Origin of the sequence: Haliea alexandrii (assembly GCF_003719295.1) — a bacterium.
GTDB classification, from domain to species: domain Bacteria; phylum Pseudomonadota; class Gammaproteobacteria; order Pseudomonadales; family Halieaceae; genus Haliea; species Haliea alexandrii.
This window is the reverse complement of record NZ_RFLW01000002.1, coordinates 173,015-230,685: the sequence shown is the minus strand read 5'-3', so window position 1 is coordinate 230,685 and position 57,671 is coordinate 173,015. Positions and strand designations below refer to the sequence as shown.

The following is a 57,671-nucleotide window of genomic DNA, read 5'->3' as shown; positions in this document are numbered from 1 at the left end:
ACTTCATCCTGGGTGGGCAAACGAACGAGAAGGGGACTATGCATGTACTGATACTCCGTTGGGTGGGCTGCTGGCGCACACAGGGGAAGGATGTGTACGCGCTTTCAGCAGCGTAGATGAATCCGGCTCAATCCGCATATTTTTGTAACACAGGTGTTGCCTTTTGCTACTATGTGGCCTCAATGAATTCGTGCCTGTGAAGGCGCGTGACACATAAGCCAGCAGCCGGAATTCCTGCATGACGACGTTGACGACCATTCTCCTCGCGATAGCAGGTGCCTGTGTTCTAGGGCTGCTCCTGTGGCGACGGAGGCCACTTGCAGACCGCGACATGCAACCAGTGGCCAAACCGGATGGCCCACCCAGGGTGCGCACCGCGATCCAGTCATTTGGTGCCAACGCCGAGTCGCTGGACGTCGCCCCGGAGGATACAGCGCCCCCAGGCAGCGGCCCACCCGCCGCACTGCAGTCCTTCACGCTTGTGCGTCGTGACAGTGCCCACGATGCAGAAGAGCCCGGCGTGTTCCGGACACGGGTTGAGGCCATACCCGAGCCCCATGCCATGTTCCTGCAGGTTACCGGGGAGCTTGATGACATTGATGAGATCACGGAAGCCGTGAAGAACGAGCCTGCATTGGCTGCCGACGTACTGCGCACCGTGAATTCGGCCGCCTTTGCCCTGACTACTCCCATTGCGAGCGTACACCATGCCATTGCCTATCTCGGAGTGAGTTACGTCAAGGGCCTGATTGCGCAATCCGCCCTCGCACGCACACTGCCGGCAAGCGCCCCCGGGTCGGAGCAGGAAGCGGCAATGCGCCGGCTGTGGAAATCCAGCCAGATCGCCAGCGCCACGGCGTTCCTGTTGGCCCGTAACCTCAACCTCGAAAACCCATCCGTCGCGTCCACCCAAGCCCTGCTGGCCAACCTGGGAGACATCAACCTGTTGTCCCTGCAACCGGAGCTCGCCACGCTTTACGCCCCGGGCCGCCTGCTGTTAGAGCGCGTGCAGGGACAACAGGCCGTACTGGGCGCTAATGCCGCCATGTTTGCAGCGCTACTCGCACGGCGCTGGGGCCTGCCAGCCAATATCGAGGCAGCACTGGATCAATCCTTGCTGCCTCTGGCAGTACCGCCTGCTGAGCACCCCCTGCAGGGCGCTGCGCTGGCCAATGCGGCCGTTGTCTACATCGCCTGCCGCCTGGGTGATGCAGCCCTGTTTGGGGGGTTGACGGACGTCGCCGGGCTCTCGCTCGGGCATGAACGGCCGGTTGAGCTGCACTACATCCCCGCCTATCTCGAGGCCGCAGACATTCAGCGACTGGAAACCACGTTGCAGGACAGTACAACGCGACGCGCAATCAACCGTACGCTCACCGCTGCCGCTAGCTGAGACATCAGGCCTCCGGCACGACTTCCCACTCGGGGGCCTCGAACTCACCCAGCAGGGTGATTTCAACATGGGGTGTCTGCTCGGCGATGATGTCCATCACCTGCTGCGGCAACCGGGACTCCATTGCATCCCGCGCGGACTTGCTTTCCCAGGTCGCGATGGCCAGCAACCGCGTGGGATCGCCAATTTTGCGGTGCAACCGGGTGCCCTGGGCGCCCGGCGCCCGCTGGATGATTTCACTCGCGCGAATCCATGCCTCGGCATACGCTTCCGCACTGTAGCCCGGACTCAGGGTGACTTCGAAAATGTAATGCACGCACACCTCCTGCGGCCAGCTTTTCCCCAGTATAGCGAATTCAGGATGTATCTCCGGTACAATAGCCGCACCGACCAAATACACCGCACTTCATGACCGTAAACGCCCACCGCTTTTGCATAGCCCCCATGATGGACTGGAGTGACCGCCACTGCCGGTACTTCTGGCGCCTGCTGAGCAAACACGCACGCCTGTACACGGAAATGGTCACCACCGGTGCGCTGATCTACGGTGACCGGCAGCGCTTCCTCGGCTTCAGCCCTGTGGAGTCGCCGGTGGCCCTGCAGCTGGGTGGCAGCGAGCCTGCTGACCTTGCGCGCTGCGCGACCTGGGCTGCTGACTGGGGTTATGACGAGGTGAACCTGAATTGCGGTTGCCCGTCAGACCGCGTGCAATCAGGTGCCTTTGGCGCGGCCCTGATGGCACAACCCGACCGCGTGGCGCACTGTGTTGCCGCCATGCGGGACGCCTGTGATCTCCCGGTTACCCTGAAGCATCGCATCGGCATTGACGACATGGAAAGCTACCAGCAGCTGCTGGATTTCATAGGCCCCAGCGCCAATGCCGGCTGCAGGGTGTTCATCGTACACGCCCGCAAAGCCTGGCTGCAGGGGCTTTCGCCAAAAGAAAACCGGGAGATCCCGCCGCTCAATTACCCCTGGGTTTACCAGCTCAAACGCGACCTGCCGGAACTGACCATCGTTATCAATGGTGGCATTACCAGTTTGGACGCCAGCGCCGAGCACCTGCAGCATGTGGACGGCGTCATGCTCGGACGCGCGGCGTACCACGATCCATGGCTACTCGCCAACGCAGATAGTGCCCTGTTCGACGCGGCCAACCCGCTGGCCAACAAGCATGATGCTATTGTGCAAATGCTGCCCTACGTGGAACAGGAGCTGCAGCGTGGCACGGCCCTCAATCACATCACGCGACACCTCCTCGGGCTTTACCAGGGCGTACCGGGCGCGCGTCAATTCCGGCGCCACCTGAGTGAGAACGCACACCGCAAGGGTGCAGGCGTGACGGTACTGGAAGATGCCCTGAACAAGGTCAGACAGCATGAGTCTGACCAAACCTGCGCTGCTGAGACAGCCTGCGGGTAGCACACCAGGGGATTATCCTGCACACTTGGCTGCGCAGTCTGTAACCCGGCGGTTGCGTTTAAGCCGCACGTTTCACAAGGACCTCCCGACATGAGCAGTAAACTCGACCAACTGAAGTCGATGACTGATGTGGTCGCCGATACCGGTGATATCGAGGCCATTCGCCGCTTTCACCCTCAGGACGCCACCACCAATCCCTCGCTGTTGCTAAAAGCCGCGGCCCTGCCCCACTACCGCAGCCTGCTCTCTGGCGCTCTCGACTGGGCCACGAAGGCCGGGGGCAGCAGCGCTGAGCAAATGGCCAACTGCTGTGACCGCTTTGCCGTCGACATCGGGCGCGAAATCCTCGGCATCGTTCCAGGGCGCATCTCAACAGAGGTCGATGCACGGCTCTCGTTTGACACCCGCGCCACCATGGCGCGCGCGCGCAAGCTGATCGGGATGTACGAAGACGCTGGTATCGCGCGCGAACGCGTGCTGATCAAGATCGCCGCCACCTGGGAGGGTATTAACGCCGCCCGGGAGCTGGAGCGTGAGGGCATCAACTGCAACCTGACCCTGCTGTTCGGTTTTGCCCAGGCCAGCGCCTGCGCGGACGCCGGGGTTTACCTGATTTCACCGTTCGTGGGGCGTATTCTCGACTGGCATCTGGCCAACACCGGGATCACGATTGGGCACGCCGATGAGGACCCCGGCGTACAGTCCGTGCGCCGGATCTATCACTACTACAAAGCGCACGGCTACAACACCGTGGTCATGGGAGCCAGCTTCCGCAACGCGGGCGAGATCGAGGCGCTCGCGGGCTGCGACCGGCTGACGATAAGTCCGGCGCTGCTGGAGACGCTGGCAGCAGATAGCGGCGAACTGCCGCGCCGGCTCAACGCACAGGACCGTCGTGCAGACGACCCGCAATCCACCATTGATGAGGGCAGCTTCCGCCTGTCGTTGAACGAGGATGCCATGGCAACGGAGAAACTTGCCGAAGGCATTCGCAACTTTATCGCGGACCAGAGGCGGCTCGAGGAGGTTATCAGCGCAGCATGATCAAGGCACTGAAGTCCCTGTTTATACTCCCCGAAGCGGAGACCCCGGAGCAGCTGGAACACCGGCTGCAACTGGCAGCAGCCGCACTGCTGATTGAAACGGCGCGTGCCGATTTCACCCAGGATGCGAGCGAGGAGGCGGCACTGGAACAGTTGCTGTGCAATGCCCTTTCGCTGCCGAGTCAGGAAGTAAAGGCGTTGATCTCAGCAGCGGGCGAACGCGTCGACGAGGCCACCTCACTGTATGAATTCACCCGCGTGATTAACGACCACTATGGGCCTGGGGAAAAGCTCACCCTGATTGCCAGCATGTGGCAGGTGGCCTACGCCGACGGCGATCTGGATAAATACGAGGAACACCTGATCCGCCAGGTCGCGGAACTGACGTATGTACCGCACCAGGACTACATTCGCTGCAAGCTGGACGCGCGAAAAGGCTGAACCGGCTCAACTGCGTTCAAGTACGACCATCAGGTCCTTGAAGCGCGCACGGTTTTCCTCCGACAGCCCCATCAACACCCGGTGCGCCTCAATGACCTTGTCGCGCACCGACGCCTCGCTGCCCTTGACCACGGGTATGCAGTCAATACATTCCGGATTGGCGCAGGCATCTTCGTGCAAATCATACAGCCGCTGAAAACCCATGCTCTTGATCAGGCGTGTGATACTCGGGTTGCTCGAATAGATTGCCGGCGTAAAGCCGTAGCGCGCGCGGACCTCCAGCGCCAACTTTGCCAGCAAACCCAAAGTGGTGCTGTCGATACCCTCGGCGTCGCACAGGTCCACCCAAACGCTGGCAAAATCGGGGTTGTCCAGCATGCGCTGGATGTAATCGTCAATGGTTGTGCACAAGGTGAGCCGCACGTCCCCCGTCAGGCGCACCACATAGGCGCCATCCTGGCTCGCTGCAAGTATCCGGCCCTCTTCCATCTCAACTCCGCTTGCTGATAAACAGGGCAGCTATATCATCCGGTGCTGTTTCCACACGGTCCAGCCCCAGCCTGGTGACGATATCCTCAGGCGCCTCCGCAGACTCGTCGAACACCTTGAGAAAATACTTCTCTTTCTCGATCAGGTTCTCGGGCGGCAGTATCTCCAGAATACCGTCGGAGAAGAGCGCCAACATAAACCGTTGCGGCAGGTCAATCAGGTGCTCCTCATAGGCCACATCCTCCATGATCCCTACCGCCGAGCCCTCGCCACGCAGATAGCGGGCCCCCTCTTCTGAAACCAACACAGGTTGCGGCAGGTGACCGGCAACGCTGTAGCGCAAGGTATTCTCCTGAGTATCCAGCAGCCCCACCACCATCGTGGCAAATTTGCCCACGCCCAGGTCGAGCAGCTCCTGATTGGCCCGCTTCAACATGGCGACGGGGCTGAGCAGCGTGTCATCGTCGCGGCGCAGGAAGTCGGAGCGCTTGCGTGCAAACAGGTTCTTGAGCAGCACCGTGGTAAAGGCCGACGAGCTGCCATGACCGGAAACGTCCGCCATGAAAAACGCAACGTGGTGCTGACCCACCGTAAAATAATCGGTGAAGTCTCCGCTCAGGTACAACGACGGAATTACCGTGTGGCTGAAAACGTAGGGCTCCATTACCATCGGGCTGACCGGCAACATACGCAACTGCACCTGACGCCCCGCCTGCTGGTCCTGCTCCAGCATTTTCACCGTGCCGCGCAACTCGATATTGGCTTGCTCAAGGCGCTGGCGAGAGTCTCGCAACTCGCGACGCATCTGGCGCTGTCGGACACACCGTTCGATGGACTTGAACAGCGCGTCCTCATCCTCGATGGGCCGTACAAAAAAGTCGCTGGCCCCCAGGCGCAGCGCGGTCATCATCTTGTCCACCTCGGCACGGTCACTGAGCATGATAGCGGGGATCTGCAGATCGAGCTCACGCAGGGAACGGCGCGCTTCCTGCCAGGAAACGGCTTCCAGATCCAGCTCGCAGAGGATGACATCAAGGTCGGGATTGTCGGCGAGAAAACGGTAGGCCTTGAGCACATCGGTAAACACTTCAACCCGATACCCCTCACCGCTGACGGTTTGCGCCAGCGCGGCGGCGCGGGCGGCATCGTCATCGATGAGCAGCACATACCCTTTGGATTTCATCATGCGGCACTTGCGGAGCGTGTGCTGACGGACAGTACGCCCTTGGTTTGGGGGGGGCAACCAATTTGCACCGGGTTTGGGCAGGATTTCACAGTTTTGGTGCAAACCACAGTGAGCGTCATGCTGCGCTAGAGTTCGTCCGGCCAGTCTTCGTCACTGAAGTCGGAAAAGCTGTCCTCTACCTCGCCATCACTTACCAGCGCGCGGCGCTGCTGGAGGTAGGCATCGCGTATGAAAATGTAGCGATCGCCCGAGATCAGGTCCTCCGCTTTCAACAGTTCCACCCGGGAGCTGACCAGCTCCAGGCCGATCAATGAATTGCGCAGCCGCACGTCGTCAATCGCCACTTCAACCGATGTGTAGGCATCAAACACCGTGCCGACACCGCTGCGCATGGTCCGCGGCCCGAAGAGCGGCACCATCAGGTAAGGCCCCTCCGGCACACCCCACACCGCGAGCGTCTGTCCGAAGTCAGTTCTCAGGGGTTCTATACCCATGCGGGTGGCGACGTCGAACAGCCCGAGCATACCGATCGTGGAGTTCAACAGAAAGCGCCCACCGGCCTGTGCCGCGCCCCGCAGACGTCCCTGCAGGATGGAGTTCAAAGACGTGTTGACATCGCGCAGGTTGCGGAAGAAATTATCGACCCCCATCTCCAGCGGATCCGGCGTTACGGCGTGGTAGCCGCGCGCCGCCGGCTTGAGCAGATACTGGTCCATGCGCTCATTAAAGACGAAAATCGGCCGGTTAATTGCCTCCAGGGGATCGGTATCCACTGGCTCTGCGGCCAACGCGGGTGCGAGGCCAAACAGGCAGAGTAGCAGCACTATCGGATGCAAAAATTTCATCGGTGGGTCGCGGTCAGGATTAGCCGCGGAATATTACGCCTGTGGGGAGGGCTGAGCAACGGGGAAAAATACCTGTCAGTGCGTAACAAGAATGCCGCGGGCCACGAAGTCCGCCAGCTGGGCCGCGCCGAAGCCGCTGACCGTGTCCGCCGGCAATGACAGTTCCGCCGCCAGCGTATGCAGCAACGCGGCACCCGGCTCGGGCCCACGCTCCCGGACCAGTTCCAGCAGGCGCGCCGTGGCGGCGTTCAGGGCCATGAATTGCACCGTATCCCCGCGGTCGCGATAGACCACAAGATAGACCGGATCACCCGGCTCTGTGGGCTGGAAGTCCACACCGATCTGGTGCACGGGGTAAGCATAAGCAAGCGGCCACGCCAGTGGCGAGAGCGTCAACGGTGAACGCATGGGATCGCCCGTCGCTTCCGGAGGTATATCGTCTTCCGCCACCGTGAGCGCCAGCTCCACCCATTCGTAGTGCGCGAGCTCAGCGATAAAGGGCGGGTCATCCGGGTGTCGGCACGAACGCTCGAGCAGAAAGCGCACGAACTCCTGACTGATCTCAAGGAAATAGGGCGTGTGGCAGCGATGACCGTCAATGAACGCGCGCACCAGCCGATGCCAGGCGGCGTCGGTATAGAGGCGCCGCAACACCGGAAAACCGCCGCTGATAAAGCCCTCGATATTGTTGTAGATCAGTGTTTCATACACCTGCAGGCGCCGGCGCTCGACCCCCGCGGGTGGCTGTTGCGTTGCGGGGTCGCGCAGGTAGCGCGCCATCGCCAACTGCTGGGCGCGTAATTCAGCCATGCGCTCGCCCAGGCACGACCGCACGCGCCGTGTGCTGGAGCTGGCGAATCTGCTCCACTTCCAGCAGCAATTCTGACAGTGGCGGGAGGTTGAAATCGCGTTCCAGCAGCGTTGGCAGCGGCCCGAGCAGACTGTAGGCCTCCGCGAGCAGTGACCAGACGGGCGCAATTACGGAGGTCCCGTGCGTATCCACTTTCAGGTCGGGGGCTTCATCATAATGGCCCGCCACATGAATATAGCGCACCCGGTCGAGAGGCAGGGCCTGCAGGAATTCGTAGGGTGAATAGCTGTGATTGATGCTGTTGACATAAATATTGTTTACGTCGAGAAGCAGATCGCAGCCGGCACGCCGGACCACGCGGGTGATAAACTCCGCCTCGGACATATCGGCGTGGGGCTGGGCGTAGTATGACGCGTTCTCCAGCGCAATCGGTTCACCGATAATATCCTGTACACGCTGTACGCGCTCGACCACGTGCGTCACAGCTTCTTCGGTGAAGGGTATCGGCAGCAGATCGTAAAGATGCCCGTCAGCGGCACAATAGGTTAAATGTTCTGTGTACAGGCTAACGCCGATATCCTGCATGAGGGCCCGCACTGCTTTGACCAGATTTGTGTCCAGTGCGTCGGGGCCTCCAATGTCGAGGGAGAGTCCGTGTAAAACCATTGGCTGACGCGCTGCCAGCTCGCGGAACTGGCGCCCCAGTCGTCCGCCCACGCCAATCCAGTTCTCCGGAGCGACCTCCAGAAAATCGACCTGCGGATTCTCCGCAGAAAGCAGCGGGCCCAGAAGGGCCCGCCGCAAACCCAGGCCCGCACCGGCGAGCCCGTCAGAGCGCTCGGGCATCAGCCGCCGCACTTGCCTTCGCCGCATTTGCCCTCGGCGTCTTTTTCAGTCTCCTTCTCGCCACACTTGCCTTCGCCACATTTGCCTTCGGCATCCTTCTCACCGCATTTGCCTTCGCCGCACTTGCCTTCGTGGTCACCGTCACCGTGCGAGTTGAAATTGGCCAGGTTGTAGCCGGAGCTGAGTTCCTGCGCCGCAAACGGGTTTACAGAGGCTGAAGCGGCTGGAACTACTGAGCCCACAAGGAACGCCGCACCCAGTGCCAGCGCCAGGGGTTTTCTTGAATCTGTCATGGTTGTTGTCCTTTTCATGTTGTCAGGTCATTGCACACACGTGCAGGCAGCGAAACGGCCTGCCTGCTTAATGTGACTCGCTATTGTCAGCGAAGTTTCGCCCCGGCGCTTATCCATTTGGTAATAATTCACACAGCGGTGGGCTTTGCGCTGTCGGGATGTTGCGCCAGCCAGTCACGCACCTGCCCCCATTGCTGCTGCAGGCGTTTCTCCGATACCGGCGTCCGTGTACCCAGCTGCTGGGCAAACAGGGAGACACGAAATTCTTCCAGCATCCAACGGTAAGTCGCCGCAGCCGGACAGAGAGCGAGCAAACCCGGAAAACGCTCCAGGGCCTCCCACAGCGGCTGCCCGAGCTGCTGCAGACGCTCCCGATGGCCGTTGTCACGAGCGAGCTGCCCCTTGAGGGTGGCTGCACGCTGCTTCAGGGCCTTCATATAGCGCGGATACTGCCCCAACCACTCCGCTGGCGTATCGCGCTGAAACCCTGGCTGCCACAGAGCGGCCAGTTGCGCGTCGATATCGGCGAGAGCGGCGCCGACCTCAGGCTCCTTGCAGCGCGCGAGCACGGCACGGGCCTCGGCCAGCGGGCGCAGTGCATTCAACACCGTCGCCTCGAGATGGTTGGCCATACCCACCACCTGTCCGCTGCGCCGGGCACATGCCGAGAAAGACTCGCTATCGCGTGGCAGGCTCTCATCCAGCTGCGCCACCTGTGCCCAGGCGGCATCGATCATGTCTTCCACCAGAGCCTCGCGTGGCTGGCCCGAAGCCGCCAGCAACAGGCTGGCCTCATTCCCCTGCAGCAATTGCTTGCGCAGAAACTTCACCTGCTGCCGATGCTGCAGACGCAACAGCCGCAACACCCCCTTGCGATGCTCCGCTTGCGCCTGCCCGGGGTAGTCGCACAACGCCACCGCCACGGTTTCACCCTTGTCCACCAGCGCGGGCCAGGTAACGATCTCGGTGCCGGCCTGACGAAAGCGCCATTGTTCTGGCAAGGCCTTTTCCGGCCAGTCGGTCAGGCCTTCACAGGCGGGGCTGTCGGAGGGTGCAGCAACAATGGTCTCACGCGTATCTTCGCGCAATTCCGCGATCAGCGCGGCGAGATCACGTCCCTGTTTAATCATGCGGCCATCGGCGTCCACAACGCGCACATTCATACTGTAGAACGGGTCCAGCGCCTGTGGCGCAAAATCGTCCATGCGCAATTTCAGCCCCGATTGTTTGCCCAACACCCGCGCCAGCGCGGCGGTCAGCGCCTCATCATCGGGCCGCAGCTCCGCGAGAGCGCGATCGACCCGGTCAGGCACCGGCACCAGTTGTTTACGCTTTTCTTTGGGCAGGCCTTTCACCAGCGCGATGCATTTGTCGCGCAGCAGACCGGGGACCAGCCACTCAAAGCGAAACCGGGGCACGCGGTTGAGCAGGCCCACGGGCAGAGTGACCGAAACACCGTCCGCCTCCTGACCGGGTTCGAAGCGGTAGCTCAGACGCAGCTCCAGATCACCCCACAGCAGCCGGTCGGGAAATTGTTCGCCCAGTGCTGCGCCGGGGTCCCGGGCCAGCAACTGCTCACGGGTGATGCGCAGGGCTCTGTCGGCACCCTCTTCCGCACCCAGCCACGCCCTCAGTCGTTCCGCTGTGGTGACATCTGCGGGCAGCCGCTCGTCGTAGAAGGCATACAACACCTGCTCATCTGCCAGCAGGTCGCGACGCCGCGCCTTGGCCTCCAGACCCTCCACGTCCCGCACAACCCGCAGGTTGTGTTTCAGGAATGCGGGGTGACGGGGAAAGCGCCCGGCAATCAGGCCCTCGCGAATCAGCAATTCGCGCGCCTCGACCGGTTTGATGGGTCCATAGTGCACGGCGCGCTTGTCCGCTACGGTCAAGCCATAGAGCGTCACGCGTTCCCAGGCCATGACGCGTCCCTGGCGCGCCTCCCAGCGGGGCTCGTAATAATGACGTTTGAGCAGGTCCGGGTTTGCCTCCAGCACCCAGGCGGGGTCTATGGCCGCGACTGTGCGCGCAAACACACGCGACGTTTCCACAACTTCCGCAGCGACAATCCACTTGGGACGCTGGCGCCCCAGGTTGGACCCGGGAAATATCTGCAGCTTGCGGTTGCGACTGCCCAGGTAGTCGCGGTTTTCCTGGTGCTGGGCGATATTCGACAGCAACCCCGCCAGCAGCGCCCGGTGCACCGACTCGAAGGGCTCCTCCCCCGACGCCGGCAACTCACCGGATGCGCGCAACCCAAGCTGGCGGCAGGCCATGCGCAACTGGGCGTGCATGTCGCGCCATTCACGCATGCGCAAAAAGGACAGAAACTCCCGCTGGCAGAGCTTGCGCAGCTGACTCTGGCTCAACGCCTGCCGCTGCTCCTCGTAGTAACGCCACAAACTCAGCCAGGCCATGAAGTCGGAGCGTTCGTGGCGGAACCGGGCGTGCATCTGGTCCGACTGTGCCTGTTTGTCCGCCGGGCGCTCGCGGGGGTCCTGAATCGCCAGCGCTGCGGCAATCACCAGAACTTCCTCCAGGCAGGCCCTGTCCTGGCCGGCAAGCACCATCCGCGCCAGGCGCGGGTCGATGGGCAGTTTAGCCATCTGCCGGCCGAGCGCTGTCAGTTTGCCCCGCGCACTGACGGCCCCGAGCTCCTGCAACAGCTTGTAGCCATCGCGCACCATGCGCGGGTCCGGTGGGTTGATGAACGGGAAATGCTGCACCTCGCCCAGGCCCAACTGCAGCATTTGCAGAATAACGGCGGCCAGGTTGGTGCGCAGGATCTCCGGGTCGGTGAATTCAGGACGGGCGAGAAAGTCAGCCTCACTGTAGAGACGAATGCAGACACCGGCAGCAACCCGTCCGCAACGCCCCTGACGCTGGTTCGCGCTGGCTTGGGAAACCGGTTCGATGGGCAGACGCTGTACTTTGGTGCGGAAGCTGTAGCGGCTGATGCGGGCATCACCCGGGTCGATGACGTAACGAATACCGGGGACGGTGAGCGAGGTTTCCGCCACATTGGTCGCCAGCACCACGCGCATCAGGCGCCGTCGCGAGAGGTCGAACACCCGGCTCTGCTCTGCATTGGACAGCCGTGCGTAAAGCGGCAGCACCTCGATTCGCTCCAGTTCACGCAGGGCCCGGGCCAGCTCGCGAATTTCACGCTCACCCGGCAGGAACACCAGCACATCCCCCCGCTCACCAAACCGTCCGTGCTCAATATCCGCAACCAGGCCGGTCACCTGTTCCTGAAGGCCGAGGTCACGGTCCTCGGCAGGGTCCAGATACACGGTTTCCACCGGATACCCGCGGCCCGACACTTCAATCACCGGGGCATCGTCGAAATGCCGGGCGAAGGTGGCCACGTCGATCGTCGCTGAGGTGATGATCACCTTGAGATCCGGCCGACGCGGCAGCAACTGCTTGAGATAGCCGAGCAGGAAATCGATATTCAGGCTGCGTTCATGCGCCTCGTCGATAATCAGTGTGTCGTATTGGCGCAGCAGCCGGTCGTGGCGCACTTCCGCAAGCAGAATGCCATCGGTCATCAGCTTGATCGCGGACGACGCCGAAACCTGGTCGGTAAATCGCACCTGGTAGCCCACTGTGTCCCCGAGCGGCACAGCCAGTTCGTCGGATATGCGCTGCGCAACGGAGCGAGCTGCGAGACGCCGGGGTTGTGTGTGCCCGATACGCGCCAGGCGCCCGCGCCCCAGATCGAGGCAGATCTTGGGGATCTGCGTGGTTTTCCCAGAGCCGGTCTCGCCGGCAACAATGATCACCTGATGATCGGCGATGGCCTGCGCGATATCGTCGCGGGCCTGTACCACCGGCAATTCCGGCGGGTAGGAAATGGGCGGTATGACACGCTCCACCGCTTCCGACATCGTTATCTCCTGCACGCTGGACGTGACTGTGTAGGGGGCGGCTACACTACGGTATCATGAGGCGCTCAACAATCCTGCAGGACGCCGACATGCCTCGCATACAAAACCACACCTTCGACGAACTGAGCATCGGGCAACAGGTGGAGCGCTCCCACACGGTTACGCCGGGCGACCTGCAGCGGTTTGCCGACGCCTCCGGCGATTACAACCCCCTGCATACAGACCCTGAGTACGCCGCCAGCACACCCTTCGGTGGCTGCATCGCCCACGGCATGTTCAGCGGAGGGCTGATCTCCGCAACACTGGCCATGCAACTGCCAGGGCCCGGCACGGTCTATCTGGGCCAATCGCTCAGCTTCCGACAGCCGGTGCGCGTGGGTGACACGCTTACCGTGACACTAACGGTGAGTGCGCTGGAACCGAGACGTCAACGCGTAACGCTGGACTGCATCGTGGTGAATCAGGCCGGGCGCAAGGTCGTGACGGGCAGCGCCGACGTCATTGCGCCGGCAGAGCGGGAAACCGTCAACGTAGAGCGCGACGCTATCCCTGCGGGATGAGCTCAGCCGCCGGCGGGTGTCGCTTGCGCCTCCGCGGCGAATTGCGCCGGATCGAGGTATTGCAAGCGCAACTCGATCGAACCCCGCGCCGCATTGGAGTCTGCGCCCAGCACCATGACGTTGACTTCGCCCTCGTCCTCGGTCGCGGCGCTGAGGCCGAACACGACATTGTCCGGGTTGTTCTGCTCGGAGAACACCTTGATGTCCTTGCCCGCTCGCAGTGCGTCGCTCAACTGCGCGACGAGCATCGCCAGGCTGGCGCGAAAGGCGCCAAAATTGAGTTTGCCGCGGTATTCACTGTGGTCCAGTGCCACATCGAACCGCACCTGCGACTTGTCCTCCATGACCACGTTCGTCAGGTGCACTGTGCGGCCTGTGGCCATGTCGCGGAACACGTTCTTCGCTTCCGTGCGGCGATTCTCCAGGAATGCCTTGTACAAGAGATTGACCGCGATGGTCAGGAACTGGTCGCGGGGGATCGATTTGTTCGGATTTTGAGCCATGAGCTACCCTCTCAAGCAAGCGCGCAAGTCTACTGTGTGACCGTCATAAACGCCAGTCGCCGGCCCTCGAGAGCCCGACTGGCTTTTGGCCTGTGTGGCCCACTGTCGGCGCCCCACGGGCCCTGTTTGTCTGCTACGCTTGCGGCCTCGCGCAACAGCACCAGAGAACGGGCCATGAGCAACACCTACCCGCCACATCACAATCACACCGTCAGGCTGCAAGCCGCAACCGCGTACCGGCATGCGGCGTGACAACCAACCCTGGGCATCGCTCCCAGCGCGCCACGTTCCCAGCGGGGGCGCTGTTGTTCCGTCAGGCACCGGGACTGCCAGCGAATCGGTTGCACAGGGCAGTTTACCCGCGCAGCCGGAGCACACGGCGCTCTCTGGCACGCAGCTCGAGAAACGCTGGCACGCGCACAGCGCGCGCGTCTTCACGATAGCCGCCACCGGTTTTGGCAGTGGACTCGACTTTCTCCTTACCTGGCAGCGCTGGCGGACACGCGAGCACCCGGCGACTGGCGCACAGCGCTTGCATTACATTGCCATTGACCGGCTGCCACTTGCAGGCAGGGACCTGGACGCGAGCCTTGAAGGCTGGCCGCACCTGGCGGAACTCGGCGCAACACTGCGCAGGCACTACCCACTGCCCCTGCCCGGCGTGCACCGGGCAATTTTCGACTCGGATGCGGTCACGCTGGACCTGTGGTGGGGCACGGTGGATGAGGTGCTCGCGGATCTCGGCCAGGGCAATACGGCACTCGTGGACGATTGGCAACTTTGTGCCGATGATACTTACGGCAGCGAGCACTCAGGGTTCGAAAGCCTGTGGCCACAGATCGCGGCACTCAGCCGCCCCGGTGCCACCTTCGCCATGCCAGCGCCGGCAGGTCGCCCCCTTGCAGGTAGCGTGGCGACGGGACTTGCTGTACGCCACGGGCAGCACTCGACCACCACCGGGAAAAAGCTGCGCCGTGAGCAGGCGCGTCAGGGCCACCGCAACGCTGCCGCCGGCGCGCCACGCTGGGACCTGCCGTGGCACAGCCGCACACCACCTGACCAGGTGCTGGTACTGGGGGCGGGTCTGGCCGGTTGCCACACTGCGGCAGCGTTGGCGCGGCGTGGCCTCGATGTCACCGTACTGGAACGCGGAGAGCCGGCCCAGGCGGCATCGGGCAACGCCCAGGGGGTCATGTACACGCGGCTTTCACACCGTCATTCGGCCCTGACTGACTTCGCCCTCTGCAGTTTCGACTTCGCGGTACGCCAATACGCCGCCGCGTTTGCCAGCGGCGCACTGCACGAGGGCGAGGACGGCGCGCTGTGTGGCAGCTTTCACCAGGTCACCAACAGCGACGAGCTGGAGCGGATGCGGCCCTTGTTGCATGCCGTACCGGAGCTTGCCCAGGTCGCGGACGCCGAACGCGCGTCGCAGCTCATCGGTATTCACCAGACCAGCGCTGGCTACTGGTATCCGCAGTCCGGCTGGCTGTCGCCACCCGCTGTTTGCCGCGCCCTGCTGCAACAGCCCGGCATCGTGCTGAGAGAGCACTGCGGAGCGCTGCGGTTGCAGCACAACGGCCGCCACTGGCAGGCGTTGAATGCAGCCGGCGAATCAGTGGCGGCAGCCCCCACCGTAGTGGTCGCCGCGGGCACAGCCTGCAGCGCGCTCGACGGGCTGGACTGGCTGCCACTGCGTGCGATACGCGGCCAGACCACGCAACTGCCCGCACTGCCTGAGCTGGCGCCCATGCGCGCGGCACTCTGTCACCGGGGTTACATTGCCCCTGCCCGCGGTGGAGAACACTGCATCGGCGCCACCTTCGGGCCCGGTGACACCGACCCTGACCTGCGCGCGGCAGACCAGGCTTACAATCTCGCGCAGTTGCGCACCGCATTGCCGACACTTGCCAAGCCACTGGCGGCACTGGAGGATCGCGCTCTGCCCGGGCGCACCCAATGGCGCTGCGCCAGTCCGGACTATCTGCCGTTGGTGGGGCCCGCGCCCGACCGGGCGATGTTTTTGCAACGCTTCGCGGGGTTGCGTGACAACGCGCGCCGCGCTATTGCGGCGGAGGGGGCCTACATTGAAGGCCTCTACCTCAATACGGGGCACGGTTCCCGTGGACTCACATCCACACCACTGGCGGCGGAACTGCTGGCCAGTCAGCTGTGTGGCGAGTCGCTGCCGGTCGAACCGGAAATACTGCGCGCCCTGGCGCCGGCGCGCTTTCTACTACGCGACCTGGGGAGAAACCGGATTTGAAAGCTTGTCACTTGATCTGCAGCGCGCTGCTCGCGCTTGTCGCGCTCACCGCATCCGCTACCGAACGCTACACCTTCAAGATTATGGAAAAGAAGCCCCAGTCGCGCAGCCATTTCGTGCAAGGCCTGCAGATCATTGACGGCATGCTGTATGTGGGGACCGGTGGCTACGGACAGTCACGGTTGCTGCAGTACCGTTTCACGGATGGCGAACTGCTGGCCGAGCAGCGTCTGCCCCCACGCCTGTTTGGCGAGGGTATTACTGTGTTGGGAGAACACATCTACCAGCTGACCTGGAGGGCGCGCAGGCTACTCGTCTACCGCCGAGCCGACCTGCAACCCGTCGTCGCGCTGTCGATACCGGGCCAAGGCTGGGGCCTGACCCACAATGGCAGCCAGCTGATCTACAGTGATGGCAGCCACCGTCTGTATTTTCTCGATCCTGACACCGCACAGCGACAGCGCACGGTCGCGGTACTCGAAGACGGCATGCCGGTGGCGCGCCTGAATGAGCTGGAGTGGATCGACGGCGCCGTCTGGGCGAACGTCTGGCAGGAAGACCGCATCGTGATCATCGACCCGGCAAGCGGTGACGTCACCGGCAGTATCGACCTTCAGGGCCTGCTGCCATTACCCGAGCGCGAGCCGTCTACTGACGTGCTCAACGGCATCGCCGTGAACCCCGAGGACGGTGGCATTTGGGTAACCGGCAAAAACTGGCCCTGGATGTACCGTATCGAAGTGCGTCCCGCCACCGCAGCCGGGTCTGTTTCGCGCTAGAATAGCGCCTACACTTGCTTTACGACAGGACAGGTATGAACCAGATGATTCCCGGCGGGGCGCAGAGCCACGCCGCATTCCAGCTTTTGCGCAGCCACGAGATCGAGTCGCTGCAGCTGCGGGTTGAACAATACGAGCACACTGCCACGGGGGCGATGCACTACCACCTGGCCTCGAACAACAGCGAGAACGTGTTTTTGGTCGCGTTGCGCACGGTGCCGACGGACTCTACCGGCGTGGCGCATATTCTGGAGCATACCGCCCTGTGCGGTAGCGAGCGCTACCCTGTGCGCGACCCGTTCTTCATGATGCTGCGCCGTTCCCTCAATACGTTCATGAACGCGTTTACCAGTAGCGACTGGACCGCCTACCCCTTCGCCAGCCAGAACCGCAAGGACTTCGACAACCTGCTCGACGTGTATCTGGACGCGGTGTTCTTCTCCCGCCTGGACCCGCTGGACTTCGCCCAGGAAGGTCATCGGGTAGACTTCGCAGAGCCCGGCAACCCAGCCAGCGACCTGGTATTCAAGGGTGTGGTCTTCAATGAAATGAAGGGCGCGATGAGCTCCGTTTCCAGCACACTCTGGCAAACCCTGTGCGCGCACCTGTTTCCTTCCGTGACTTACCACTACAACAGCGGCGGCGACCCGGAACACATTCCGGACCTCAGTTATGCACAACTGAAGGACTTCTACCAGAGCCATTACCACCCCAGCAACGCCATTTTCATGACCTTTGGCGACATTCCCGCACACGAGCACCAAGCGGTCTTCGAAGCCCGCGCCCTGCAACGTTTCCAGCGTCTTGAAGAGCACATTGCCGTGCCCCGCGAGCAGCGCCTGCGCGAGCCGAAGCGGGTGGCAGAAAGCTACGCGCTGGATGACTCCGGCGATACAAGCGCTAAAACGCATATCGTCATCGGCTGGCTGCTCGGAGAAAGCACGGACCTGCAACAGCAACTGGAAGCACAACTGCTCTCCAGCGTACTGCTGGACAACAGTGCCTCTCCTCTCATGCACGCGCTGGAGACAACCGACCTCGGGCAGGCGCCCTCGCCGCTCTGCGGACTGGAAGATTCACAGCGCGAAATGGTGTTCAGCTGCGGCATCGAAGGCAGCGAGGCGTCATCGCGGGATGCCGTGGAAGCGCTGGTGCTCGAGGTGATCGAGCGCGTGGCACGGGACGGTGTACCGCAGGCGCAACTGGAGGCCGTGCTCCACCAGCTTGAGCTGCATCAACGCGAAGTCACAGGCGGCGGCTACCCCTATGGCCTGCAGTTGATTCTGCAAGCGCTTGGACCCGCCACCCACTATGCCGACCCGGTGGCCGTGCTGGACCTCGACCCGGTACTGGACAATTTACGCGTAAAAATCGGCGACCCTGACTACATTCGCCAGCTGGCGCGACGTCTGTTACTCGACAACCCCCACCGCGTCACACTGGTCATGACGCCGGATACGCAGCTCTCGCAACGCAGGCTGGAAGCCGAGGCTGAACGGCTGGCAGCACTCAAGGCGAGCATGAATGACGCCCAGAAGCAGGCGATTATCGAACTGGCAGAGCAATTGGAGAAGCGCCAGAAACACAGCGATGACCCGGGTGTGCTGCCCTGTGTGACGCTGGCTGACGTGCCGGAGCGACTGCCGGAACTCGAGTGCACAGAGCACACGCAGGGCCCGCTGCGCCTCACCAGTTATACCCAGGGAACGAACGGGCTGGTCTACCAGCACCTCGTGGCACCGCTGCCCGCCCTCGATAGCGAGGCCATTTCGCTGCTTCCCCTGTACGCGCGAATGCTGACCGAGGTAGGGCTCGGCGACGACAGCTACCTGGAGGTACAGCACCGTCAGGCCGCGAGCGTAGGCAGCATCAGTGCCAGCACATCGCTGCGCAGCGCAGTAGATGACGCGCAACAGCTGCAAGGGTTCTTTTCGCTGTCATCGCGGGCTCTGGCACGCAATAGCGGCGCCCAGATCACACTGATGCGTGACACCCTGGAACATGTGCGTTTCGATGAAGGTGCCCGTCTCAAAGAGCTGGTCAGCCAGTCCAGGGCGCGGCGCGAACAGTCGGTCACCGGAAGCGGTCATGCGCTTGCGATGGCCGCGGCCTGCGCCGGCATGAGTGGTCTGGCGCAAATCAATCACCGGTTGGGCGGACTCGAGGGCATTCGGCAATTGAAAGCGCTGGACGACCGCCTGCAGCAACCCGAGGCAATCGAAGCCTTGCGCAACGGCTTGCAGGGTATCCACTCCGCCGTTAATGCCATGCCCCGTCAATTGCTCGCCATTGCCGACGAACACGCCATCTCGGCGGTGTGCAGCGAGGCCTTGCAGCAATGGCGTGATGCGCCCGGCGGCAGCGCCGGACAGCCTGTTCTCAGTGCCGCTGCAGTGAGTGAAACACGGCGTGAATTCTGGGTCGCCAACACCCAGGTCAACTTTTGCGCCCGCGCCTACCCCACGGTCGCAATCGGCCACCCGGATGCACCTGCACTGACTGTACTCGGCGGTTTCCTCCGCAACGGCTATCTGCACCGCGCGATTCGGGAGCAAGGCGGCGCGTACGGTGGTGGCGCCGGCCAGGATTCGGGTATTGCCGCGTTTCGCTTCTATTCCTACCGCGACCCGAGACTCCTCGATACGCTGCGGGACTTCGATGATTCAGTGCGCTGGTTGCTGGAAACCCAACACGACCCACGCGCGCTGGAGGAAGCCATTCTTGGCGTAATCAGCAGCCTGGACAAGCCGGCCTCGCCGGCGGGCGAAGCGCGACAACACTTCTACAACACGCTCTTCGGCCGCAGTCACGCACAGCGGGAGGCGTTCAGACAGGGTATTCTGGAGGTCACGCTCGACGACTTGCGGCGAGTCAGTGCTGCCTACCTGATACCGGAGCGCGCGAGTACCGCTGTGGTCAGCAACCAGAAGCAACAGGCAATACTCGGCTCGGCGCTGGCCGAGCTCGAGCTGGTGGTGGAAACGCTGTAACGGCCTCTGGGCTACTGGCGCGGGCGCTCACCGGGGGAGCCCTGCTTCCCGTGTTTCTTGCCGCGCTCGCTCTCCGCTGCGTCCAGTTCAGCGCGCTGCTCCTCGTTCAGCAAATCCCGCACAGCCGCCCGGGTTTCTGTCCGGCGGTAGGCGCTGCGCGCGGTCACTTCCCCCAACTCACGCGTCAGTGACTCGCTGGCAGCGGCATCGAAGTTCTCACCCTGAGCGCGCAGTGCCTCGCGGATTTCCTTCATCCGCGCCCTGTCGTCTGCGCCATCAGCTGCGCTTTCCTGCAGCAGCTGACCAATCGCGGACTGTTGCGACTCGGAAAGCTCGAGATGCCGGGTCATGCGCTCCAGCATACGTTCAGGGTCGCCCCGTTCCGGCGCGGCGAAACCGGGGACAGCAGCGATGGCCGCGACAAGTGCAAGGACGGCAGTGCCGCGACGAATAAAACGGTTAGTGCGTGTTCTCATGACTCTCTCCTGTGAATGAAACGCAGGATCATAATAGGTCGGCGGGCGGTTAAGCAGTGCGTAGAGAGCGTAAAGAAGCGTAAAGAATGGTTGTTATCGTGCTGCGGCCGTGGTGTTTCGCAACACCTCACGGCACACTGTGAGCGTATTTAACGCGAGTAGCACTGCCCTGATGGACCCACGCATACTGCTGATTGATGACGACCGGGAACTGTGTCAGTTGCTGCGCGAGTTCCTGTTGTCCGATGGCTTTGCGGTCGACAGCTGCCACGACGGCGCCGACGCATTGCAGGTTGCCCAGAGCACACCATATGACGTCATTATACTCGACGTGATGCTGCCGGGCATGCAGGGGCTTGAACTGTTGCGCCGCCTGCGCAGCGCCAATGTCGGCACACCCGTACTGATGTTGACTGCGCGCGGCGAGGATACAGACCGGATTGTCGGGCTCGAACTGGGGGCCGATGACTATCTTGCCAAGCCCTGCAATCCGCGCGAGCTTAGCGCACGACTGCGGGCTATTCTGCGGCGGGCGGGCAGCCAGGGTCCATCTACACGCGGCGACACCGTCGTCGGTTTGCTTGCGATCAATGCCGCCGAGCGCACGGCCACTTGGGACACCCTGGACCTGCAGTTGACCAGCGCCGAGTTCAATATCCTGCGCGTCCTGCTGCAGCATGCCGGCAGTGTGGTCAGCAAGGATCAACTGAGTCAGCAGGCATTGGGGCGCCCCCTGTCGGCCTATGACCGCAGTGTGGACGTTCACATCAGCAAAATTCGCAAGAAACTGCTCGCCTGCGGCGGTGCTGGCAACCTCATCACCAGTGTGCGTGGCGCGGGCTATCAGTTTCTGCTGCAGGGAAATGGCATTCGATGACCCGCTCCATGCCCCTCTTCCTGCGTATCTTCCTCGGCTTCTGGCTGGTCACCATCGTTGTGCTGGGCAGCGCAATTTTCGCCGGCAACTACCTCGACACGCTCGTGCCGGACGCAGGCTCGCTGACCCACGATGCACGTAACCCCGACCGACGAGCCGGGCCACCGCGGGTTTTCGTCCGCCTGCTCTATGAATTGCAGAATGCACCGCTGGAGGAACTGCCCCGCATCATCCGCACCACACAGAACCGGCACGATGTCGAGGTCTATCTTCTGGACGCAGCCGGCGATGATATTTTACAACGCACGGTGCCAGCTGCAGCGGCGCGCGTTGCTGCCCAGCTGGACCGCGACCGGCGCCGCGTATTCCAGCGACGCGGCACGCAGCAACTGCTGGGGCATCAGCTCTACCGTGCGGATTCAGGCCGGCTGCGATCGGTATTGATCCTGTCTGCACCGCGTATACCCCTGGTCAATCTGCTGGGCGACAACTTCTGGCTGCGGGCTGCGCTCGCCACGCTGGTATCAGGCCTGCTCTGCTACGCCGTATCACGCCTGCTTACGCGGCGTCTTGGCGCAGTGCGTGGCGCGGCACGCAAGCTGGCTGCGGGCGACCTGCAGGCGCGCATCGCGGTGCGTGAGGCAGGCGGCGATGAAACCGACGACCTGGCGCGTGATTTCAACCACATGGCCCGGTTGCTGGAAGAGCGCATAAGTGCGCAGAAGCAACTGTTGTCGGATGTGTCACATGAACTGCGTTCACCGTTGGCGCGGCTGCAGGTCGCACTGGGCCTGGCGGAGCAGAACCCGGCAAATGCCACAGCCCAGCTGCCACGTATTGCACGCGAAGCGCAGCGCCTGGAGAGCCTGGTCGCCGAATTGCTGGAGAGCCAGGCAGAGCGGAGTGACCTGGAGCAGCACATTGATCTCGTCGCGCTGCTCGATGAATTGTGCGCGGATGCACGCTTCGAAGTCGGCGACATAAACCGGGTGAGGTTTCACAGCGCTGTTGAAGAAGCTCTCGTAGTCGGTAACGGCACCCAACTGCGCAAGGTCTTTGACAACGTCTTGCGCAATGCCTGCAGCTACAGTCCCGCAGAAACGGTTGTTGACGTCCAGCTTCGAAAAACCGCTAGCCGCTACGAAGTGGTGATCGCCGACCAGGGCCCCGGTGTGCCCGAGGAGGACCTCGCGAGGATATTCGAACCGTTCTATCGCCTGGATACGGCGCGTGCCCGCCAGACCGGGGGGCACGGTCTGGGCCTGTCGATCGCCCGACAGGCCGTGATGATGCATGGCGGCACTATCGATGCACGCAACACCCGCCCCGGTCTAGCTATGCGGATCAGCCTGCCCGCGTGGGCGCAGGACCCTGCGTAATGTACTAAAGCAATGCTAGAATCCCGCCACTGACTGACTGGCCGGAGGCCACACCGCATGTTTGACGTTACACCACTGGCCGGGGCCCTGGGCGCTGAAATTTCGGGCATTGATCTGGCGCAGGACCTGGTGCCAGAGCAGGTGAGAGAGTTGCGCAGGCTGCTCAACGAACACGAAGTGATTTTCTTCCGCGACCAGAATATCAACCCTGGCCGGCAGCACGCGCTCGCCTCATGTTTTGGCCCGCTACAGACCCACCCGGCCTACGCCACGATCGAGGGCTTTCCCGAGATCACCATTCTGGAAAGCACGCCGGAAAAGCCAACCAAGATCGAAGCCTGGCACTCGGACATGACGTTTCGGCAACATCCGCCGCAGGCCACCGTGTTGAAGTCGGTGATTATCCCGGCGCGTGGTGGCGACACGCTGTGGGCCAGCATGACTGCGGCCTACAACGCCTTGTCTACACCCATGCAGCAGTTGTTGGCAGGACTGGTGGCGGTGCACGACTTCAGCTGGGGCTTCAAAGAGAGCCTGACAGAGCCCGGCGGGCGTGAGCGCCTGGCCGACGCCGTTGCCGCCAACCCGCCGGTACGTCACCCGGTCATCCGCACACACCCGGAAACCGGGAAGAAGGTAATTTTCGTCAACAGCCTGTTCACTACCCATATCGAGGGATTGAAGCCCAACGAGAGCCGCGCACTGCTGGACTTCCTGTTCCGCCACGTGGTGACGGACGAGTTCACCTGCCGTTTCCACTGGCGCCCCCACAGCATAGCCATCTGGGACAACCGCAGCACACAACACAAACCGGTCAACGATTACTTTCCCGCACATCGCCGGATGGAGCGCATTACTGTGGACGGCGACCTGCCCTACTGAAGCGGTGGGTACTGCTCGGTGGTGCGCACGGCGCCAGAGCGAACGCGGCGCATGTAGTCAGCCACGTCGCGTTTTACTTCCGGTGCGTAAAGGTAGAGTCCGATAATATTGGGCACTGCTATCAGGAAAATCATGGCATCGGCAAAGTCAAGCACAGCCGACAGCTCAATCATGCAGCCGAGCACTACAAACCCACAAAACACCGCTTTGAACAGCGTCTGCCGCCACTGCGCCTCACCCACCAGATACGTCCAGGCCTTGAGCCCGTAGTAGGCCCAGGCAATGGTGGTGGAAAACGCGAACAACAGCGCGGCAAAGGCAAGTGGGTATGGCGCCCAGCTGATATGGTGGGCAAAAGAAGCCGACGTCAGTGCAATGCCCTCAAACCCCTGCTGGTGCAAGCCGTTGGGGTAGGCCACCGTCACAATCACCAGCGAGCTGAGGGTGCAAATCACCACGGTGTCGAGAAATGGCTCCAGCAGGCCCACCAGCCCCTCGGATGCTGGTTCATTGGTTTGTACCGCAGAGTGTGCAATGGACGCCGAACCGATGCCGGCCTCATTGGAAAACAGCGCACGCTGGAAGCCGACCACAATCGCGCCCACCATGCCCCCGGTGACGCTGCTCACGGAAAACGCGTTGCTGACGATCAACTGGATCGCGGCGGGAATCTGCGCGGCACTCATACCGATGATCACCAGTGCGGACACCACGTAGAGTACCGCCATGAGCGGCACAATACGCGACGCCACCAGGGCGATGCTGCGAATCCCGCCAATAATAACCAACGCCACCGCAGCAGCAATCAACAAGCCAAACAGCCATCCGCGCTCAGCAAAAAAACTGTCGTCACCACCGCTGATCACCAGAAACTGCACATAGGCCTGATTGGACTGGAACATGTTGCCGATACCAAAGCAGCCAATCACCAGCGCCGTGGCGTAGAACCCGCCAAGAAGGCGTCCCCACTGCGGCGCCCCACGGTCGGCAAAATAGCGCTCCAGGTAAAACATGGGGCCGCCGGACACAGAGCCATCCGGGTTATTGCGCCGGTACTTCACGCCCAGGGTGCATTCAACCAGTTTGGTGGACATGGAGAGGAAACCCGCCACCATCAACCACAGCGCCGCACCGGGGCCACCGATGGTGATCGCCACCGCAACGCCGCCGATATTGCCGATACCGACGGTACCGGAAACAGCGGTTGCCACGGCCTGGAAATGGGATATCTCGCCCCGCGCGCGCGGGTTGTGAAAGCGCCCGCGCACATGCCGCAGGCCGAGCGCGAAACCCCGCACATTCACAAAGCCGAGGTACAAGGTGAAGAACACGGCGGCGCTCGCCAGCCACAAGACGATCAACGGAAAGCCGTGACCGAACAGTTCTACCGGGAAGAACACCACATGCGACAGCGTATCCGCCACCGGCCGCACATAGGCTTCAACCTGCTGGTCCAGGCTCACCCTGCTGGCCGATCAGCCAAGAAAAGCCTGGCCTCCGTCCAGCGCGATACTCTGTCCATTGACGTAGTTGGCACCATCAGAACACAGCAAGGCAACGAATCGGCCAATATCCTGTTCGCAGTCGCCTACGCGACGCTGGGGAATCTGCGACAGGAATTCATGTGCCTCCTCCGGATTATTGTTGATCCACCACTCCATGCCCGGTGACATGGCGTGGGGCAGGATGGCGTTACACCGTATGTTGTCTGGGCCCCACTCACAAGCCGCCGCGCGTGTTAAGGCACGAATGCCCTCTTTGGCTGCGGCATAGGCACCGTAACCCGCCATGTCCCAACGTTTGGCCGCAGAACTGCCGAGGTTGATGATCACACCATCACCCTTCAGGTAGGGGTAGCAGAGCTTCATCAGACGGAAGGTCGCCATGGGGCCGGATTCCCAGCCTGCCATCAGTGCGTCGTCCGTGAGGTCGTGCAGGCGCCCGAGCGGCACCTCCTGGGCGTTGTTCACCAGAATATTCACTCCGCCCCACGCATCCACCACGGCTTCAACGCAGGCCGCAATGGACTCCGGCGATTTCACCTCACAGACCAACGGCAGCGCATCGCCGCCCCGCGAGCGGATTTCTTCCGCGGTGGTCTCCAGCTTGGAAAGGGTACGGCCGGTTACCGCAACACGCGCGCCCTGGGCAGCCAGCGCAAAGGCGATACCCTGCCCCACGCCCTGGCCGGCGCCGGTCACCAGCGCTATTTTTCCTTGCAAACTCATCGCTGTTCTCCACAACTGACTGAACCCCAAGCATACCGGCGCCGGGCAGCGAGTGACAGAGCGGGCACGGCTCGGCAAGCCCACAAACTGCCCTTAACCAAGAGCATACTGCCAATTTGTACCCCGGCGCGGATGTTTATCGCCCGGCGCCGAAGGGCACGTATGCTCGGAGTATCATGTAGCCATCACTGTCTGCACAATACAGGAGAGAAACCATGGGAATACTCGACGGCAAGATTGGCATCGTAACCGGGGCCGGCCAGGGCATCGGGCAGGCGATAGCCCTGTGCTTCGCACGCGAAGGCGCCAAGGTAGTGGTGGCCGACTTCAACGCGGAGTCAGGTAACAATACCGTGAAACTGATTGGCGAATCCGGTGGCGAAGCGCGCTTTGTACACGGCGATGTGAGTGACGAGACATCGGTGCAAGCGATGGTGGCAGCCGCGGTAGAGGCCTGGGGCCGGCTCGACATCGCCTGCAACAGTGCCGCACTCAGCCGGGGCTCCGGCCCGATTCATGAATTCACCCGCGAGGTATTCGACCAGACACTCGAGATGTGCCTGACCAACACCTGGCTGTGCATGAAATACGAAATTCCCGCAATGCTGGCTAACGGCGGTGGCGCCATCGTCAACATTTCCTCGAATGCGTCGCTCAAGGGCCAAGCTTTCAACACCGCTTATGCCGCAGCAAAAAGCGGCGTAAACATTCTGACCAAGAGCTCTGCCGCCGAATACGGCGGCCAGGGTATCCGCATCAATGCGGTTTCACCCGGTGTGATTCGCACGCCAGGCGTGGAAAAGTATTTCGCGGAGCAGCCGAAAATGGCGGAGCAGTTGAAAAAGAATGCGGTGCTGAACCGTCTCGGCGAACCGGAGGAGATTGCCGAGGCGGTCGCCTTCCTGTGCAGCGATCGCGCCTCGTTTATCACCGGCCAGCTGCTATCGGTAGACGGTGGGGGGGCCATCAAATAGCGCGTTGGCATGCACGCCTGCCTACCCGGCAGGCGGATAACTTGTATAACCCTCAGGCCCCGGCGTATACAGCGTATTGATGTCAAACTTCGCCAGCGCCAGCTTCTGCTCATAGCGGGCCACCAGATCCGGATTGGCGATGTAGGGTCGCCCGAATGATACGGCCTGCAGCTCACCGGCGGCGACGGCGGCGTCAGCCTCATCCAGTGAAAAGCTCTCATTGCCAATCAGTCGGCCGGCGAAATGCCTGGCGGCCAGCGCCAGATTGTCCACCGGCCCCCTGGGCATGCGAATCACGTGCAGGTAGGCCAACCCCAGGGTGGCGGCCTGCCCGAGCAGATAGTCGAAGGTTTCCTCGGGGTTGGCATCGGCGAGGTCGTTGAAGGGATTTCCCGGACAGATGCGCATACCCACCCGATCGGCCCCGGCGATCTCCGCCATGGCCTGTAACGCCTCCAGCGCGAAACGCGCCCGGTTCTCCACGCTGCCGCCGTAGGCATCAGTGCGTTGGTTACTGCCGGTCGAGAGGAACTGGGCCGGCAGGTAGCCACTGGTGCAATGCAGCTCCACGCCATCAAAGCCGGCCTCCAGCGCCCTGCGCGTTGCCTCGCGGTACTCGTCGATAACGGCGGGAATTTCCGTCAGCTCGAGTGCGCGTGGTTGCTCCATGTCCTGCATACCGGCGGCGTCGGTATACATCTGCGCCTTGGCTGCAACTGCAGAGGGTGCCACGGTTTCGCTCCCGGCAGGCTTGTTGTGATGGCTGGCCACACGCCCCACGTGCATGATCTGGGCAACAATGCAGCCGCCTTCCGCATGCACGGCGTCGGTGACGTTACGCCAGCCTGCCACCTGGGCATCGGTAAAAATGCCTGGCGTGCGACAGTAACCCAGGCCATTGGCACTGGGCGCGATACCTTCGGATACAATCAGGCCGGCGCCGGCACGCTGTCGATAGTATTCCGCCATCAGCGCATTGGGCATGGCAGCGGCATCCGAACGACTGCGCGTCATGGGCGCCATGACGATGCGATTGCGCAGGCGCAGCGCGCCCAGTTCTAGTGGGGTCAGCAGGTTCACGGTCACTCCTAGCGTACGCGAATGCGCGGCTCTGCAGCCCCGCGACGCATGGTGGTCAGAAACTCATCCAGCGGCGCCGGCAAGGCCACCTCCGGTTCGTCTGTGGTGGGTGGGTTGGCCCAGAATTCCGCCCATGACGGCCACAGGTCATGGTACGCACCGTGGTAGGGCTCGCGGCCCGGCCAGCGCATTTTCATATCGCCGAGAGGTGGCTTGTTGAGGTCCGTCGCATACCAGTAGCAAGGCAGGCGGCGCCGAAATACCCAGCGCCCGTCGATGCGTTCATAGTTATCCCAATACAGCATTTGCATGATGACCCACTCAGGGCCGGTTTCATGCTCGTTCTTGGAATATACCACGCCCCGGGCGTGGTCCGCGTCATCGAACTCGATGATGTGGTTGCCCGTGTGATGCGAGGTCCCGGTGAATTGCAGCCGCAGGGTATCGTCCAGCCAACGTTTGAGGTGCGCACGGCCTACCTTGTCACGGCTCACACGGATGTCCGGCGCAAACAGGTTGACGTGCGCATCCAGGTCGCGCATGTCCAGTGAGAGGGCGTACTGGGCAACCAGCTGGCGAATGGCGTCGAGCGACTCCAGGCGGTCAATACGCTGCAGCAGGGATTCCTCGCTCATGCGCCTACTCCCAGCTCGCCGTGCCGGCGTTCAATTCGGCAACCCGGCCACCGTCAACCACCAGCTCCGTACCGGTAATATAGGACGCCTCATCACTGGCCAGGAACAGAATGGCATTGGCGCACTCGCGCGGATCACCAATGCGACCAACGGGAATTGATTTGGCCGTGGCGTCGCGGGAGGCATCGTCGGGAAGTACCGCTTCAGTGGGCGGAGTCAGGAATGCACCGGGGATGACCGTGTTCACACGGATGCCCTTTTTACCCCATTCCATCGCTGCGTTACGTGAGAGGCCAATCATCGCGGCCTTGGCGGCGCTGTAGCCCGCCGTTGCCGGTGAGCCGCGCAGGCCACAGACAGAGGACACATTGACTACCGCACCCCGATTGGCCTTGAGCTGTGCGTAGGCCTCGCGCATCAGGAACATGGCACCGTCGAGAGAGACAATGAAATTCTGGCGCCAGGCTTTGGTGTCGTGGTTGGCGAGCATTCCCGGCACCATCAACACAGCGTTGTTCACCACGATGTCGAGGCGACCAAAGGTCTCGACTGTGCTGGCCACAAGCGCCTGCACCGCTTCTTCGTTGGCGATATCCGTCGGGCAGACCAGTGCCCTGCCGCCTGCGGCCTCGATGGTCGCGGCCACCGCGGCAAGCTTGTCCTGGCTGCGCGCTGCGAGAACCACCGCGGCGCCTTCCTCGGCAAATCGCAGCGCCGTTGCTGCCCCGATGCCCTGCCCTGCTCCGGTGATGATGGCGACCTTGCCTTGCAATCTCATGTGCGTACCCCAGCGGTTAAAATCGTCGGCCAGCTTAGGCAGCGCGAGGCCCAACGGTCAACCTTGGCCGTGGCGCGAATTCGGGCCTAAACACGCGCCCGGGACGAATAGCGCGCCGGGTACAATTATTTACTCCGGTAACGTTTCAGCCAGAATTTGCAAGTCATACCAATCGGCGCGTGGCTGCCGTAGAGTGGCATCGACTCGCCAACCCCGCTCTCACGGAGACTTTTTATGAGCCAACGTATCCCCATGCCAATGCCCCTGGGCTGGTTCCAGGTCGCCTATTCACACGAGCTGGCCGCTGCCACGTCCATGCCGCTGCGCTACTTCGACACCGACCTGGTGCTGTTCCGCACCGAAAGCGGTGAGGCAAAAGTACTCGATGCCTATTGCCCGCACATGGGCGCGCATCTCGGTTACGGTATCCGCGGTCAGGCCGGCGGCGGCTCCGAAGTGCGTGGCGACTCCATCGTCTGCCCTTTCCACGGCTGGGCCTATAACGGTGAGGGACAGTGTACCGATGTCCCCTATGCCACGAATCTGCCACCCAGGATTGCGCGCGGCGAACAGGTCATAAGGCCCTGGCCGGTGCGCGAGCTGAATCAGGTTATCTACGTCTGGTACCACCCGGAAGGCGAAGCTCCCTCCTTCGAGCCGGAGCTGGTCGAGGAAGCTGCTGCCGGTAACGATGCCTGGGGCAGCTTCAAGATCCATACCTGGGATATCGAGACGCATATGCAGGAAATCGGCGAGAACGCCGTGGATTCCGCGCACTTCCTGTACGTGCACGGCACCCAGAATATTCCAACCCCCGAGTTCATGACCTTCGAAGGGGTCCGCCGTGCGGGCAAGCTGGTGAGCAAGATGGCCACGCCACGCGGGGAGATCACCGGCATCATTGAAAACAGCAACACTGGCCCCGGCCAGGCGACGGTGCGTTTCAGTGGCATCTGCGACACCGTGCTGATGGCCAACCTCACCCCCGTCGACCAGGAAAACAGCCGCGCGTTCTACGCGTTTATCCAGAAGAAAGTCGACGGCAAGGAACAAACCGGCGGCGTGTCCGATGCTATCGTCAAGGACATCTGCAGACAGATGGAAGAAGACCGCATCATCTGGCGCCAGAAACAGTACTTCGAAAAACCTCTGCTGTGCGATAACGATGGCCCCTTCGCCAAGTTCCGCAAGTGGTATTCGCAGTTCTACACTACTGACAGCTGGCGCCCAACGGCAGGGAATCGCTAGAAGGGAAAGACCTTCGGCAGCAACCAGAGCACCGTGGCCGAATAGGCCAGCGATACCGGCAAACCGCTGCGACAGTAATCGCGCAGTGTATAGCCCCCGAGGTTCTGCACCATCAGGTTGGTGGTGTAACCATAGGGGGTCAGGAAGCTGGCGCTGGCGCCGTAGGCCACGGCCATCACGAAGGGCAGCGGATTGACGCCCAGGCTTTCGGCGATGCCAAAGGCGATGGGAAAGCTGAGGGCTGCCGCGGCGTTGTTGGTCATAAGCTCGGTCAGCAACAGTGCACCGAGGTAAATGCAGGCCATGGCGAGCCAGGGGCCCAGCACCGTCAGCTGCCCCTGCAACCCGTCGGCGAGCAGTGCGACCAGGCCCGAGTTGGTCAACGCCTGCGACAGCGTCAGCGCCGAGGTGATAATCAGCCAGATTTCGAACGGAAAACGCCGGCGCAGTTCCGAACCCCGCACCAGACCCAGGCCCAGCATACACACCAGCAGCAGCGCCAGGCCCTTGATGAGGGGCAACAGCTCCAACGCGGACAACACCACCACCCCTGCCAGCAGCAGCGTCACGAATACATTCTGCAACGCCGTGATCTTGGTGGCGCCAACCGCTTCGTCCACAACCACGAAATTCTTGTCGAGGTTCTTGCGCTCGTTGAAGTCCGGGCCGGTCGCGAGCATGAGGTTGTCACCGGCTGCGATGGTGATATTGCCCAGCTTGCCTGACAGGCGCTTACCACCCCGGCGCATACCCACCACGGCAGCGTCGAACAGTGAGCGGAAGCCGGATTCCTTGATGGTCTTGCCTTCGATGGCGGCATTGGGCATGACAATGACCTCCACCATATTTTCCCGCAGCAGCCCCTCGTCCACCGCAAACAGGTGCAGCCCGTCAAAACTGTCCAGGGCGTTGAGCTGGGTGATGTCTCCGGAGAAGATCAGCTTGTCGCCGGCCTCGATGAACTCGGTCGGCGCCACCGGTGAAATCAGGTGCTCCGCGCGCACGATCTCCACCAGAAACAGCGCATCCAGCTCGCGCAAACCGTTTTCCGCCAGCGTTTTGCCCACCAGGCTGGACTGCGCCGACACCTCTGCCTCAATCACGTACTCGGCGACCGGTACCGGGTCGCTGCTGCTGGAGGGCAGCAAGCGTGCCGAAAACAACAGCGCCAGCAGCCCGGCGCTGGCCGCAGCCAGACCCACGGGCAAAAAGTCAAAAAACGCCAGCCCCGAGCCGGTGGCATCCTCCAGAAAGCTGCTTACGATCAGGTTGGTAGAGGTGCCGATCAGGGTCAGGGTGCCGCCCAGGATGGCGGCGTAGGACAGTGGAATCAGCAAACGGGAGGCCGGATGGTGTCGGTTGGCGCGCACCGTGGTGGTGAGTGTGGCTACAACCGCCGTGTTGTTCACGAAGGCTGAGAACAGTGCGGTCACCCCACCCAGCCGCAACAGGCTCAGCACATAACTGGGTGAAATCAGCTGGCCCGACAGACGGTTCAACCAGGACAGTTTTTCCAGGCCGATGGACACCAGCAACAGCAGCATCAAGGTCACGAGGCCCGTATTGGTTGCCTTCTCCAACATCTGCGACGTCTCGACCAGGCCGAGGAAATAAGCGGCAAGCATGGCGCCGACAAAAATCTTCGATGCCGCCCAACCGGAAAAAATCAGGCCGCCCAGCAACCCGAGAAACAACAGGGATATCAGAATCTGGTCAATCATCAGGGCGTATCCAGCCACCGCAGCCAACGTGGCCCACAAGCATACGTGCTACGCCTGCGAGGGAACAGGTCCGTTGGGCGCTTCCTGCGCACTCAGGGTGTCGTCGGCTGATACCAGACGGGCGAACTCCAGGCGCGCTCCTGTACAACCGGGCGATGTTCGGCGGCACAGCAGCCCTCAAATCCCTCGCCGATGGTTTCTGGTCGGCTGCAATCCACGCCGCCGGCCACGCAAAGGCGCTGGCTCCAGCGACAGCTGGGATTCTCGACAACCCGGCTGTAGTAAAAAGCGCGTTGCGAAGAGTCGAAATCAGGATCACGCCATACCGTACACAGGCGCGCATGCCCGCTGCCTCCGGTGGCGCAACTGGCGGTATCCACGGTACCGCGGGGCTCTGCGTCACCCACCGCGTCGTACACCCGTTCATGGCGCTGGCCGTCGGCGTCCAACCACCCTTTCACCACCTGAATTTTCTGCAGCGGCAAACCGGGCTCGGCGCCGGCGCCGGCGTCCTGCTGGGCTGCCAGCAACAACGTCATCGCCGCGCCAACCGGTGCGGGGCCGAGATCGGATCCCATCGGCACGGCGCGCGCGTAGCCCTGCGCCGCCATATCAGGCGCGGCACACAGGGCGGGCTCCAGATCGAAGCCCGCGAACAGGCGGCTGACGATGCGCGGCCCGCTGGTCCCGTAGACTTCGCGGCGCTGCATGGCCGTAAACAGCGCATCGCGCGTGTTCTGCTCGGCCCAGACTACCGCCAGCCCACCCGGGTTGTACTCCAGTTTGTCTGGCAGCCCGGGGGGCACAGATTTCAGCGCGGGCACGCCGTCTCCCCCATGCCCGAGAAAGCCGTCTTCCGCAACGGCGCCGGGCGCCCCGAGGTGAGTGTCCGTGCTGGCAATCACGCCAAAACGAAACGGATTGATACCCGTTTGCGCCTGTTGCGAGAGCCCCTTCAGCCAGGTATCGCGCAGGAAACCGGTGTCTGGCTGTGGCGGCGTATTAAAACGGGCGATATTGTCGCGTGGAAGCTGCTCGAATGCGCACAGCTCGTCGCGGGTGATGCCGGGAGCATAAAAGCACTCCGAAGCACCTTTGTGTTGCATGATTTCCACCAGCGGCTCCATGCGCTGGCGCTGTGCGGCGTAATCCGCATCCAGAGGGCTGCCATCGGCGCGTTGCAGGGGAAACATCTGCCCGGCACTCAGGTTCGAGTTGTGCGGAATGACCAAGGCTTGACACCCGCTGTCGCTATCGTTGCAATCGTTTTCAAGCGCATCCCAGAGCAAGGTCTCGCCCGGGGTATCGATGTAGCTCGCCGGGAGTTCGGGCACCTGTGCGTTGCGAAACACCACATTGCGGTGCAGATTGCCCCCGGTTGCGGGGGCCACACCGGTCCACTCGTAGCCAATAAAGGTGGTGAAAGCACACGCGCTGCTGCGGTCATAATGCGTTTCCGCCGCATCCTGCATTTCCTGCCAGGGCGCCAGTGCCGCCGCGTCGCAAAGCTCGCCATCGTCTCCACAGAGACCGAGGTGCGAGGCCCGCATGGCCGCCATATAATTGAACAGGTAGAAGGCACCGCGAGGCCAGGCACGGTAGAACCGGCACTGCCAGCTGTTGTGGCCAGTCACCTCAGGGTTGTTGCACATTTCAACTTCGCCAATCAGTTCGGCGTGATCTGACACCATGGCAAAGTCCAGCGGACGGGCGAGCTGCAGGGAACGCTGTGCCTTGCCGTCGGCACTCCAGGGTTGCACGCCGATGCGTTCACCCTGGGCAAACTGATAGGCCTGCGCCGGCGTGGTTTGCGTACCCTGTGTGCTGGCGTCAAGTGAGTAGCGGGTGTGCACATGCAGGTCACCGAAAAACGGCCGCCTGGCGGAGGTGAAGTGATCGCAGCGCTCACGCGCCTCCGTCTCGCTGCTGGCAGACAACTGACTACTTGCCCCCAACAGCAGCAGTGCCAGCAGTGTTACTACAACATTGCCCGATGTCATCTGTCGCACGCGGTGTTCCCCCATCAAAACCGGGCTTTACGATAGGGCCTGCCGGTATGGCGGGCAAACGGCATGTGCGCAGATATTGAACCGCGAGTGCCGAATTGAGGCACAAAAAAACCCGCGACGTTACCGGCGCGGGTTTTTGCAGAACAGCGTCGGGTTTACACGACGACGATGTTTTCTGCCTGCGGGCCTTTCTGGCCCTGCGTGATGTTGAACTCGACTTTCTGGCCTTCGATCAGAGTCTTGAAGCCTGAGCCGGAGATAGCGCTGAAGTGCGCGAATACGTCCGGGCCTGATTCCTGCTCGATGAAGCCAAAGCCTTTAGTTTCGTTAAACCATTTTACGGTGCCGGTAGCCATGTTGCGTTCCTGTATTTCAGGTAGAGATTAACCCTGGAAAGGGCGGTAAGGCTTGAGGTAGTGCAATTACTTATGAAAACAGGGACGAGGTACTAACTGCGGACTTCGAAATGGTATACATAAATAGATGTAAAACGTTCAAGCAGAACCGAGTATACACCACCGGAGCAAGCGGTCAACGGTTTATTGCCCGGCTGGATGCCCACTACCGCTGCCTGCCGCCGTACTGCCCCCGATATGTTGCGTGCGCCAGGCACCCGGCGTGACACCTTCCCAGCGCCGAAACGCGCGCCTGAAGGTGGCCGCGTCAGCAAAACCCAGCTGCTGGCTGATGTCCCCCACCGATGCATCCGCTTGCAGCAGCGCACGCCGCGCTGCACCGCGCAGGGCCTCCTCCCGTAATGCACGGTAGCCGGTACCCGCCGCATGTAGGCGCTGCCTGAATGTGGACAGGCTGAGGCCCAGCCCCCCGGCAAGCTGCGCCTGACTCGGCAGTGCAGCCCCCTGGCGCAGAGCCGCCGCGAGCAATGCGCTCACCTGCTCGGCCAGGGCGCGCCCGCGTGGACCAAATACATCGCAGGGAAAGTTGGTGAAAAATGCCGGAAACTCCGCGGGCGTGCGCACGACCGGCAACGCCAGGGCCTCGAGCGGGAAGTCAAGGGCGTATCCCTCCCCGCCTGCCAACACCGGAGCCTGGAACAAGCGCAGGAAAGGCAACACATCTTCACGCCGCACCGGCCCGATTCGCACCCGCTGTAGCGGCAGCTTGCGCCCCGCCAGCCACTGTAGCAATTGAAAGTAGGCAAACAACCCGGTGATGTCGACCAGGCTACTGGCGCTCGTTACCCGCGGGCGCAGCGAATCCAGCCGGAAGGTAGCCCGCTGACTATCGACGTCCAGGCCAATGCGCCCGGCGCGGGGGGACAACAGAGCGGCAAACTGTGCGCACAGCTGCACCGCCTCCTCCAGCGTTCCAGCGGACAGCGCCAGACGACACTGCAACTCCACTTCGCTGCGCGCCATCGGCCTGTGGCGCTGGGCTTCGCTCAAGCGGGCCTCCAGTCGCTGAATGGTCGAGAGGTACCAGGCCGTGAATTGCGCGAGACTTTTGGGCGGATCACGCAGGTCCGCAACATCCCCACTGCGTTTCAATTCTGCCGCGAGCAGATCGACCAATGGCGCAAAAGTATCGGTAGCCAGACCGCGCTGCCCGGGGTGACTTTTGGCGGCAGATTCAACCCGGCGAGAATTGCGGCCCGCGCGAGCCATAAAAACGCTCCTTGCCGCGAGTGGCGGCACATATCATTTATGTACTATTTTATGACATTTAAGCCCCCCGGTGTAGGCGCGGGATGACGTAAGCTTCCATTCACACTTCGTTGACGGATACAGTTTCATGCCTGAGCAACAACCTCGCATTGTCATTCTCGGCGCCGGCATGGCCGGCATACTCGCCGGCATTCGCCTGCAGGACCTGGGCTACCAGAACATCACCCTGTATGAAAAAGCTGACAGGGTCGGCGGCACCTGGCGCGAGAATACGTACCCGGGACTGACCTGTGACGTGCCCTCGCACTTCTATACCTACAGCTTCGAGCGCAACCCGGACTGGACTCGTCACCTGCCTCCCGGACCTGAAATCCAGGCCTATTTTGAACGCACGGCGCATAAGTACGGCATCAATGAACTCACCCGTTTCGGTGAAGAGTGCAGCGATGCCAGCTACCGCGATGGGCGTTGGCAGCTGCAATTTGTCAGCGGCCATACCGATGTCGCCGACATGCTCATCGCGGCAACGGGTGTATTGCATCAGCCCAACTACCCGGATATTCCGGGCGCCGAAAGCTTTCAGGGCGACCTGTTCCACAGCGCCCGCTGGGATCACAGTGTCGCGCTGGAGGGTAAGCGCATCGGCATTATCGGCAACGGCTCGACGGGCGTGCAGATCATTTCTGCGCTCGCCGGAAAAGCAGCCCTGCTGGAACACTACCAGCGTACGCCACAGTGGATCATGCCGGTGGAAAACGGCCGCTTCAGCGACGAGGAACGCGCCGCATTCCGCGACCCGGAGGTGCTGGCCAAGGCCATGAACATCGACGAGTACATGGCGGCGGTGGAGGCTTACACGCAATCCATTACCGATATTGAATCGGAGGCCTCACAGGCCATGGCACAGGCCTGCCGCGACAACCTGGAGCAATCGGTCACCGACCCGGTACTGCGCGAGCAGCTGCGCCCGGATCATCTGCCTCTGTGTAAACGGCTGATCTTCTCACCCGACTACTACCAGGCTATACAACATCCACAGGCACGCCTGGTGAGCAACGGTATTAAGGCAATCGAAGCCAACGGCATACGCACTGTGGATGGCGAGCTGCACGAACTGGATGTCATCGTCTACGCCACCGGTTTCCACGCCGATGCCTTCATGCGCCCCATGTCCATCACCGGCCGCGATGGCGTGCAACTCAATGAATTCTGGCGGGAGCGACCCAAGGCCTACCTCGCAGTCACCATGCCCGGCTTCCCCAACCTGTTCATGCTGAACGGCCCCAACGGCCCGGTGGGCAACTTCTCGTTGATCGATATCGCCGAACACCAGTGGGGCTATATCGAGCGCCTGATGGCGCGACTCGACGCCGGCGAGTGCGATGCCATCGAGCCCAGCATGTCTGCGATGGAAAGCTTCGAAGCGGAACGCGTTGAAGCGGCCAAGAACACGGTGTGGTACCGCGGCGGTTGTGTGAGCTGGTATCTGGACGCGCAGGGCATCCCGTCCAGCTGGCCGTGGAATTTCCAGCGTTTCGTCGACTGCATGGCAGAGCCGGACTGGAGCGCTTTCAACCTGCCGGCGCCCACGGCAGCGAGCCACACCTAGCCGGAAGCCTGCACTGTCCTGAGAACCGCTCCGGACCGCCTGCCATTGCGAGGGCGGCCACGCTTGCGTATGTTTGCGCGAGCAGCGAACAACCACGGTAACAGGGCATGAGCAAACACCGGCAGGACTGGGCACCCCTCCTTTCCGCGCTCCAGGAGCGCGGCGCGTCTGCCGCCGCCATGGGCGGCGACGAGCGCATTGCACGCCAGCATGCACGCGGCCGACTCACGGCACGCGAACGCATCGCGGCGCTGGTGGACGAGGGCTCTTTCCGCGAATACGGCCTGCTCGCCGGCGGCCATCACCCGCAGGGGCAGCCCGCCGTTGCGGCCGACGGGCTGGTGGGAGGCGTGGCGCGTCTGGACGGTCGCAGCGTTGTGCTGCTGGTTGAGGACTTCACCGTGCAGGGAGGCTCGATTGGGCATCCCAACGCGGCCAAGCGCGCGCGCCTGGTGCGCCTGGCCCTGGAAACAAAACGGCCGCTGCTACTGCTGCTCGATGGCGCGGGAGAACGCGCCAGTAACCAGGCGGAGCGCTACCCACACGCGCCCGGCGACCTGCAGCTGCTGGCGGATATTCAAGGCCGCGTACCGGTGGTTGCGCTGGTGCTGGGTATGTCGGCCGGGCACGGCGCCCTGGCCGCGATGTTCGCCGATCTCATCATTATGCACCGCGACAGCGCCCTGTTCAGTGCCGGCCCACCCCTGGTCAAGGCCGCCATGGGCATTGAGACAACGGCAGCAGAACTGGGCTCAGCACAAGTACACACCCGAGAGAGCGGCGTAGCGCACCTGTGCTGTGACACCGAACCCGAATGCTTCGAGAGTGCGCGCCGGTTTCTCGCCTATGTCTGCGACAACACGCCTGCCGACACAGACGCGAGCGCCGGGCCTGCACACCGCAACGAGACATTGCTGGATATCATCCCGCCAGACGTGTCACGCCCTTACGACATGCGCAAGGTTCTGGGTGAGGTGGTGGACAACGGCAGCCTGCTGGAGGTGCAAGCCGACTATGGCCGCACACTCATCACAGCCTTCGCCCGCATCGGGGGACAGCGCTGCCTGATCGTGGCTAACCAGCCGACGGTTGAGGCCGGCGCCATCACCCGGCCCGCAGCCGAGAAAGCCTGCTACTTTATTGAGCTGGCCCACCGCTTCCAGCTGCCACTCGTGGCACTGGTAGACAATCCTGGGGTCATGCCCGGACCGGCGGCAGAGCGGTCAGGCGTCCTGCGCGTGGCGGGCAACATGTTCCGTGCCCAGCGGCACTATCGCGGACGCAAGGTCGTGGTCACGCTGCGCAAGGCTTTCGGTTTTGGCAGCTCGGTGATGGGCATGAACCCCTGGGACCGGCAAACGGTCAGCCTCGCCCTCCCCGGCGTCAGTCTCGGCGGCGTGCCGGCACTCGGTGCCGCAGCGGCGACCGGGGCCAGCGCCACAGATGCCGCCGCGTTGCAGGAACGGCAGACCGGCGCCTGGGCAGGCGCGGACAGCATGGCTTTCGACCGCATCATCGACCCGCGGGATTTGCGTGAGGAACTGCGGCAGGCCCTGTTGGGCTGATTGGATCACCGGCCTGCGGGTCCACTTGCGGTATACTGCGCCGCTATGACCGCATCCCTCTCTGTTTTACAGTCCGTATTCGGCTACCCCGCTTTCCGCCCCCTGCAGGAGCGCATCGTGCAGCAGGTGGTGGACGGAGGCGATGCGCTGGTGCTCATGCCCACGGGCGGCGGCAAGTCGCTGTGTTACCAGGTGCCCTCACTGGTGCGCGAGGGCTGCGGCATCGTCATCTCCCCCCTCATCGCGCTCATGCAGGACCAGGTCAACGCACTGCGTGAACTGGGTGTGCGCGCCGCATACCTCAATTCCACGCTGGCTCCGGAGGATGCCGCCACAGTTGAATCAGCGCTGTTGCGCGGCGACCTGGACATGCTGTATATCGCCCCCGAACGCCTGGTGCAGGGGCGCATGCTGCGACTGTTGGCGCAGGCCCGTGTCGCCCTGTTCGCCATTGATGAAGCACACTGCGTGTCTCAGTGGGGTCATGATTTCCGCGCCGATTACCTGCAGCTCAGCCTGCTGCACGAGCGCTTTCCACAGGTGCCACGCATTGCTCTCACTGCCACCGCGGACGCGCGCACGCGAGAGGAAATCATCGCCCGTCTGGACCTTGCCGGCGCAGAACATTACATCGCCGGCTTCGACCGCCCCAATATCCGCTATCGCATTGCACTCAAGCAGAGCCCCAAGCAGCAACTGCTGCGCTTCCTGAAATCTGAGCACCCGCGCGATGCCGGTATTGTGTACTGTCTGTCTCGCAACAAGGTGGAGGAGACTGCCCTCGCGCTGCAGCAGGCGGGTTACACCGCTCTGCCCTATCACGCCGGCCTGCCGGCGGCCCTGCGCAGCAACCATCAGGCGCGCTTCCTGCGTGAGGACGGCGTGATCATGGTGGCCACCATCGCCTTTGGCATGGGCATCGACAAACCGGACGTGCGTTTCGTTGCCCACCTTGACCTGCCCAAAACCATAGAAGCCTACTACCAGGAGACGGGGCGTGCGGGCCGTGACGGGCTGCCCGCGGATGCGTGGATGGTATACGGGCTGCAGGACGTGTTGAAACTGCGCCAGATGATGGGGCAGTCCGAGGGCAGCGAGGAACACAAGCGCGCCGAGCAGCAGCGCCTGAATGCGATGCTCGGGTTGTGTGAAATCACCTCCTGTCGGCGCCAGGCGCTGCTGCGCTACTTTGGCGACACACTGCCGCAGGCCTGCGGCAACTGCGATACCTGCCTGGAACCGGTACCCACCTGGGACGGTACCGAAGCGGCACGCATGGCGCTGAGCGCTGTCTACCGCACCGGCCAGCGCTTTGGCGTCAACCACCTCATCGATGTGCTGCGCGGCGCCGAGAACGACCGTATTTTCCAGTACGACCACCACACGCTGCCCACCTTCGGCATCGGCAAGGCACTGGACAACCACCAGTGGCGCTCGGTGTTCAGGCAACTGGTCGCGCGTGGCTACCTGCGCGCTGACCTGGATCATTTCGGTGCGCTGCGCCTGGAGGATCACTGCCGGCCACTGCTGCGCGGGGAGGAAACGCTGGAATTACGCCGCGACCTCGCTCGGCCCGCCACCCGCCAGCAGACGCGCCAGCGGCTACCGGACGACATTGACACCGAGCTCTGGGAAGCGTTGCGCGAGTGCCGGCGCGCCCTTGCCGAAACGCAGGGTATTCCGCCCTATATCATTTTCCACGACCGCACCCTGCAGGAAATGTGTGCCGAACTGCCGCGCACCGTGGCCGCTTTCGGCGCATTGAGCGGTGTGGGTGAGCGCAAGCGCGAGAAATACGGCAAGGATTTCCTGCAGGTCATCGACGAACACCTGCAACGCCGCACGGGCTGATCGGCCAGGGGCGCAAAGCAGGTGCGCAGCCGTTGCTTGCGCCGCCACCCCCTTTTTCCTACTCTGGCGGCTTTTACCGAGGACACCGCCATGAGCAACAACAAGATCCCGCGCTCCAACGAAAACGACTACAGCGCTGACATCATCGCCGAACGTCAGGCCTTTATTGAAGAACAAACGCCAGCCCGCCTGCATCACACACGCCAGTTTTCTTTCGACCCGGAGGCCATGTCCGGCAACATCGAGAACCTGTTTGGCGTAGCACAGGTGCCGATTGGGCTGGCCGGTCCGCTGTTGATTGACGGAGAGCACGCCCAGGGCGAGTTTTATGTCCCCATGGCGACCGTCGAGGGCACCATGCTGGCCAGCTATAACCGGGGGATGAAAGTCATTCGGGAAAGCGGCGGCGTCAAGACCACCGTCTGTGGCGAGGCCATGCAGCGGGCGCCCTGCTTCGTGTTCCGCGATGCGCGCGACGCCCGCGACTTCAACCTCTGGCTGGACGAGAACTTCACCGAGATCAAGGCGATTGCCGAAAGCACGACCTCCGTGGGCAAACTGAACGAGATCGAGCACTACATTGCCCACAACATGGTATTCACGCGTTTTGACTACACAACCGGGGATGCCGCAGGCCAGAACATGACCAGCAAGGCGACCTTTGTCGCCTGTGAATGGATCCGCGAGCGCTTCCCGCAAATGCGCCATTATCTGCTCTCTGGCAACTTCGATACAGAAAAGCGCACGTCATCGGTCAATTCCCTCAAAGGCCGCGGTCGCCGGGTCACTGCCGAGATCACGATTCCCCGCGATGTGATGCAGGCGCACCTGCGTATCACACCCGAAGCCATGCATTACGGTTGGGGCATCACCACCGTGGCCTCATTCCTCACGCATTCCTCCAACAATGCCGCGCACCCGGCCAACGGCCTCGCCGCGCTGTATCTGGCAACGGGGCAGGATATCGCCAACATCGGCGAATCCAACCAGTGCAGTGTCTACACGCGGGTGACCCGAGAAGGCGACTATTTCTTCTCCATTACCCTCCCGGCCCTGATTCTTGCCACCTACGGGGGCGGCACCAATCTGCCCACCCAGCGCGAATGCCTGGAGATCATGGATTGCCACGGCCCGGGCAAGGCCCTCAAGCTCGCGGAAATTGCCGCCGGGCTCGTCGTGGCAGGCGAGTTGTCGCTGGGTGCCGCAACGCGTGTCGATAAGGAAACCCGGCAGAACGAGTGGGTAAACGCCCATGAACGCCTGGGCCGCAATCGCTGAGTCGACCCCACGTGCAACGCGAGCATGGTTGGGAAGCGCGCGTATCTCGTGAATAGTTAAACCAGAAACTCCCGCCTTGCGGCGCGCACAAGCGTTGGCTTGATATGCTGTACCGGCGCTCTGGCACCTGTTGTCGTCAATACTATGATAGGTGCAATAGCGCCATCCGGCGCCGCGCCGACGAGAGCAGAGCATGACAACAGAGACCGACAATAAAGCCCGTGTACGGCAGTTTCTCAACGACCTCAGCGCAGGCAATGTCGATGCGGTCGTTGCCGCCTACGCCAAAACCGGCAGCGTGGAGACCATGGGCGCCACCCTGATATCCGGCACGACAGAGTACGCCGACCTCACGGCGGCCATTGCCAGCATTGTCGATGTATTCCCGCAGGGCCTGCGCTTCACCATTCGCGGCATGGTGGCGGAAGGTGAAAAGGTGGCTGTCGAGGCCAGCAGTGAGGGCGAGCACACCTCCGGCCAGACCTACAGCAACGATTACCACTTCCTGTTCGAATTCGACAAAGGCCTGCTGATAAAGCTCACCGAGTACATGGATACCGAACAGGTCACCGACGTCCTCTGTAGCGGCCAGCGTCCACCCTACCCGCTGGACTGAGCGCGGCGCCCGGGCGACGGGCAGGTAGTTTGTGTCCAGCTGGCGCGCGAATTACACTGCAGTTTTCCGGAGCCGTCACGCGCATGAACCAGCCAGCTCACCCCGCCACACGCACCCAGCGGCTGCTCGCCGGCATTGAGCGTGTAGGCAACCGTTTGCCCGATCCTGCGGTGCTGTTCATTGCCCTGCTGTTCCTTACCTGGGCACTGTCGCTGCTGTTTTCCCGTTTCGAATACGACTTGGTTGATCCGCGCAGTGGCGAAGCGCTGCGCGTGGTAAACCAGTTCTCCGCCACCGCCATGACCCAGTTCCTGTCGGACATGGTCACCACCTTTGCCCACTTTCACCCCATTGGTGTTGTGCTCGTGGCCATGATGGGTATTGGTGTCGCGGAACACACCGGATTCATCAACTCCACCTTGCGCGCCATGCTCGGTGTCACCGCGCGTTGGCTGCTGACCCCCATGGTCATTGTTGTGGGCATCGTCAGCCACACCGCCGCAGACGCCGGCTATGTGCTGGTCATACCGCTGGGCGGCATCATTTTTCACGCCGCCGGGCGCCACCCCCTGGCGGGCATTGCCGCGGCATTCGCCGGTGTATCCGGAGGATACTCCGCCAACTTCGTGCCCTCTTCGGTCGACCCGATGTTGCAGGGTATCTCGCAATCGGCAGCACAGATCATCGACCCGAGCGTAATCCTCAACCCGCTGAACAACTACTTTTTCACCTCCGCATCCTCGCTGCTTATTGTGCTGGTCGGGTGGTTGGTGACGGACCGTTTTGTTGAGCCGCGCCTCCACCACACGCCCATCGACGCCCACGTCGCCGACGAAACCGGGATGCAGCCGCTCAGTGCGACGGAGCGCCGCGCGCTGCGACTCGCCCTGTGGAGCATGCTCGCCGCTGTGATCCTGCTGTTCTTGAGTGCAGTACCTGAAGATTCGGCCTGGCGCGGCCCCGGCGGCTACTTGACCGAGAACGGTGCGCCGCTCATGGCCTCCATCGTGCCGTTGATCTTTCTGCTGTTCCTGCTGCCGGCCATCGTTTATGGGATCAGCGCCGGCACGGTGACGAGCAGCCGGGACGTAATCGAAGGTATGACCAAAACCATGCAGACCATGGGCTATTACCTGGTCATCATGTTCTTCATTGCGCAGTTCATCTATGCCTTCGGTGCCTCGAATCTGGGTATACTGCTGGCAGTAAAAGGGGCGCAAGGGCTGCAGGCACTGGGCCTGCCCGGCGCCCTGACCATTTCCGGAATCGTTCTGCTAACGGGCTTTCTCAACCTTTTCGTCGGTTCGGCCTCGGCCAAATGGGCACTGCTGGCCCCCATTCTGGTGCCCATGCTGATGAAGCTCGGCGCCTCTCCCGACCTCACCCAGGCCGCTTACCGCATAGGGGACTCCACCACCAACATCATCACACCGCTGATGCCCTATTTCCCCCTGGTCGTAGTGTATTGCCAACGCTACATACGCAGCGCAGGCATCGGCACGGTCACCGCGCTGATGCTGCCCTACTCCATCACTTTCATTATTCTGTGGACCCTGTTTCTGCTGGGCTACTGGGCGCTGGGCCTGCCTCTGGGCTTGCAATCCAGCTACACCTACTGAGCGGCCTGCTGTTCCTGTTGTGCCGCCCAGAGCGCGGCGTAACGCCCGCCCCTGCCGAGCAAGTCACGGTGACTACCCTGCTCTACAATCCTGCCCTGGTCCAGCACCAGAATACTGTCGGCATCGACAACCGTGGAGAGCCGGTGGGCAATCACCAGGCTGGTATGGTGCAGGGCTATCTCGCGCAGGGCTGTCAGAATCGCCTGCTCTGAGCGACTGTCCAAACTGGACGTGGCTTCATCAAACACCAGAATCGGTGGCCGCTTGAGGATGGTGCGCGCAATCGACACACGCTGCTTTTCACCGCCAGAGAGCTTGAGTCCGCGTTCACCCACGCGGGTTTCCCAGCCGTCGGGCAGCTGCGCAATAAAGGCGTCGAGATGGGCCATGCGGACAGCCTCGGCGACCTCTGCGTCACTCGCATCGGGCTTGCCATAACGCAGGTTCTCGAGCAGGGTATCGTTAAACAACACGGTATCCTGCGGCACAATGCCTATCGCCTTGCGCAGCGACTCACGGGTTACCCCGGCGATGTCCTGACCATCGATAAGGATACGCCCGGCACTCGGGTCGTAGAAACGAAACAGCAGCTTCACCAGCGTGGACTTGCCGGCGCCGCTGGCACCGACCACGGCGACCTTTTTGCCTGCTGGAACCTCAAAACTGACAGCGTCGAGAATGCTTCGCGTAGTCTGGTAACGGAAAGCGACCTGTTCAAAGCGGATGGCGCCACCGCGGACCACCAGCTGCGGAGCGTCTGGCAGGTCCACCAGCGCCGGGCGCACATCCAGCAAGCCAAACAGGCGCTCGATATTGGCCATGGCACCCTTCATTTCCCGGTAGACAAAACCGAGAAACCCCAACGGCAGAAACAACTGGATCATGTACTGGCTGATCAGCACGAAGTCGCCGAGGGTGAGCCGCCCGCTGCGCACCTGAAAGACCGCCAGGCCGATGATACTGGTTTGCGCCAGTGCGATGATCAGTGCCTGGCCACCGTTGAGCCCGAACAGGGACAGCCGGTTGCGCCGGCGCGCCTGCTCCCAACGCGCCAGATCTTCATCATAGCGCTGTGCCTCGAAACGTTCGTTGCCGAAATACTTCACGGTTTCAAAATTCAGTAGACTGTCGACCGCACGGGTGTTGGAGGCCGAATCGGCTTCGTTCATCTCGCGTACAAAGCGGGTGCGCCATTCCGTTGCGCCAAAGGAAAACCAGCCATAGGCGATCACCGACACCAAGGTCACCGCAGCATAACTGGCCCCGTAATTGAACAGGAATACACTGACCACGACGGCAATCTCAAACAGCGTGGGTACAATATTGAACACCATAAAGCGCAGCAGAAAACTGACACCGCTGGTGCCGCGCTCAATGTCCCGAGCGAGCCCGCCGGTGCGTCGCTCCAGGTGAAAACTGAGATCCAGCTGGTGGACGTGGCGGAACACCGTCAAACCCAGAGAACGCATGGCGCGCTCCGTGACCCGCCCGAACAGCGTGTCGCGCAATTCCGCGAAGAGAACGCTGGAGAAACGTGCGAGGCCGTAAGCTGCTACCAGGCCAATGGCAACCTGCGCGGCAAGCTGCACACCGGATTCGAGGTTCAGTCCATCCACCATGTGTTTCATGATGAAGGGGATGACCAGCATGGCACCTTTGGCCAACAGCAAACACAGCATCGCCAGCGCGATGCGACGCCGATGGTCGCGTAAATAGGGCCAGAGCCGCGGTAGAATTGACCAGTCGAGTACCTGGCCGGGCTCAGCGTCAGTCGTGGGGCGCATGTGGGTAATCAGTCCTCAAGCAGATGCCGAAAATGCTCCGGCAGGAATCCGCGATACTGCATGAAGCGCATGCGGCGGGCTTTTTCCTTGAGCCGCTGCTGTTGTTCTGCGCGGCGGGCCTGCCAGGATACAGGGTCATCGGGCGCTTCAGCTGGGCTCTCGGGTACCGGGTCAAACTTGCGCGCGTACACCTGCTCCGCCGCGGCCCGCCAATTGGGTGCAACCGCTTCCAGCGCAGCGGCAACACGCACGGGGTCCACGCCGCGCTCGCGCATCTCCTGTTGAATACGCACGGGCCCGTACCCGCGATCCAGACGCTGACGTAACAGACTCTCGGCGTAGCGGGCGTCACTCTGCAGGTTTTCGGCCGCCAGGTCATCCAGCACACCCGCTATCAGCTCAACATCGGCAAAGCGACGCTGTAGCTTGGTTTGCAGCTCACCGCGTGCATGCTCGCGTCGCGCCAGAAGGTCCATCGCGGCGACACGCACCTCGTTTACCGTTGCCGGTGAATTTGAACGATCAGACATAGGCGCCATGATACCGCGTGCCACACACGAAGTGATGCAGAATAAAAGAGGTGTCGGGCACGCGAGAGTGGGGGTGAGTGGAACCCGACACCTGAAAAGAGGCCCGGGCACGTTGAGCCCGGGCGGGCGCACTAGGCGTCGTCGGGCCCATCGGCTTCAACAGCCGCCGCGGCATTCTTGGGCGGCGGTGTTGCCGCGGCCATGGTCTGGCGGCGGATTTCAGCCTCGATTTCGTTCGCAATGGCCATGTTTTCTTCAAGGTACCGTGCCGCGTTGGCTTTACCCTGGCCGATCTTGTCACCCTTATAGGCATACCAGGCGCCGGACTTGTCGACCAGGTTGAGTTTTACCCCCCAGTCGATCACCTCGCCCATGTGATAAATGCCCTTGCCGTACATGATCTGGAACTCGGCCTGTTTGAAAGGGGGTGACACTTTGTTTTTCACCACCTTGACTCGGGTCTCGTTGCCGACCACCTCATCACCCTCCTTTACCGCGCCAATGCGGCGGATATCCAGGCGCACCGACGAATAGAACTTCAGCGCGTTGCCGCCGGTCGTGGTTTCCGGGTTGCCGAACATAACGCCGATTTTCATGCGAATCTGGTTGATGAAAATCACCAGGCAATTGCTGTGCTTGATGGCGCCCGTGAGTTTGCGCATGGCCTGGCTCAGCAGCCGCGCCTGCAAACCGACATGGGAATCTCCCATTTCACCTTCGATTTCGGCCTTGGGGGTCAATGCAGCCACCGAGTCGATCACCAGTACGTCCACAGCACCGGAGCGCACCAGCATTTCGGCGACCTCCAATGCCTGTTCGCCGGTATCCGGCTGCGACAGAATGAGGTCGTCCACGCGTACCCCAAGCTTCTCGGCGTAGCTGGGGTCCAGCGCGTGTTCCGCATCGATAAAGGCCGCCGTGCCACCCGCTTTCTGTGATTCTGCGATCACCTGCAGGGTGAGCGTGGTTTTACCCGAAGACTCCGGGCCGTAGATTTCACAAATACGCCCTTTCGGCAGACCCCCAATGCCGAGCGCGATATCCAGGCCCAGGGAGCCGGTGGAAATGGCGGGGATAGCCACGCGCTCGGTGTCGCCCATACGCATCACCGTGCCCTTGCCGAACTGGCGTTCGATTTGGCTGAGGGCTGCATCCAGTGCTTTCTGCTTGTTGGCGTCCATAATCGACGGCTCCTGTCATTGAGTGCCTGTACGGCGGGAGTTGATACGGGCCAACCGCTTTGACCCGAGTACTGTATATATACTCAGTGTATTGCAGAGGAAATGCAAGCCTTCTGAACCACCAAATCCGCCCCTCGTCGCTGGATGTGCCTAGTAAGGCTACAGGTCCTGTGAGTGCCGCAAGCCCCTTTACACCGGCGCCGTGTAGAACAGGCAATCATTGCGCGCAATGGTCGCATTGGTGGTGATCATGAACAGCGTCATGCGAGTGGCGGGATAGAGGCGGCCATCTTCGACCCGCAGCAGCCGGGAAAGCACACATCGTCCCCCGGCGTCCTGCGCCCAGAACAGGCTGCGCAACTCACCGTGCGCCCAGCCCAGGTGTTCCTCCGGGCCCACTGTGGCGAAGTTGAAGTGCTCGAGATCCTGCCGCAGCGTCACCGCCGCAACGGGGTCCGGGGCCTCGCCATAAGCCAATGGCAGGCCGGGATTCAGATGCAGTCGCACGGGGTCGCAGAGGACCTCCAGATCCCATACCGGTGCGTCACCAGCCAATACCCGTTCACTCTCAAAATAGCGACACAGGCCAGACCAGGCCAGGTCGTGCGCGCTATCATCAAGCCGTCCGCCCACCTCGACGGTGACAGTGGGATAACTGTGCTCACTGATCTCCATCAACGCACCGAGATTCAGCCGCGTTACGATCATGCGTTCGGTAAACAGCGCGACCAGCGCGTCGTGCTCGCGGTCGAGGTGCGTGCACACACCAAAGGCGGGGCCACTGCCAGAGGTATTGTGCATATCGACAACCGCCTCGGGGTGATGTACCCGGAGAATTTCCAGTATTTCCTCTGCCAGCAGGCCTTCGGCACCGTCGAAGGGCGGCTTGAAGCAGCGATTCAGATCACGCGCACCGGGCAGCATGCGATGCGTGAATAACGGCGCGCGCAAGGCCGCCTCCACCGCACCAACAATACACACACAATTGACTGCGGGCTGTCGACCCGACTTGAGCCAGCGGAACAGCGCCATCAATCCGGAGGGTTCATTGCCGTGCAACAGGGTCACCAGAACCCGGGTGCGGCTGGTATCGACGCCATCGAGAAAGATGCTTGCGGGCCCGCCGAGGAACTGCAGAAAGTCCTCGATGCTGGCGCCAACGTCAGTGGCCAGTGGATTGCGCAGAAACCTCACCCGCCTCACGGCGTCCACTCCGCCACTGGCGTATTGCTTTCACTGCGCAGGCGGTAGGCATCGAGCATGTCACGCAGCTGGTCGAAATCGGGGCGTTGTGCCCCCGGCCGTGCCTGCCCCAGGCGCGACAGCTGCCAGCGCGCGCCTGTCTGCCCACTGGCCAGGCGCTGCTCGATAATACCGAGATAACGATCAGACTCGGTCGCGGCAATGCCTATAGCTTCCAGCCCGCGTCGTGCCACCGGCAACATGGCGGCGACCAGAGCCGCTGCGGGCTGTTCCTCACACACGGTCTGCTGCGGGCGCGGCCACACCAGTCGTGCAGACAGTCCCTCCTGCGCGGCGCGGTAGAAATTGTGTTCCGCAATCGGAAAAGGCAGCGCGGGTAGCCAGTGCTGCAAGCCCGGTTGCAGGCCCTCCGCCATGCCAATCAGGAAGGCGGCGTTGGCGACCATGTCGACCGCGGTCGGCCCCGCCGGCAGGGCGCGCATTTCGATGCGCAGGTGGCCGCCGGCGGCTGCATCGTAGACCGGGCGATTCCACAGCCACACCGTGCTCTGGTGAAGCTGCAGGGCGCGCAACTCATCAGCCGCGGGGCCATTCACCTCTTCTGTACACACGGGCAGCAGTGGCTGGTACAGACGCACCGCTTCGGCAAACAGTTCCAGTGCGTCGCGTCGCACCCAGCCCTGGCCGAAATTCACCCGCGCGGGTTCTTTCCAGCTGTAGCGGTCTGGCAGACGGGTGTCGATGGATTGCTTGAACAGCGGGATGCGGGTTTCCTGCCACAGGCTGTGCCCGAACAGTGTGGGCGAATTGCCCGCCACCGCGAGGGCCAGCGGTGTGACTGCCTGAATCGCATTGAACACATCGGCAAACCGCTCGGGAGCCACCCGGTAATGCACCTGGAAGGACGTGTTGGCCCCCTCCAGGGTGATGTCGTCCATGGCGAGCTGCAGTGGATGCAGGCCGTTGATATTGACAGTGAAGTGCCGCCCACGACGGGCAATCAGCTGTGCCACCAATGCGGCAAAACGCCTTTTGGGCGTCATACAGGCCGGGCCGAAGTCATCCCGCCGCAGGGTGGGCAGGATACCGATGGGCACAATCTGCGCAGCCTGCTGCGCCGCCAGTGCCCGCAACGCGCCAAGCTTGCGGCATATTTCCTCTTCAAGCGTCAGAAAAGGGTTGGCCGCGAGGGCAACCGGCGTCAGGTTGTACTCCAGGTTGTAGCGGTTGAGCTCCAGCGTCAGCTGCTCATCATCCGCGGCCGCCTGCAGCTCCTGATTGAGATGCGCCGGACGACCGGAAGGGTCCACGACATAGAGCTCCAGCTCGGCACCCAAAGATGCCGGCCCGGCACCGAAACCGGGCGTGGCCAGCCGTGTTTCCAGGCGCTGCAGATTCGCTTCCAGCTGTTGGCTGAAGCGGTGATAATCGGCGGCGTCAAACTGCACTTGATGGATATCGGTGCCCATGGCGTCGTTATAGCACAGAAGCCGGTGGAGGATAGTCCGGGCATGACGTAAAATCGGCGATTCACTCTAGCCACTGGATTACCCATGTCCGCTCCCGTTACTCCGGACCGCGCACTGCTTGAGCGCTGGCTGAACGCCGGCGCGGTACAGAACTACCTGTGCGAACACTGCGACAACCTGCATATCAGTGAAATCCGCTCACAGGAAGGGGTGCTCGATAGCCGGCTCATTCCGGAAAGCTTCGGCTTACTGTTTACCACCGAGCTGGAAATTCGCCCCATGGCGCTGCTGGCACTCACGGCAGACCTCGGCCGCCTGAACATGGAATACCCGCTGCTCAAGCTGTTTCTGGATATCGTGGACGATGCCACGCCACAGCTGGTGGCAGCCGCCATCTTTCCCGGCAACGCCGGTATCACCGAGACCCAGTTCAACCACTTCGTGGCCATGACCATACAGGCGATGCTGCAGCTGGCAGAAGAATGCCTGCGTCTGGACTATCTCTTCTCCGAAGACGGCGCGACCCGGCAACGCCCGCGCTCTGTGGTGCACTGAACGCCAGCCTCGCAAACGTGGCAGTATCTGGGCGACGCCAAAGCCAAACCATCCACCGAACAGGCACCACGCACACGATGACCAGCGACACAGCCCCAGCGCACACCCCCATGATGCAGCAGTACCTGAAAATCAAGGCGCAGCATCCGCGAGACCTGGTGTTCTATCGCATGGGCGACTTCTACGAGCTGTTCTTTGACGACGCCAAGCGGGCAGCAGAATTGCTGGACATCACTCTTACCGCCCGCGGCAAGTCCAACGGCGAGCCCATCCCCATGGCCGGAGTGCCCTATCATGCCGCCGAGGGCTATCTGGCACGGCTGGTGAAGGCCGGTGTCTCGGTGGCCATCTGCGAGCAGATCGGCGACCCGGCCACCAGCAAGGGCCCGGTGGAGCGCCAGGTGGTGCGGGTGGTAACGCCGGGCACACTGAGTGACGAGGCCCTGCTCGAAGAGCGCAGCGACAATCTGCTGCTGGCAATCGCGCAGCATCGCAGCCAATTCGGCCTCGCCTGGCTGGACCTGGCCAGCGGGCGCTTCCGCGTACTGGAAGTTGACGGGGATGAAGCACTGGCCAGTGAGTTGCAGCGACTCAATCCGGCGGAAGTGCTTTACCAGGACAGCATCGGCCTGCCCCTGCTCAGCGCCCGCCGCGGTGCGCGCGCACAACCGGCCTGGGAGTTCGAGCAGGACAGCGCGCGCCGCGCCCTGAACCTGCAGTTCCAGACACACGACCTGCAGGGCTTCGGCTGCGACGGGCTGGGCCTGGCAGTAGGCGCGGCCGGCTGCCTGCTGCAATACGTCAAGGATACCCAGCGCAGCAACCTGCCGCATATACGCAGCATCGCGCACGAAAACCGCGCCGAGAGTGTGATTCTGGATGCCGCCACCCGCCGTAACCTGGAAATCGACCGCAACCTGGCCGGCGGCGACACGCACACCCTGTTCTCGGTGATGGACCAGTGCGTAACCGCTATGGGCAGCCGGCTCCTGCGCCGCTGGCTGCATCGCCCGCTCACCGATACCACTGTGCTGGGGCAGCGCCAGGCGGCCGTTGCCGCACTCTGTGCCGATTACCAGCATGAACCGGTGCGCGCCGCCCTGAAACCGATCGGCGATATGGAGCGCATACTCAGCCGGGTGGCACTGCGTTCCGCACGCCCCCGCGACCTGACGCGCCTGCGCAGTTCCCTCGCAGCTCTGCCAGCCCTGCGCGAAGCGCTGCACGCCTGCCAGGCCGAACGGCTGGCCACACTCTCCGCACAGGCGGGGGAATATCCCGATCTGTGCCAATTGCTGCAGCAGGCCGTATGTGAGAACCCGCCCGTGGTCATTCGCGAAGGCGGTGTGATTGCCACGGGCTACGATGAGGAGCTGGATGAACTGCGCCGGATCAGTAGCAACGCGGGCGATTATCTACTGGAAATTGAGGCCCGGGAACGCACAGCCACGGGAATCAGCACCCTGAAGGTTGGCTACAACCGCGTGCACGGCTATTTTATTGAAATCAGCCGGGCCCAGTCCGCGCGCGCGCCGGACAGCTACCAGCGCCGCCAGACCCTGAAAAACGCTGAGCGCTTCATCACCCCGGAGCTCAAGACCTTCGAGGACAAGGCGCTCTCAGCACGCAGCCGGGCGCTGGCGAGGGAAAAGGCCCTTTATGAAGCGCTTATCGAGACACTCAACGAGCAACTGGCGGCGCTGCAAGACAGTGCTTCCGCCGTGGCCGAGCTTGATGTGCTCGCTACCCTGGCGGAGCGCGCCGAGCGCTTGCGCCTGTGCCAGCCGGAATTCACCGAAGAACAGGTCTTCGAGGTAGAGGCGGGACGCCATTTGGTCGTGGAGCAGGTACTGGACGACCCCTTTATCGCCAACGATACCCTGCTCAACGACCATCGGCGGATGCTGCTGATTACCGGGCCGAACATGGGCGGTAAATCGACCTATATGCGCCAGAACGCGCTGATTGCACTGCTGGCGCACGTTGGCAGTTTCGTCCCCGCCAATCGCGTACGACTGTCGCCCATGGACCGTATCTTTACCCGCATCGGCTCATCGGACGACCTCGCCAGCGGGCGCTCGACCTTCATGGTGGAGATGACCGAAACGGCCAACATTCTGCACAATGCGACCGAGCGCAGTCTCGTGCTGATGGACGAGGTAGGCCGCGGCACCAGCACCTTCGACGGACTCAGCCTGGCCTGGGCCGCCGCGGTGCAACTGGCGCGCAACGTACGGGCCTTCACGCTGTTTGCCACCCATTACTTTGAACTCACCGCGCTGCCGGAGCAGTGCCCGAGCATGGCCAACGTGCATCTGGACGCGACCGAACACGAAGACCACGTGGTGTTCCTGCACAATATCCAGGAGGGGCCGGCAAATCGCAGTTTCGGTTTACAGGTGGCAAAGCTGGCTGGCATTCCCGACAGCGTGCTGCGCGCCGCGCGCGAGAAACTGCAGGCGCTGGAACGGGGCCCCGGACGCCCCGATCCGCTGCCGGCGCCCACTCAGGCCGAGCTGTTTGCCAGTGCTGAGCCCCACCCGGCCCTCACCCGGCTGGAAACGATAGACCCCGATGCCCTCACCCCGCGCGAGGCACTACAGCTGATCTATGAATTGCGCGGAACCCTTTAAAACTCCCCCCGCAGCGGGTAAACTTGCGCCCCGTACGGGTGCCCGCCGGGCAGAGGCGCCCCTGACAAACGAGGCATTACTGGCATGACTTTTGTTGTTGGCGAACAGTGTATCAAGTGCAAGCACACAGACTGCGTGGAAGTGTGCCCGGTCGACTGCTTCTACGAGGGACCCAATTTCCTCGTCATTCACCCTGATGAATGCATTGACTGCGCCCTGTGCGAGCCGGAATGCCCGGTAGATGCCATCTACTCGGAAGATGAGCTACCCGAAGATCAGCAGGTGTTCCTTGAACTCAACGCTGAACTGGCGGAGATCTGGCCGAACATCACGGAAATGAAAGCCCCCCCTGCGGACGCCGAAGAATGGGCGAACAAACCGAACAAGCTGGCCCTTCTGGAGCGCTAGACACTCAACGGAACAACGCGTCGCTGCTCAGGCCCTGGGTTTCCATAATCTGGCGCAGGCGACGCAGGGCTTCCACCTGAATCTGCCTGACCCGCTCTCGCGTCAGGCCTATTTCCCGCCCCACTTCTTCCAGCGTGCTGCTCTCGTGGCCGCGCAGACCAAAGCGCCGCGTAACCACTTCGCGCTGCTTTTCCGAGAGTTGGTCCAGCCACTGGCTGATACTGTCACGGATATCGTCCTCCTGCAGCAGCTGTGAAGGGTCATTCTCATTGGCGTCTGCAATGGTCTCCAGCACCGCCCGGTCCGAATCCGCACTCACTGGCACGTCGATGGAAGTCACGCGTTCATTCAGGCCCAACATGCGCTTGACGTCACCCGCCGGGCGATCAAGCATCTGCGCGATTTCCTCTGCGGTGGGCTCATGGTCGAGTTTTTGGGTGAGTTCCCGCGCCGCACGCAGGTAGACGTTGAGTTCCTTGACCACGTGGATAGGCAGCCTAATGGTCCGTGTCTGGTTCATGATTCCACGTTCAATCGTCTGCCGAATCCACCAGGTCGCGTAGGTTGAGAAACGGAAGCCGCGTTCGGGATCGAACTTCTCTACCGCCCGGATCAGGCCCAGGTTACCTTCTTCAATCAGGTCCAGCAGTGTGAGCCCGCGGTTGATGTAGCGGCGTGAAATTTTTACCACCAGACGCAGGTTGCTCTCAATCATGCGGCGGCGCGCGGCTTCGTCGCCCTTTAACGCCAGCCGCGCAAAATATTTCTCTTCATCGGCAGTGAGCAGGGGCGAAAACCCGATCTCGTTCAGGTAGAGCTGGGTGGCATCCAGCGACTTTTCGCCCGCCCGGGCGGCGCGCGCGCGATCAAATGCGGCAGTGTCATCGCTTTCACCGGAGTCATCGCCCGCATCATCCGGGGCCAGGCCCTCGTGGGCTTCGCTGTCCGCGTCTTCTGTATCCACCGCGTAAGTCGGCTCGTCCGCCTCGCGGACTGAGTGGGTAACAACTCGCTGGCCTGTTTTTGTTATCTCGACTTCCATGCCACACCTCTGTCCCACCTGCGCTCAGGTGAGCTTTTTGTCGCCGGCTGATCAGGTTACCCCATGCTTACAATTCATTACAAGACACCGGGGTTGGCCGTTTAGCGACGCGGCAGAAGCTGGATTGGGTCGATGGGCTTGCCTTCCTTGCGGATTTCGAAGTGCAGTTTCACGACATCCGTTCCCGTGCTGCCCTTCTCCGCTATCTGTTGCCCGGCGTCTACGCGCGCGCCCTCGACCACCAGCAAACGGTCGTTGTGGCCGTAGGCACTGAGGTAGACGTCGTCGTGTTTGATAATCAACAACTCGCCGAAGCCGACAATACCCGTGCCGGCGTAAACCACATCCCCGGCGGCTACCGCCACCACCGGGTCACCCCTGCGGCCACCAATATCAATGCCCTTGTGCACCGTTGCAGAGTAGCGGCGGGTGACCGGGCCCTCCGAGGGCCAGCGCCAGGCGCTGACCGGTCGCAGTCGCGCTGCCGGCGCCGTGCGTGCCGCCGCTAACGGGGGAGCCGGGTCGACGCTGCGCGCCGCCGCCGGCGCGCTGATTGCGGGGGCTGCAGGCGGCTGTGTAACAGGCGCGGGGGCAGGAGGCGTGCGTACCGGAGCCGCCGCGACCGGGACTGAGCGAGTGCTGCGGGTGTCAGGCGCAGACCGCGGTGGACTCGCTGCCACGTCGCTGCCCGGGCGGATAACCAGATTCTGGCCGGGATATATGGTGTAGGGGGACGCAATGCCGTTGACGGCGGCGACACTGCGGAAATCCATACCGAAGCGAAAGGCGATGGCGTAGAGCGTATCACCGCGGCGCACCACGTAACGCTCCGAGGCGACGCCGCCAACCGCAGCAGGAGAATGCCGGTCTTCGATAGGCGCCCGGCCGCCACTACCGCAGCCGGTCAGCCATAAAATACCGCCCAATAACAGTACAACGGCCGGGCCTCGTACCACACGCGACACAGCGCGGTTTATGAGCGGCACTCTGTCACCGCCCACCCCAGCGCCTCTCTATCAACCACACCACAGCGAAGCCAGCGACCATGAGCAACAGGCACATGACCAGCCAGGGCTCGTTGGCGAAATTCCATGGCAACACCGGAACCTGCTGTGCTGGCCGGGGCACCCCATCACTCCCCAGAACCCAATCCAGCGGGTGTTTCCACGGCCACACCACAAGCAACGAACCAAACAGAAAACCGGTCAACAGCGCCATGGTGGCCGCGTGGTAGCGGCGCAGCAACCAGTGCAACACGCGCGAAAAACACATCAGACCAAGGGCGGCGCCAACAGCAAACACCAGCATCACAGACAGTTCGAAGTTTTTCACGGCGTGCAGCACCGTAGCGTACATGCCCAGCAGTATGAGGATGAAACTGCCGGAAATACCGGGCAGGATCATGGCGCAAATGGCAATGAAGCCGGCAATGAAGACCGCCGGAAGCCCTGCCGGCAACGCCACTACGGGGCTCAGGGCAATCGCCGCGGCGATTGCAAGCCCCGCGGCCAGGCAGGCGCACCGGGCTGTGGTCCACTGCGGCACCTGACGCAGCAGAACCAGCGCCGAGGCCAGAATGAGGCCGAAGAAAAACGCCCAGAGGGGAACAGGATAGGCGTCCAACAACCAGGCGATCATCTGCGCCAGAGACAGAATGCTGGTGGCAATACCCGCTCCCAGCGTGAGCAGGAATGCACCGTCGACATGCTCCCACGCACGGCGCACCTCACCGCGGGAGAGCGAGCGCAGGAACTGCAGGTCGAAGGCCCGAATGCTGCCCAGCAGCCGATCGTAGATACCGGTAATGAAGGCCATGGTCCCGCCGGAGACGCCGGGGACGATATCCGCCGCCCCCATCAGGACCCCGCGGAGAAAAACACCGACCGGAGTCATGGCGCTACTTGACCGTGCCGGAACGCAGCGGCACAAAGCGCACCGCTTCCACCAGGCGCGTATCGTAACCCTCGCTGGTGCGGGTGATCACCTGCAGGTTCTGCAGGGAGGTGCCGACGGGGATGACCAGGCAGCCGCCAGGTGCCAGCTGCAGAAGCAGGTCCTCTGGGATGGTTTCAGGGGCTGCGGTGCTGATGATGCCATCAAACGGAGCGCCCTCAACCCAGCCCAGTCCACCGTCTGCATGGCTGAAGCGCACATTGCGCAGCTTTAACTGGCGCAGCCGGGCACGCGCCTTGTCCAGCAGGGGCTTGATGCGCTCAATACTCCAGACTTCTTCCACCAGCTGCGCCAGCACCGCCGTCTGGTAGCCGGACCCGGTGCCGATCTCCAGCACGCGACTGCGCGGCCCCTGCTCCAGCAGCAACTCGGTCATACGGGCCACAATATAAGGCTGGGACAGGGTCTGCTGAAAACCGATGGGCAGGGCGGTGTCCTCATAGGCCCGATGCGCCATCGCCTCATCCAGAAACAGGTGTCGGGGCGTGCGCCGCATCACGTCAAGCACGCGTTCATCCTGCACACCCTGCTCTGCGAGGCGTCGCACCAGTCGCTCGCGCGTGCGCTGCGAGGTCATCCCGATACCCTTGAGATCGACGTTATTCACTGCGCCCCTCACGCTCTCGATATCCTTCCCTGTAATCCAGTAGTTCCGCCAACACGGCGGTCGCATAGCTGCCAGGCGGCAGGCTGAATGTCAGAACCA

The 57,671-nt window shown here is 62.3% G+C and carries 52 protein-coding genes (2 of these 52 running past the window's edge); 22 read left to right on the top strand and 30 right to left on the bottom strand.

Going from position 1 to position 57,671, the window contains the following annotated elements; translation table 11 throughout:
* Positions 1–44: the start of a phytanoyl-CoA dioxygenase family protein gene (locus EGJ68_RS09260; protein ID WP_123034280.1), read on the bottom strand. The gene continues 829 nt to the left of window position 1, outside the view; 44 of the gene's 873 nt are visible here — the first part of the coding sequence; it begins with the start codon at positions 42–44; its stop codon lies off the left edge, out of view.
* A 194-nt stretch (positions 45–238) separates the two neighbouring features.
* Between EGJ68_RS09260 and EGJ68_RS09255 the strand changes: the two genes are divergently transcribed.
* Positions 239–1,393, top strand: coding sequence for an HDOD domain-containing protein (locus EGJ68_RS09255; protein ID WP_123034279.1), 1,155 nt, complete (start codon positions 239–241; stop codon positions 1,391–1,393).
* Positions 1,394–1,397: 4 nt separating this feature from the next.
* Here EGJ68_RS09255 and EGJ68_RS09250 read toward each other — a convergent pair whose 3' ends face one another.
* Positions 1,398–1,709, bottom strand: a complete 312-nt coding sequence (locus EGJ68_RS09250) for an antibiotic biosynthesis monooxygenase family protein (RefSeq protein WP_123034840.1) — start codon at positions 1,707–1,709, stop codon at positions 1,398–1,400.
* 92 nt (positions 1,710–1,801) lie between these two features.
* Between EGJ68_RS09250 and dusA the strand changes: the two genes are divergently transcribed.
* From dusA to EGJ68_RS09235, 3 genes are all read left to right on the top strand, one after another.
* Positions 1,802–2,815, top strand: a complete 1,014-nt coding sequence (gene dusA, locus EGJ68_RS09245) for a tRNA dihydrouridine(20/20a) synthase DusA (protein WP_123034278.1) — start codon at positions 1,802–1,804, stop codon at positions 2,813–2,815.
* A gap of 90 nt (positions 2,816–2,905) precedes the next feature.
* Positions 2,906–3,859, top strand: a complete 954-nt coding sequence (tal, locus tag EGJ68_RS09240) for a transaldolase (RefSeq protein ID WP_123034277.1) — start codon at positions 2,906–2,908, stop codon at positions 3,857–3,859.
* Entirely contained in the window at positions 3,856–4,299 is a 444-nt protein-coding gene (locus tag EGJ68_RS09235) for a tellurite resistance TerB family protein (protein ID WP_123034276.1), read from the top strand. The genes tal and EGJ68_RS09235 overlap by 4 nt, the downstream gene beginning before the upstream one ends.
* Before the next feature lie 6 nt (positions 4,300–4,305).
* On the opposite strand, the gene EGJ68_RS09230 is transcribed toward EGJ68_RS09235, so the two are convergent.
* The 7 genes from EGJ68_RS09230 to hrpA form a co-directional block, all read right to left on the bottom strand.
* Entirely contained in the window at positions 4,306–4,788 is a 483-nt protein-coding gene (locus EGJ68_RS09230) for an STAS domain-containing protein (protein ID WP_123034275.1), read from the bottom strand.
* A gap of 1 nt (position 4,789) precedes the next feature.
* The gene (locus EGJ68_RS09225) at positions 4,790–5,974 is read right to left on the bottom strand and encodes a PP2C family protein-serine/threonine phosphatase (RefSeq protein ID WP_233248750.1); all 1,185 of its coding nucleotides are present in this window, start codon (positions 5,972–5,974) and stop codon (positions 4,790–4,792) included.
* A 125-nt stretch (positions 5,975–6,099) separates the two neighbouring features.
* Complete coding sequence (locus tag EGJ68_RS09220) at positions 6,100–6,819, bottom strand: MlaA family lipoprotein (protein ID WP_123034274.1); 720 nt, start codon at positions 6,817–6,819, stop codon at positions 6,100–6,102.
* Between the two features lie 75 nt (positions 6,820–6,894).
* Entirely contained in the window at positions 6,895–7,629 is a 735-nt protein-coding gene (locus tag EGJ68_RS09215) for an HvfC family RiPP maturation protein (protein ID WP_123034273.1), read from the bottom strand.
* Positions 7,622–8,476, bottom strand: a complete 855-nt coding sequence (locus EGJ68_RS09210; protein ID WP_123034838.1) for an HvfB family MNIO-type RiPP peptide maturase — start codon at positions 8,474–8,476, stop codon at positions 7,622–7,624. The genes EGJ68_RS09215 and EGJ68_RS09210 overlap by 8 nt, the downstream gene beginning before the upstream one ends.
* Positions 8,476–8,769, bottom strand: a complete 294-nt coding sequence (locus tag EGJ68_RS09205; protein WP_123034272.1) for an HvfA family oxazolone/thioamide-modified RiPP metallophore — start codon at positions 8,767–8,769, stop codon at positions 8,476–8,478. Before EGJ68_RS09205 ends, EGJ68_RS09210 begins: the two co-directional genes overlap by 1 nt.
* Before the next feature lie 128 nt (positions 8,770–8,897).
* Entirely contained in the window at positions 8,898–12,659 is a 3,762-nt protein-coding gene (gene hrpA / locus EGJ68_RS09200; protein ID WP_123034271.1) for an ATP-dependent RNA helicase HrpA, read from the bottom strand.
* Positions 12,660–12,748: 89 nt separating this feature from the next.
* On the opposite strand from hrpA, the gene EGJ68_RS09195 reads away from it, so the two are divergent.
* Entirely contained in the window at positions 12,749–13,219 is a 471-nt protein-coding gene (locus tag EGJ68_RS09195; protein WP_123034270.1) for a MaoC/PaaZ C-terminal domain-containing protein, read from the top strand.
* A gap of 2 nt (positions 13,220–13,221) precedes the next feature.
* Here EGJ68_RS09195 and EGJ68_RS09190 read toward each other — a convergent pair whose 3' ends face one another.
* Positions 13,222–13,722 carry a hypothetical protein gene (locus EGJ68_RS09190; RefSeq protein WP_123034269.1) on the bottom strand — a complete coding sequence of 167 codons (501 nt, stop codon included), beginning with the start codon at positions 13,720–13,722 and terminating at the stop codon, positions 13,222–13,224.
* A 241-nt stretch (positions 13,723–13,963) separates the two neighbouring features.
* Between EGJ68_RS09190 and mnmC the strand changes: the two genes are divergently transcribed.
* The 3 genes from mnmC to EGJ68_RS09175 are packed head-to-tail and all read left to right on the top strand — an operon-like array spanning position 13,964 to position 19,757.
* A complete protein-coding gene (mnmC, locus tag EGJ68_RS09185; protein WP_123034268.1) occupies positions 13,964–15,988 on the top strand; it encodes an FAD-dependent 5-carboxymethylaminomethyl-2-thiouridine(34) oxidoreductase MnmC in 2,025 nt (674 codons plus the stop codon).
* A complete protein-coding gene (locus EGJ68_RS09180) occupies positions 15,985–16,767 on the top strand; it encodes a glutaminyl-peptide cyclotransferase (RefSeq protein ID WP_233248749.1) in 783 nt (260 codons plus the stop codon). The genes mnmC and EGJ68_RS09180 overlap by 4 nt, the downstream gene beginning before the upstream one ends.
* Before the next feature lie 35 nt (positions 16,768–16,802).
* Positions 16,803–19,757, top strand: a complete 2,955-nt coding sequence (locus EGJ68_RS09175; protein ID WP_123034267.1) for an insulinase family protein — start codon at positions 16,803–16,805, stop codon at positions 19,755–19,757.
* A gap of 11 nt (positions 19,758–19,768) precedes the next feature.
* Here EGJ68_RS09175 and EGJ68_RS09170 read toward each other — a convergent pair whose 3' ends face one another.
* Positions 19,769–20,233, bottom strand: a complete 465-nt coding sequence (locus tag EGJ68_RS09170; protein WP_123034266.1) for a Spy/CpxP family protein refolding chaperone — start codon at positions 20,231–20,233, stop codon at positions 19,769–19,771.
* 172 nt (positions 20,234–20,405) lie between these two features.
* On the opposite strand from EGJ68_RS09170, the gene EGJ68_RS09165 reads away from it, so the two are divergent.
* The 3 genes from EGJ68_RS09165 to tauD are packed head-to-tail and all read left to right on the top strand — an operon-like array spanning position 20,406 to position 23,371.
* Entirely contained in the window at positions 20,406–21,110 is a 705-nt protein-coding gene (locus tag EGJ68_RS09165; protein WP_123034265.1) for a response regulator transcription factor, read from the top strand.
* On the top strand, positions 21,107–22,489 hold the full coding sequence (locus EGJ68_RS09160) for an ATP-binding protein (protein WP_123034264.1): 1,383 nt from the start codon (positions 21,107–21,109) through the stop codon (positions 22,487–22,489). The genes EGJ68_RS09165 and EGJ68_RS09160 overlap by 4 nt, the downstream gene beginning before the upstream one ends.
* A 57-nt stretch (positions 22,490–22,546) precedes the next feature.
* Positions 22,547–23,371: a taurine dioxygenase gene (tauD, locus tag EGJ68_RS09155; protein ID WP_123034263.1), complete on the top strand. Its 825-nt coding sequence runs from the start codon at positions 22,547–22,549 to the stop codon at positions 23,369–23,371.
* Here tauD and EGJ68_RS09150 read toward each other — a convergent pair.
* Positions 23,365–24,834, bottom strand: coding sequence for an alanine/glycine:cation symporter family protein (locus EGJ68_RS09150; protein WP_123034262.1), 1,470 nt, complete (start codon positions 24,832–24,834; stop codon positions 23,365–23,367). The genes tauD and EGJ68_RS09150 overlap by 7 nt on opposite strands.
* Positions 24,835–24,846: 12 nt before the next feature.
* Positions 24,847–25,599 carry an SDR family NAD(P)-dependent oxidoreductase gene (locus EGJ68_RS09145; RefSeq protein WP_123034261.1) on the bottom strand — a complete coding sequence of 251 codons (753 nt, stop codon included), beginning with the start codon at positions 25,597–25,599 and terminating at the stop codon, positions 24,847–24,849.
* 215 nt (positions 25,600–25,814) lie between these two features.
* Here EGJ68_RS09145 and EGJ68_RS09140 point away from each other — a divergent pair, with 215 nt between their 5' ends.
* The gene (locus EGJ68_RS09140) at positions 25,815–26,573 is read left to right on the top strand and encodes an SDR family NAD(P)-dependent oxidoreductase (RefSeq protein WP_123034260.1); all 759 of its coding nucleotides are present in this window, start codon (positions 25,815–25,817) and stop codon (positions 26,571–26,573) included.
* 21 nt (positions 26,574–26,594) lie between these two features.
* On the opposite strand, the gene EGJ68_RS09135 is transcribed toward EGJ68_RS09140, so the two are convergent.
* From EGJ68_RS09135 to EGJ68_RS09125, 3 genes are read right to left on the bottom strand one after another with little or no spacing between them, the layout of a single operon-like run.
* The gene (locus EGJ68_RS09135; RefSeq protein ID WP_199227996.1) at positions 26,595–27,653 is read right to left on the bottom strand and encodes an alkene reductase; all 1,059 of its coding nucleotides are present in this window, start codon (positions 27,651–27,653) and stop codon (positions 26,595–26,597) included.
* Positions 27,654–27,661: 8 nt separating this feature from the next.
* A complete protein-coding gene (locus EGJ68_RS09130; RefSeq protein ID WP_123034258.1) occupies positions 27,662–28,288 on the bottom strand; it encodes a nuclear transport factor 2 family protein in 627 nt (208 codons plus the stop codon).
* A 4-nt stretch (positions 28,289–28,292) separates the two neighbouring features.
* Positions 28,293–29,066, bottom strand: a complete 774-nt coding sequence (locus tag EGJ68_RS09125; protein WP_123034836.1) for an SDR family NAD(P)-dependent oxidoreductase — start codon at positions 29,064–29,066, stop codon at positions 28,293–28,295.
* Positions 29,067–29,300: 234 nt separating this feature from the next.
* Between EGJ68_RS09125 and EGJ68_RS09120 the strand changes: the two genes are divergently transcribed.
* Positions 29,301–30,314 (top strand): aromatic ring-hydroxylating oxygenase subunit alpha, encoded by a 1,014-nt coding sequence (locus EGJ68_RS09120; protein WP_123034257.1) that lies wholly within the window; start codon positions 29,301–29,303, stop codon positions 30,312–30,314.
* Here the strand turns inward: EGJ68_RS09120 and EGJ68_RS09115 are convergent.
* From EGJ68_RS09115 to EGJ68_RS09100, 4 genes are all read right to left on the bottom strand, one after another.
* Positions 30,311–32,035 (bottom strand): SLC13 family permease, encoded by a 1,725-nt coding sequence (locus EGJ68_RS09115; protein WP_123034256.1) that lies wholly within the window; start codon positions 32,033–32,035, stop codon positions 30,311–30,313. The genes EGJ68_RS09120 and EGJ68_RS09115 overlap by 4 nt on opposite strands.
* A gap of 92 nt (positions 32,036–32,127) precedes the next feature.
* Positions 32,128–34,035: a DUF3604 domain-containing protein gene (locus tag EGJ68_RS09110; RefSeq protein ID WP_233248789.1), complete on the bottom strand. Its 1,908-nt coding sequence runs from the start codon at positions 34,033–34,035 to the stop codon at positions 32,128–32,130.
* Positions 34,036–34,199: 164 nt separating this feature from the next.
* On the bottom strand, positions 34,200–34,400 hold the full coding sequence (locus tag EGJ68_RS09105) for a cold-shock protein (protein ID WP_027949191.1): 201 nt from the start codon (positions 34,398–34,400) through the stop codon (positions 34,200–34,202).
* 183 nt (positions 34,401–34,583) lie between these two features.
* A complete protein-coding gene (locus EGJ68_RS09100; RefSeq protein ID WP_123034254.1) occupies positions 34,584–35,669 on the bottom strand; it encodes an AraC family transcriptional regulator in 1,086 nt (361 codons plus the stop codon).
* Between the two features lie 127 nt (positions 35,670–35,796).
* Between EGJ68_RS09100 and EGJ68_RS09095 the strand changes: the two genes are divergently transcribed.
* From EGJ68_RS09095 to EGJ68_RS09070, 6 genes are all read left to right on the top strand, one after another.
* Positions 35,797–37,278 (top strand): flavin-containing monooxygenase, encoded by a 1,482-nt coding sequence (locus EGJ68_RS09095; RefSeq protein ID WP_123034253.1) that lies wholly within the window; start codon positions 35,797–35,799, stop codon positions 37,276–37,278.
* 107 nt (positions 37,279–37,385) lie between these two features.
* Entirely contained in the window at positions 37,386–38,843 is a 1,458-nt protein-coding gene (locus tag EGJ68_RS09090) for an acyl-CoA carboxylase subunit beta (RefSeq protein ID WP_123034252.1), read from the top strand.
* 45 nt (positions 38,844–38,888) lie between these two features.
* Positions 38,889–40,694, top strand: coding sequence for a DNA helicase RecQ (gene recQ / locus EGJ68_RS09085; RefSeq protein ID WP_123034251.1), 1,806 nt, complete (start codon positions 38,889–38,891; stop codon positions 40,692–40,694).
* Positions 40,695–40,784: 90 nt separating this feature from the next.
* Complete coding sequence (locus tag EGJ68_RS09080) at positions 40,785–41,972, top strand: hydroxymethylglutaryl-CoA reductase (RefSeq protein ID WP_123034835.1); 1,188 nt, start codon at positions 40,785–40,787, stop codon at positions 41,970–41,972.
* 193 nt (positions 41,973–42,165) lie between these two features.
* The gene (locus tag EGJ68_RS09075) at positions 42,166–42,588 is read left to right on the top strand and encodes a nuclear transport factor 2 family protein (protein WP_027949197.1); all 423 of its coding nucleotides are present in this window, start codon (positions 42,166–42,168) and stop codon (positions 42,586–42,588) included.
* Between the two features lie 83 nt (positions 42,589–42,671).
* Entirely contained in the window at positions 42,672–44,207 is a 1,536-nt protein-coding gene (locus EGJ68_RS09070; RefSeq protein WP_123034250.1) for an AbgT family transporter, read from the top strand.
* On the opposite strand, the gene EGJ68_RS09065 is transcribed toward EGJ68_RS09070, so the two are convergent.
* The 5 genes from EGJ68_RS09065 to EGJ68_RS09045 all read right to left on the bottom strand — a co-directional run bounded on the left by EGJ68_RS09065 (position 44,201) and on the right by EGJ68_RS09045 (position 50,374).
* Positions 44,201–45,991: an ABCB family ABC transporter ATP-binding protein/permease gene (locus EGJ68_RS09065; protein ID WP_123034249.1), complete on the bottom strand. Its 1,791-nt coding sequence runs from the start codon at positions 45,989–45,991 to the stop codon at positions 44,201–44,203. The genes EGJ68_RS09070 and EGJ68_RS09065 overlap by 7 nt on opposite strands.
* Positions 45,992–45,999: 8 nt before the next feature.
* Positions 46,000–46,521 carry a regulatory protein RecX gene (locus EGJ68_RS09060; protein WP_233248748.1) on the bottom strand — a complete coding sequence of 174 codons (522 nt, stop codon included), beginning with the start codon at positions 46,519–46,521 and terminating at the stop codon, positions 46,000–46,002.
* A gap of 131 nt (positions 46,522–46,652) precedes the next feature.
* Positions 46,653–47,702 carry a recombinase RecA gene (gene recA / locus EGJ68_RS09055; RefSeq protein ID WP_123034248.1) on the bottom strand — a complete coding sequence of 350 codons (1,050 nt, stop codon included), beginning with the start codon at positions 47,700–47,702 and terminating at the stop codon, positions 46,653–46,655.
* Between the two features lie 189 nt (positions 47,703–47,891).
* Positions 47,892–48,905: a M14 family metallopeptidase gene (locus tag EGJ68_RS09050; RefSeq protein WP_233248747.1), complete on the bottom strand. Its 1,014-nt coding sequence runs from the start codon at positions 48,903–48,905 to the stop codon at positions 47,892–47,894.
* Positions 48,902–50,374, bottom strand: coding sequence for a glutamate-cysteine ligase family protein (locus EGJ68_RS09045; protein ID WP_123034246.1), 1,473 nt, complete (start codon positions 50,372–50,374; stop codon positions 48,902–48,904). Before EGJ68_RS09045 ends, EGJ68_RS09050 begins: the two co-directional genes overlap by 4 nt.
* Before the next feature lie 84 nt (positions 50,375–50,458).
* Between EGJ68_RS09045 and EGJ68_RS09040 the strand changes: the two genes are divergently transcribed.
* The 3 genes from EGJ68_RS09040 (at position 50,459) to fdxA (ending at position 53,970) form a co-directional block, all read left to right on the top strand.
* Positions 50,459–50,929, top strand: a complete 471-nt coding sequence (locus tag EGJ68_RS09040; protein WP_123034245.1) for a YbjN domain-containing protein — start codon at positions 50,459–50,461, stop codon at positions 50,927–50,929.
* Between the two features lie 77 nt (positions 50,930–51,006).
* Positions 51,007–53,562 (top strand): DNA mismatch repair protein MutS, encoded by a 2,556-nt coding sequence (gene mutS / locus EGJ68_RS09035; RefSeq protein WP_233248746.1) that lies wholly within the window; start codon positions 51,007–51,009, stop codon positions 53,560–53,562.
* A gap of 84 nt (positions 53,563–53,646) precedes the next feature.
* Positions 53,647–53,970 (top strand): ferredoxin FdxA, encoded by a 324-nt coding sequence (gene fdxA / locus EGJ68_RS09030; protein ID WP_027949204.1) that lies wholly within the window; start codon positions 53,647–53,649, stop codon positions 53,968–53,970.
* A 4-nt stretch (positions 53,971–53,974) separates the two neighbouring features.
* On the opposite strand, the gene rpoS is transcribed toward fdxA, so the two are convergent.
* The 5 genes from rpoS to truD all read right to left on the bottom strand — a co-directional run.
* On the bottom strand, positions 53,975–55,012 hold the full coding sequence (gene rpoS, locus EGJ68_RS09025; RefSeq protein ID WP_269845663.1) for an RNA polymerase sigma factor RpoS: 1,038 nt from the start codon (positions 55,010–55,012) through the stop codon (positions 53,975–53,977).
* 101 nt (positions 55,013–55,113) lie between these two features.
* Positions 55,114–55,998, bottom strand: coding sequence for a peptidoglycan DD-metalloendopeptidase family protein (locus EGJ68_RS09020; protein ID WP_123034831.1), 885 nt, complete (start codon positions 55,996–55,998; stop codon positions 55,114–55,116).
* A gap of 4 nt (positions 55,999–56,002) precedes the next feature.
* Positions 56,003–56,905 carry a DUF368 domain-containing protein gene (locus EGJ68_RS09015; protein ID WP_123034244.1) on the bottom strand — a complete coding sequence of 301 codons (903 nt, stop codon included), beginning with the start codon at positions 56,903–56,905 and terminating at the stop codon, positions 56,003–56,005.
* Between the two features lie 4 nt (positions 56,906–56,909).
* Positions 56,910–57,572 carry a protein-L-isoaspartate(D-aspartate) O-methyltransferase gene (locus tag EGJ68_RS09010; protein ID WP_123034243.1) on the bottom strand — a complete coding sequence of 221 codons (663 nt, stop codon included), beginning with the start codon at positions 57,570–57,572 and terminating at the stop codon, positions 56,910–56,912.
* Positions 57,565–57,671, bottom strand: the end of a protein-coding gene (gene truD / locus EGJ68_RS09005; protein WP_123034242.1) for a tRNA pseudouridine(13) synthase TruD. The gene runs 949 nt beyond the window's last position; 107 of the gene's 1,056 nt are visible here — the last part of the coding sequence; its start codon lies off the right edge, out of view; it ends in the stop codon at positions 57,565–57,567. The genes EGJ68_RS09010 and truD overlap by 8 nt, the downstream gene beginning before the upstream one ends.

Bases quoted from the DNA above. Each gene is read 5' to 3' on its own strand.
- EGJ68_RS09255 (WP_123034279.1), top strand. From the start codon at position 239: ATGACGACGTTGACGACCATTCTCCTCGCGATAGCAGGTGCCTGTGTT.
- dusA (WP_123034278.1), top strand. From the start codon at position 1,802: ATGACCGTAAACGCCCACCGCTTTTGCATAGCCCCCATGATGGACTGG.
- tal (WP_123034277.1), top strand. From the start codon at position 2,906: ATGAGCAGTAAACTCGACCAACTGAAGTCGATGACTGATGTGGTCGCC.
- EGJ68_RS09235 (WP_123034276.1), top strand. From the start codon at position 3,856: ATGATCAAGGCACTGAAGTCCCTGTTTATACTCCCCGAAGCGGAGACC.
- EGJ68_RS09230 (WP_123034275.1), bottom strand. From the start codon at position 4,788: ATGGAAGAGGGCCGGATACTTGCAGCGAGCCAGGATGGCGCCTATGTG.
- EGJ68_RS09225 (WP_233248750.1), bottom strand. From the start codon at position 5,974: ATGATGAAATCCAAAGGGTATGTGCTGCTCATCGATGACGATGCCGCC.
- EGJ68_RS09220 (WP_123034274.1), bottom strand. From the start codon at position 6,819: ATGAAATTTTTGCATCCGATAGTGCTGCTACTCTGCCTGTTTGGCCTC.
- EGJ68_RS09215 (WP_123034273.1), bottom strand. From the start codon at position 7,629: ATGGCTGAATTACGCGCCCAGCAGTTGGCGATGGCGCGCTACCTGCGC.
- EGJ68_RS09210 (WP_123034838.1), bottom strand. From the start codon at position 8,476: ATGCCCGAGCGCTCTGACGGGCTCGCCGGTGCGGGCCTGGGTTTGCGG.
- EGJ68_RS09205 (WP_123034272.1), bottom strand. From the start codon at position 8,769: ATGACAGATTCAAGAAAACCCCTGGCGCTGGCACTGGGTGCGGCGTTC.
- hrpA (WP_123034271.1), bottom strand. From the start codon at position 12,659: ATGTCGGAAGCGGTGGAGCGTGTCATACCGCCCATTTCCTACCCGCCG.
- EGJ68_RS09195 (WP_123034270.1), top strand. From the start codon at position 12,749: ATGCCTCGCATACAAAACCACACCTTCGACGAACTGAGCATCGGGCAA.
- EGJ68_RS09190 (WP_123034269.1), bottom strand. From the start codon at position 13,722: ATGGCTCAAAATCCGAACAAATCGATCCCCCGCGACCAGTTCCTGACC.
- mnmC (WP_123034268.1), top strand. From the start codon at position 13,964: ATGCGGCGTGACAACCAACCCTGGGCATCGCTCCCAGCGCGCCACGTT.
- EGJ68_RS09175 (WP_123034267.1), top strand. From the start codon at position 16,803: ATGAACCAGATGATTCCCGGCGGGGCGCAGAGCCACGCCGCATTCCAG.
- EGJ68_RS09170 (WP_123034266.1), bottom strand. From the start codon at position 20,233: ATGAGAACACGCACTAACCGTTTTATTCGTCGCGGCACTGCCGTCCTT.
- EGJ68_RS09165 (WP_123034265.1), top strand. From the start codon at position 20,406: ATGGACCCACGCATACTGCTGATTGATGACGACCGGGAACTGTGTCAG.
- EGJ68_RS09160 (WP_123034264.1), top strand. From the start codon at position 21,107: ATGACCCGCTCCATGCCCCTCTTCCTGCGTATCTTCCTCGGCTTCTGG.
- tauD (WP_123034263.1), top strand. From the start codon at position 22,547: ATGTTTGACGTTACACCACTGGCCGGGGCCCTGGGCGCTGAAATTTCG.
- EGJ68_RS09145 (WP_123034261.1), bottom strand. From the start codon at position 25,599: ATGAGTTTGCAAGGAAAAATAGCGCTGGTGACCGGCGCCGGCCAGGGC.
- EGJ68_RS09140 (WP_123034260.1), top strand. From the start codon at position 25,815: ATGGGAATACTCGACGGCAAGATTGGCATCGTAACCGGGGCCGGCCAG.
- EGJ68_RS09130 (WP_123034258.1), bottom strand. From the start codon at position 28,288: ATGAGCGAGGAATCCCTGCTGCAGCGTATTGACCGCCTGGAGTCGCTC.
- EGJ68_RS09125 (WP_123034836.1), bottom strand. From the start codon at position 29,066: ATGAGATTGCAAGGCAAGGTCGCCATCATCACCGGAGCAGGGCAGGGC.
- EGJ68_RS09120 (WP_123034257.1), top strand. From the start codon at position 29,301: ATGAGCCAACGTATCCCCATGCCAATGCCCCTGGGCTGGTTCCAGGTC.
- EGJ68_RS09115 (WP_123034256.1), bottom strand. From the start codon at position 32,035: ATGATTGACCAGATTCTGATATCCCTGTTGTTTCTCGGGTTGCTGGGC.
- EGJ68_RS09110 (WP_233248789.1), bottom strand. From the start codon at position 34,035: ATGACATCGGGCAATGTTGTAGTAACACTGCTGGCACTGCTGCTGTTG.
- EGJ68_RS09105 (WP_027949191.1), bottom strand. From the start codon at position 34,400: ATGGCTACCGGCACCGTAAAATGGTTTAACGAAACTAAAGGCTTTGGC.
- EGJ68_RS09100 (WP_123034254.1), bottom strand. From the start codon at position 35,669: ATGGCTCGCGCGGGCCGCAATTCTCGCCGGGTTGAATCTGCCGCCAAA.
- EGJ68_RS09095 (WP_123034253.1), top strand. From the start codon at position 35,797: ATGCCTGAGCAACAACCTCGCATTGTCATTCTCGGCGCCGGCATGGCC.
- EGJ68_RS09090 (WP_123034252.1), top strand. From the start codon at position 37,386: ATGAGCAAACACCGGCAGGACTGGGCACCCCTCCTTTCCGCGCTCCAG.
- recQ (WP_123034251.1), top strand. From the start codon at position 38,889: ATGACCGCATCCCTCTCTGTTTTACAGTCCGTATTCGGCTACCCCGCT.
- EGJ68_RS09080 (WP_123034835.1), top strand. From the start codon at position 40,785: ATGAGCAACAACAAGATCCCGCGCTCCAACGAAAACGACTACAGCGCT.
- EGJ68_RS09075 (WP_027949197.1), top strand. From the start codon at position 42,166: ATGACAACAGAGACCGACAATAAAGCCCGTGTACGGCAGTTTCTCAAC.
- EGJ68_RS09070 (WP_123034250.1), top strand. From the start codon at position 42,672: ATGAACCAGCCAGCTCACCCCGCCACACGCACCCAGCGGCTGCTCGCC.
- EGJ68_RS09065 (WP_123034249.1), bottom strand. From the start codon at position 45,991: ATGCGCCCCACGACTGACGCTGAGCCCGGCCAGGTACTCGACTGGTCA.
- EGJ68_RS09060 (WP_233248748.1), bottom strand. From the start codon at position 46,521: ATGTCTGATCGTTCAAATTCACCGGCAACGGTAAACGAGGTGCGTGTC.
- recA (WP_123034248.1), bottom strand. From the start codon at position 47,702: ATGGACGCCAACAAGCAGAAAGCACTGGATGCAGCCCTCAGCCAAATC.
- EGJ68_RS09045 (WP_123034246.1), bottom strand. From the start codon at position 50,374: ATGGGCACCGATATCCATCAAGTGCAGTTTGACGCCGCCGATTATCAC.
- EGJ68_RS09040 (WP_123034245.1), top strand. From the start codon at position 50,459: ATGTCCGCTCCCGTTACTCCGGACCGCGCACTGCTTGAGCGCTGGCTG.
- mutS (WP_233248746.1), top strand. From the start codon at position 51,007: ATGACCAGCGACACAGCCCCAGCGCACACCCCCATGATGCAGCAGTAC.
- fdxA (WP_027949204.1), top strand. From the start codon at position 53,647: ATGACTTTTGTTGTTGGCGAACAGTGTATCAAGTGCAAGCACACAGAC.
- rpoS (WP_269845663.1), bottom strand. From the start codon at position 55,012: ATGGAAGTCGAGATAACAAAAACAGGCCAGCGAGTTGTTACCCACTCA.
- EGJ68_RS09015 (WP_123034244.1), bottom strand. From the start codon at position 56,905: ATGACTCCGGTCGGTGTTTTTCTCCGCGGGGTCCTGATGGGGGCGGCG.